The organism is Enterobacter sp. TMH.L2 (genome assembly GCF_050847315.1).
Lineage (GTDB): Bacteria > Pseudomonadota > Gammaproteobacteria > Enterobacterales > Enterobacteriaceae > Cedecea.
Window position 1 is genome coordinate 2,908,065 of sequence record NZ_CP193791.1, and the last position, 56,412, is coordinate 2,964,476.

Here is a 56,412-nt window from a genome sequence, read left to right on the forward strand (position 1 = left end):
AGAGGCACGACCTGCAGCCGACTTCTGCTCGAGCGAATTACGGACGCCCTCGAGATCGCGCTCAATACGATCATGTTTCCATTCGCTACCGTTATCGCTGAAAAACTCCTTCAACGAGCTTTCAACGGAAATCCAACGGTCGTTGCTCAGCCGTGCAATTTTGGGCAGACGGCTCTTCGGTATCGCTCTCCCTGTTTGCCAGTAATTGAACATGAGCAGCAGGTATGCACCGTGCTCTTCTGTTGACAGATGCATGGTGTCCGCCAGGTAATCAGCAATGTAGAGTTGCATGTAAGGCAGCGCGGCCATGGTTACTCCTGATGCCCGAAAGAACTGGGCTTAATGGTCATTGGTCAAAACTCGATTAGAAAAACTGCGGCGTCACTGCGCCTATGCTGGCAAGCAGCGGTCCTGCTACGTCCGATGGCAACATGTTGAAAAGCGCAATAGCTGCCTCTCTGATCTCTTTCTCAAGCTTCTGCAGCGGCGCGCCTAACAATTTGGCCTGGTGCGCCTCACCGCACTCTTTAATCGCTCTGGCCACCAGCTCAGCCTCAGTCATTCCAGAACGCAGCCCGTGCTTTCTGGCAATTTCCAGGGGCATGGATTCACTGATCGCCGTGGCAAGCTGCATTACGTAAGCGGTGTATTTGTCGGAGTTAGCTTCATTTTTCAGATAACGAAAAAGATTCTGTTTGTTGATCGTTATCCCCCTGCCCCCCAGCTTTTCCCACTGTTCCGCCACCAGCCGAGCAATCTTTTCCTGAGCCTGGCCGGGCAAACTCAGTTCCCACTCATGCACGGCATCACGGATAGCCCGATGTTTAATGCCGTCACGACGATGGCCAACATTCTGATTTTGAGTTTTCAACGAAAACCGGGGTTGTTGGTTAGGATGTTTGTAGGTTGTGAATTGCATGTCACTCCTCGCTTTGAGTTGATGCTTCAAGAGGGAAAACCGTATCAAGTGTGCAACTTGCTCCAAGGAAGTTGAGCGTATCGACAATTGCTCTACATTCGGAGAGACCCGGCTCGCGCAGGTTGGCTTCATAATTTGATAGACGGGAGCGCCCCCAGCCGAGAGCCTCCGCAAGCTGTGTTTGCGATATCCCCAACTTTTGGCGTTCCGAAGAAATGTTATTCACAGGTGTTCTCCCTAGTAATTGATAGACCAATTTAGACACGAAACGTGTCCATAGTCAACCTCAAAACGTGATCAACCATATGCCACAAAGCGTGGTAAAATTTCATTATGAAAACTATGTCCGAAATCATCGGCGAGAGACTCAAGACTCTTCGCGACAGCAAGAACTTAAGCCAAGCGCAACTTTCCAAGCTGTGCGGGTGGGCTACTGCTTCACGTGTCGGTAATTACGAACTGGGTGTGAGAAACATCGGGGTTGATGACGCGGTTATTTTGGCAAGAGTGTTAGATACAACACCAAGCTACATCTTATTTGGCGATGAGGAGAATCGCGGGCAAGAGCTACCTGATAAGCAAAGGAAAATTCTAAAACTTTTCTCGCAACTGCCTGAGTCAGAACAAGATAAGATGATTGACCTCTTCGAGGTTCGTTTGAAAGAGATTGATGAGTACGTTGAAAAGTATCTAAAAGGCCGTTTTAAACCGGCTTCCTAACCCCTCTCCTAGCAAACCAGCTTCCTGCTGGTTTTCTTTTACCACAAACAAACACACTTCGTGTATTGACTACAAGACACAAGATGTGTCTATAATTATCCCATCAAATACACAGTCATCCAGGCAGGAAGCCCACGAAGTAGCTGCCGGCGGCATACGAAACACCGGATGAGATGACACATTGAAATGCGCAGCAGGTAGTACCGTTCCGCCAGCCTGGCGATAAAGGCAAAGAGAGAATATTTATGGCTAAGAAACAATTCACCGTCGTCATTAGCGGGGATAGCGGTTATCGCACTTACCGCGTTATGGCGGAGGACTGGAAGGACGCAGACAGGATCGCTGATGGGCAACATCGCAGATTAAATCCTGACGATAAATCATCGGAGATTGGCGTGGCCGCCGTCATAAGAGGCTGGCCAGAGGTTTGGTAAGGGGAAAAGCATGATTGATTTCGCACGTAAACCAGCAGCACACCAGGCTACTCGCCTGAATGTTTTTGAAGTGATGCTTCGTAAACTCTGTTACATCCTGGCCCAAAAGGGCAACCCGGCTGCCGACCAACAGCCTGCAGTTCGTTAAACATCGAGTTTTGACCAATGGCCTGCACTGGCCGAGGAATGTGATTATGGAATTTGGCATGAAGCGCGTGATGGCATCCGTTCACGCAATGGCGGCACTACAGCGCATTTCAAACGGCTCGTTCGTAGCCCTGACCACGCTTAGCAAAGAGGCGAATCTTTCCACTTCTTACCTCGAGCAGATTTTCAATAAGCTGCGCGTCGGAAAGCTCGTTGTTTCTCAACGAGGCCCAGGCGGCGGTTATGCGCCCCGCGCTGGTGATATTTCAGTTTCAGAAGTCATCCGGGCAGTCAGCAAGATCCCCAATAACGATACCTTTAAACCCGTTCTGACCGCTCTGGATGGTGTGTTGCTGTCTGAGCTGGCAAAGAGTCAATCAGCAGCCCCATAAAGCACAAAACCCGCGCAAGGCGGGTTAAGTACCCGGTCAGCCGACCAAAGCTTTCCGGAATCGAGTTTTGACCAATGACCACTACCCAAAAGCGGCAATCACTGGCTGCGGGTATCTTACATCCAAAAAAGAGGCCCCGATATGGAATTCTTTAATTTAATCAAAGCAACTCAAAAATCAGGCAAGCCTGATGCCATCCACTGGCAGACAGCAAAAACCGAAGCCCGCGCAAATCTGATGCTTGATGTAGCCCTGGAAGATGCCGGTATAGAAACCGGCCGCGGCCACGATTACAACAAGCCAGTAAGGACTGATTTCCCTGTTTTCGATGATCTTCCGGAGGAAGGCACTGTCGATTTTGAATGGTGTAAACGTTACGAGCTGGCGGAAGACGGCAGAACCTGGCAGTTGATTCAAACGGCTGCAGTTGACGACGAAGAACCAGAGGAGCTAGGTGACGCCATTGAAAGTTACAAAATGGGTCTCAGCGTCGAACTCGCTCATTTCTGGATCGGAGGCATGTTTACAGCAACGCCAGAAGAGCGAGCGGCCGCAATCAAGGCCCAAATGGATATGGACAATAACTATCTCCAGAATGTCATTCTGGCGATTAACTCCGTTGAGCCTCTAAAGCAGTGCCACAACCATATACGCCATAGCCTCCTTGAGGCTATCAAGATTATCTGGCCACTGGATGGAAAGACTCCTGAGTTGTCTCACGTTCTGGCGTTCTCAAAAGAGTGGATCGACGCTCTGAATGACAATTCAGCCGGCCGCGGTAACCAGAGGGCTGACGTCATTGAAAAATGGAAGGCAAAGTCTGCGCCACAGCCTGCTGCCGTCCATTCCGTTAAAAGCGAACCGGAGAACATGATCAGGACTGATGCCGGAACCAATGCAGGTGGACAGATAAAAACTGACCGCAACCCGGATCTGGCTCCTTCCCTGGATGTTCTTGATATTGAAGTCGCAGCGGCCACCCTCCCCATGGATTTTAATATCTACGAATTTCCGGCTGGCGTTGTTCGCCGGGCGAAGGAAATTATCACCAACAAAGAAGAACCATGGAAAACATGGAGTGCCGTTCTTCGCAAATCGCCAGGCATTCTGGATTTTTCCCGCGGAGCAATTTTTGTACTTGTCCGTAACGCTCCAACTGAAGTGCTTCATTCCATCCCGGCGCTTACAAGTTATGTGGTCAAAAATCTGCTTGAGATTAAATTCATGCCGGATGACGGGAACCCAAATAGCGAAGAGCGCTGGAACGCTATTCAGCACTATTTTAAGGCCCCCGCAGCCGTTGAAGAAAGCGGCGAGAATGTTGATCAGCAGTATGCAGAAAGCAACCAGCCACCAGCCCAACTGGTAAAAGTCGGAGCCGGTGTTTTCGATGCTACAGCTCTGTTTAATGCCCCTTCTAAGGATACTGCTGCGGAGAATACAAACAATGTGCCGGTGGAAGAAGCTAACAACCATGAAACCAAAGCTGGCACTGAAGTGCTACCAGGCGAAGCAGCAATTAACTCAACTGAAAGCCATGCTGTTGTTAATCAGGAGGCAGATACCCTGAATAACGATGCCGGCCACCATAAAGATGAAACTGAAGAGCAGCTGTTTACTCATCTCATGGTTGACCTGGAGGCATTCGGTTCAACCCCGGACGCTCCAATCGTGTCCATTGGCGCCGTGTTTTTCAATCCTAAAACCAGCGAGATGGGAAGTGAGTTTTACAAGGTCATCAGCCTGACCTCTTCCATGGGTTCTGGTGGCCTGCCAGACGCAGACACCATTCTATGGTGGATGAAACAATCCGCTGAGGCCCGCTCTGCAATTCTGGTTGATGCCATTCCTCTTGATGATGCCCTACTCCAGTTGAACGAGTTTATCTGCGAAAACGCCGCAAATGGACCTGCCAGCGTTCAGGTATGGGGGAATGGCGCTACATACGACAATGTTTTGCTGCGCAGCTCTTACAAGCGTACCGGCATTCCTGTGCTCTGGGAGTTTTGGAACGATCGAGACGTGAGAACCATCGTCGAACTGGGCAAAGCCATTGGCATCAATCCTCGCTATGAAATCCCATTCGAAGGGGATCAACATAATTCCCTGGCCGATGCGCGCCACCAGGCTAAATACGTTTCAGCCATCTGGCAGAAGCTGGTTAAAGACTGATTCTGCGTTTTCACAAAATGGCCCAAAGATGGGCCATGATTCAGAGGTAAACATATGCTTCAAATGCTAACTCTCGAAGAATGGGCCGCAGAAAAATATCGGAGCAACCCTCCCGCGATGAATACACTGCGCCGCTACGCTAAACAAAATATGTTCTCTCCACCAGCGACAAAACAAGGGCGCCTGTGGCGCGTCAGGGAAGATGCAGAGATTGTTGGAGAATTGGCAAAACCCGTAATTAGAAAGACGGACTCGCCCTTACTACAAAGGATTTTATCGGATGGCTGCCAGACCGCGTAAAAATCAGGTAAAAGTGCCGAATCTTTATCCTCTCTACAGCCGTAAAGTGAATAAAGTCTACTGGCGGTATAAGCACCCTGTAACGGGTAAATTCCATGCGCTGGGCGATAACGAACAAGAGGCAATCGCAATTGCCACCGAGGCAAACGCAAGAATTGCAGAACAAAGAACGCGGCAAATACTGGCGGTGAGTGACAGAATCGCCACCAGCAAAGGTAAAGCAATCACCGCCAATACCTGGCTCGATCGTTACTGTAGCATTCAGGATGAAAGGCTTAAGAGTGGAGATATAAGGCCGAATACCCATAAGCAAAAAGCCAAACCTATCGCGTTGCTTAGGGCACGTGTGGGTATGAAAACTATCTCAATGGTAGACGTAAGAGACATAGCTCAAATACTCGACGAGTATATTGCTGATGGCCAGGCACGTATGGCTCAGGTCATACGCTCTGTTCTAATCGATGTATTCAAAGAAGCTCAGCACGCTGGGGAGGTTCCGCCAGGCTACAACCCCGCTCTCGCCACAAAGCAGCCGCGCCGGAGAATTACTCGTCAGCGATTAAACCTTGAAGAGTGGAAGAATATATTTGCAATCGCAGATGCAAATCACCGTTATTTGGGTAATGCAATGTTATTGGCCATCGTCACTGGCCAGCGCCTTGGCGATATTTCCAAAATGAAATTTAGCGATATCTGGGATGATCACCTTCATGTGATCCAGGAAAAAACAGGCAGCAAGATTGCTATTCCTTTGTCTCTTCGATGTAACGCCATTGATTGGTGTCTGCGCGATGTGGTGGCCCGCTGCCGCGATTATGCGGTGAGCCCGTACATGGTTCATTTTTTCCGGGCAACGTCCCAAGCTGAACGAGGTGCCCAGGTGAAATCCAATACGATCACAATGAACTTCAGCAAGGCTCGTGATAAAGCAGGAATAAATTGGGGAGATGGGACGCCAGCAACTTTTCATGAACAACGTTCTTTAGCAGAGCGTCTGTATGTAGCACAAGGGATCGACACTCAGAAACTACTGGGACATAAGTCACCTAATCAGACAGCCCGATATCATGATGACCGTGGTAAGGAATGGAGTGTGATAAATAACGTATAAAACTATCTTTTCAGTGATAATAATATCACCTGAAGTACAACTGTCATGACCTGGAGAAACGTTGCTACACTGAAAGTCAATGCTAGTGAAGCTATGAAATAGGTTTTAATGTTGGAGAGGCATAGGATAGCAAGAAACAACGTTATGCCTAATTCTATAAAGCAGCAGAAATAAAAGAAATATGTTGACTTAAGATACCCAAACGCCTTGAATCTTCTGATGTTTTCATTATCAAGTGATGTGAGTATCACGATTAGAGCAAATACTAAAGCCATCATAGCTGTTGCATATGATGCCAATGCAGAACCCAGACCATCTAAGTGGTCTACAAAATTCACTTGCGGAAATATTTTATACCGGAAAATGTACAAAGCAATCCCTATCCCGTTAGTGATAGATAGTAAAACAAGCACTGGGATTGCTTTTTTCATATTAATATCCAGCAGCTCTTAAATCTGCATTTTGGTTAAAGTTAGTATCCATTTGAAGGTGCAATGGAATATTTGATTTTGTATTTACGGTATCATACACGCATCCAGAAGCAGCAATGTGTAATTCCTCTGCTTGAGAGCCAATTGCATGTTTAGCCGCAATGGTCATATCAATAATACCTTGCGGCATGTTAGCCAGTGTGGGGACAATGGTGTCTCTAATGTTTTTCGCACGTTTCGGCTTGATTATTATTTCAAAACTATCAACATCATCAAATGCTAATGCAGTCACTCCAAGAAAATTTGTCATTTCCCTGATTGCGAAAGGAGAATTTTTCTCTAACCGAACATTAATTTTCCCCATATGAGCGAAAGCCAATGCCTGAGCTGGTGTGATTGTTTTTGAAATAGGTTCAAAGCGGAGATTGTTACCACCATTAGCATTGAAAAAATAATGATCGTAATAAGTCGCAAATGCACCAATTTTAGGTCCAAAAATAGTACTACTGAAGCCAATACATGTAGGCTTAATTATGAAGTAAGATGCAAAAGCAACTTCCTCATTCGCTTGTAATAAAGCCGAGATATCTTGATAGCTATTATTTACACGATCGATTGTTTTTATGATGTCTGTATTATTTGTTTTGAGAAACATAAAAACATCATTTGAAATATGATGGACTGAATAATAAGTACCATTGAGGCTGGCAGTTTGATTGTTCTGCCCAATTAGTTGCATTAGAGATGCTTTCATAGTGGCGTGCAAAGCTTGGCCATTCCGGGGGTATAGGTCAAATTTTAAGTAATTTGTTTTCATTCCATGCCAACTTTTAAAATGCTGTGTTAGCAGAAATTGTCGCACTCGGGGGAAAAAAAGCAACACACAATGTGATGTTTTGATAACTTGTTTTGATAAAATTTTGATAACCGTTCGAAAGCTAATAATAAAAAACGGGAACCATCAGGCTCCCGTTGTCACATTACCAGCGGCGCTGATTACATGTGATTAATGATAGCGTCGCCAAACTCTGAACATTTCAGCAGCTTAGCGCCATCCATCAGACGCTCAAAGTCATAAGTTACGGTCTTAGCTTCGATAGCGCCTTCCATACCTTTAACGATCAGGTCTGCCGCTTCGAACCATTCCATATGACGCAGCATCATTTCTGCGGACAGGATGATGGAGCCCGGGTTCACTTTGTCCTGGCCTGCGTACTTAGGCGCAGTACCGTGGGTCGCTTCGAACAGCGCGCAGTCGTCACCGATGTTTGCGCCCGGGGCGATACCGATGCCGCCAACCTGTGCCGCCAGGGCATCAGAAATGTAGTCCCCGTTCAGGTTCATACAGGCGATCACGTCGTATTCTGCAGGACGCAGCAGGATCTGCTGCAGGAACGCATCGGCGATCACGTCTTTTACAACGATCTCTTTGCCGGTGTTCGGGTTCTTGATTTTCACCCACGGGCCGCCGTCGATCAGCTCGCCGCCGAACTCTTCGCGAGCCAGCTGGTAGCCCCAGTCTTTGAACGCGCCTTCGGTGAACTTCATGATGTTGCCTTTGTGCACCAGGGTCACGGAATCACGGTCGTTGGTGATCGCGTATTCGATGGCCGCACGTACCAGGCGTTTGGTGCCTTCTTCGGAGCAAGGCTTGATGCCGATCCCGCAGTGCTCAGGGAAGCGAATTTTCTTCACGCCCATTTCGTCACGCAGGAACTTGATAACTTTGTCCGCTTCAGCGCTGTCCGCTTTCCACTCGATACCCGCATAGATATCTTCGGAGTTCTCACGGAAGATAACCATGTCGGTCAGCTCAGGCTGTTTAACCGGGCTTGGGGTACCCTGGTAGTAACGTACCGGGCGCAGGCAAACGTACAGGTCCAGCTGCTGACGCAGGGCAACGTTCAGGGAGCGAATACCGCCGCCCACTGGGGTAGTCAGTGGGCCTTTGATGGCCACGCGGTAGTCACGAATCAGGTCCAGAGTTTCTTCTGGCAGCCAGACGTCCTGGCCATAAACTTGGGTAGATTTTTCGCCGGTGTAGATTTCCATCCAGGAAATTTTCCGCTCGCCGTTGTAGGCTTTTGCCACGGCAGCATCCACCACTTTAATCATGGCAGGAGTTACGTCCACACCAATACCGTCCCCTTCAATGAACGGGATCACTGGGTTGTTAGGAACGTTGATTTTGCCATTTTGCAGGGTGATCTTTTTACCTTCCGCCGGAACGACTACTTTGCTTTCCATTCACCTCTCCTTCGAGCGCTTCTGGTTTTTTGTTAATGATTTGTAATTTGCGGGCTCATACTACTGCAATATCGGGCTCGCGCCAATCACTCATGTTTTCCGTTATAATGCGTCAATCCACCCGCGCTGAAAACACTATGAACAAAACTTCTTTTAGGAATCACCAAGTTAAACGATTCAGCAGCCCACAACCCGCCAGGCGCAAGAAGCCTGACGGTCCAAAGAAGCTGGTTATCTTCAATAAGCCCTACGATGTGCTGCCGCAGTTCACCGACGAAGCCGGGCGCAGCACGCTAAAGGATTACATTCCTTTACAAGGCATCTATGCCGCGGGGCGTCTCGACCGCGACAGCGAAGGGCTGCTGGTGCTCACCAATGACGGGGCGCTGCAGGCCAAACTGACCCAGCCAGGTAAACGCACCGGCAAAATCTATTACGTGCAGGTGGAAGGCGAGCCAACGGAGGAAGCGCTTAACGCCCTGCGCAACGGCGTCGAGTTGAACGACGGCCCCACATTACCTGCAGGCGCCGAACTGGTTGCCGAGCCAGAATGGCTGTGGCCGCGTAACCCGCCGATTCGCGAACGTAAGGCGATCCCCACCCGTTGGCTAAAGATCACGCTTTATGAAGGCCGTAACCGCCAGGTTCGCCGCATGACGGCGCACGTGGGCTACCCTACCCTGCGCCTGATTCGCTACGCCATGGGCGACTACACGCTGGAAGGCCTGGCCAACGGCGAGTGGCGCGAAGTCCCTCCGGAGCAACCAAAATGAAAAAGATATTGCTGCTGAGCTTACTTATCGGCTCCGCCACCGCAGGCGCGGCAAGTTTTGACTGCGCCAAAGCCAATGCGCCAGATGAAAAAGCGATTTGTGCCCATCGGGCGCTGAATGATAAAGACGTCGAAATGGCCACCAAATATCAGTTCTTAAAAGGGCTGTTTGCCATGGGTGGCCAGGGCGCTATGCAGGATCAGCAGCAAGCGTGGCTCAAAGAGCGCCAGAGCTGCGGGTCTGACACCACATGTCTGACCGCACAGTACAATAAACGCCTCAGCGCGCTGGATGCCATTTACGCCAAAATCGACAAACCGCTTTAACCCAGGAGAAGCGATGTTTAAGCCGCACGTCACCGTGGCCTGCGTTGTTCAGGCCGAAGGTCAGTTTTTAGTCGTCGAAGAAACCATTCACGGCAAAGCACTGTGGAACCAGCCCGCCGGGCACCTCGAAGCCGACGAAACGCTGCTTGAAGCCGCGAAGCGCGAGCTGTGGGAAGAAACAGGGATTACCGCCGAGCCGCAGAGCTTTATCCGCATGCACCAGTGGATCGCCCCGGACAACACGCCTTTCCTGCGCTTCCTGTTTGCAATCGATCTGGATAAGCAGCTGCCGACCACCCCGCACGACAGCGACATTGACCGCTGCCTGTGGCTCGATGCCGAAGCCATTCTCAATGCGGCAAATCTGCGCTCGCCGCTGGTGGCGGAAAGCATCCGCTGTTACCAGCAGGAGCCGCGTTATCCCCTGTCGGTGCTGGGGGCTTTTAACTGGCCGTTTACAGAGGGTGTCAAGTAGCGGCCTGCGTGATAGAATACGCCGCTTTGAAGTTCAATGTCGTGAGTCTCTCCATGTCTGATAACAGCCAGAAAAAAGTGATCGTCGGGATGTCCGGCGGCGTCGATTCCTCCGTTTCCGCTTACCTGCTGATGCAGCAGGGCTATAAGGTGGAAGGCCTGTTCATGAAGAACTGGGAAGAAGACGATGGCGAGGAGTACTGCACCGCAGCGGAAGATTTAGCCGATGCGCAGGCCGTTTGCGACAAGCTGGGCATTGAACTGCACACCGTTAACTTTGCCGCAGAGTACTGGGACAACGTGTTCGAACTGTTCCTCGAAGAGTACAAAGCCGGGCGCACGCCAAACCCGGATATCCTCTGCAACAAAGAGATCAAATTTAAAGCCTTCCTGGAATTTGCCGCCGAAGATTTAGGTGCCGACTACATTGCTACCGGCCACTACGTGCGCCGCGCTGACGTGAACGGCAAAAGCCAACTGCTGCGCGGCCTGGACGGTAACAAGGACCAGAGCTACTTCCTCTATACGCTGAGCCACGAACAGATTGCCCAAAGCCTGTTCCCGGTCGGCGAGCTGGAAAAGCCGGAAGTGCGCCGCATTGCTGAAGAGCTGGATCTGGTCACCGCGAAGAAAAAAGATTCCACCGGCATCTGTTTCATCGGCGAGCGCAAGTTCCGCGACTTCCTGGGCCGCTACCTGCCAGCCCAGCCGGGTAAAATTATTACCGTGGACGGCGAAACCGTCGGCGAGCACCAGGGGCTGATGTATCACACCCTCGGTCAGCGTAAAGGCCTCGGCATCGGCGGCACCAAAGAAGGATCAGAAGATCCCTGGTACGTGGTCGATAAAGACGTCGCCAACAATATTCTTATCGTCGCGCAGGGTCACGATCACCCGCGTCTGATGTCGGTCGGGCTGATTGCCCAGCAGCTTCACTGGGTGGATCGCGAGCCGCTGACCGCGCCGCTGAGCTGCACGGTGAAAACTCGCTACCGCCAGACGGATATCCCCTGCACGATTACGCCGCTGGACGCTGAGCGCATAGAAGTGCGTTTTGAAGAGCCGGTGGCTGCCGTCACCCCAGGCCAGTCCGCGGTGTTCTACCTCGGCGAAGTGTGCCTGGGCGGCGGCATTATCGAGCAGCGTTTGCCGCTCGTCAGTTAATTACACACAAGGACGCAGCCTGGTGGCTAAAAACTACTACGACATTACTCTCGCGCTGGCCGGCATTTGCCAGTCAGCCCGTCTGGTTCAGCAGTTGGCACATCAGGGTCATTGCGACAGCGACGCGCTCCACGTCTCGCTCAACAGCGTGATTGACCAGAACCCAGGCTCAACCCTGGATGTTTTTGGCGGCAGCGAAGCTAACCTTAAGCTCGGGCTTGAAACTCTGCTGGGCGTGCTAAACGCCAGCAGCCGCCAGGGGCTGAACGCCGAGCTGACGCGCTATACGCTCAGCCTGATGGTGCTGGAGCGTAAACTCCACGCTGCCAAAGGCGCGATGGACACGCTCGGCAGCAAAATTAATGGCCTGCAGCGCCAGCTGGAACACTTTGATCTCGAGTCTGACACGCTACTGAGCGCCATGGCCGGGATCTACGTGGATGTCATCAGCCCGCTTGGCCCGCGTATTCAGGTCACAGGTTCCCCTGCCGTGCTGCAAAGCCCGCAGGTGCAAAGTAAAGTACGCGCGGCGCTGCTGGCCGGGATCCGTGCCGCCGTGCTGTGGCATCAGGTTGGCGGTGGCCGCCTGCAGTTAATGTTTTCTCGTCGTCGCCTGACCGATCAGGCCAAACAAATTCTTGCTCATTGTTAACCTCTCAGGAGTTGTTATGGAATTATCCTCACTGACCGCCGTTTCCCCCGTTGACGGGCGCTACGGCGACAAAGTCAGCGCTCTGCGCGCTATTTTCAGCGAATTCGGTCTGCTGAAATTCCGCGTACAGGTCGAAGTACGTTGGCTGCAAAAGCTGGCCGCGCACGCAGCGATCAAGGAAGTTCCTGCTTTTGATGCGGACGCAAACGGTTACCTTGATAAAATCGTCGCCGAGTTCAGCGAGGCTGACGCCGCGCGCATCAAAACCATCGAGCGCACCACCAACCACGACGTGAAAGCGGTGGAATACTTCCTGAAAGAGAAAGTGGAAGCAATCCCTGCCCTCCACGCGGTGTCCGAATTTATTCACTTCGCCTGTACTTCCGAAGACATCAACAACCTGTCCCACGCGCTGATGCTCGACACCGCGCGTAAAGACGTGGTCCTGCCGTACTGGCGTAAAATCATCGATGCTGTGAAAGATCTGGCGGTGCAGTACCGCGACATCCCGCTGCTGTCCCGTACCCACGGCCAGCCGGCGACCCCATCCACCATGGGGAAAGAGATGGCAAACGTCGCTTACCGCATGGAGCGCCAGTTCCGCCAGCTCGGCAACGTTGAAATCCTCGGCAAAATCAACGGCGCGGTCGGCAACTACAACGCTCACATCGCCGCTTACCCGGAAGTGGACTGGCACCAGTTCAGCGAAGAGTTCGTGACTTCTCTGGGCATTCAGTGGAACCCGTACACCACCCAGATCGAACCGCACGACTATATCGCCGAGCTGTTTGACTGTATCGCGCGCTTCAACACCATCCTGATCGACTTCGACCGCGACGTGTGGGGCTACATCGCCCTGAACCACTTCAAGCAGAAAACTATCGCCGGTGAAATTGGCTCCTCCACCATGCCGCACAAGGTGAACCCGATTGACTTCGAAAACTCCGAAGGCAACCTCGGCCTGTCCAACGCCATGCTGCAGCACCTGGCAAGCAAACTGCCGGTGTCCCGCTGGCAGCGTGATCTGACCGACTCCACCGTGCTGCGTAACCTGGGCGTGGGTATCGGCTATGCGTTGATCGCCTATCAGTCCACCCTGAAGGGCGTGAGCAAGCTGGAAGTGAACCGCGACCGCCTGCTGGACGAGTTGGATCACAACTGGGAAGTGCTGGCTGAGCCGATTCAGACCGTGATGCGCCGCTACGGCATCGAAAAGCCGTACGAGAAGCTGAAAGAGCTGACCCGCGGCAAACGCGTTGACGCCGAAGGCATGAAGCAGTTCATCGACAGCCTCGAGCTGCCGGAAGAAGAGAAAACTCGCCTGAAAGCCATGACGCCTGCCAACTATATTGGCCGCGCCATTACCATGGTTGACGAGCTGAAGTAATGAAAAAGGCCCTCTTCGGAGGGCTTTTTTGTTGCCTGCAGTTTGCCCCTCACCCCGGCCCTCTCCCCAGAGGGGCGAAGGGGAGAACAAATGACAAAGTTTATTTTGATCCCCTCTCCCTCTGGGAGAGGCTTAGGGTGAGGGCCTCCAGCCGAATGGGATTGTTGACTCAGCGTTAATCTCCATAAGGGCATTGTTTATACGAGGTTTATTTCCTGTCATTAATAATTAGCGCTAAACTATCAATACTATGAATGGATTGAGGAAATACAATGCGCGTACTGGTCGTGGAAGATAATGCCCTGCTGCGTCATCACCTTAAGGTGCAGCTGCGTGAAGCAGGCCACCAGGTGGATGCGGCCGAGGATGCCAAAGAGGCAGACTATTTCCTGAATGAACATACCCCGGATATCGCAATTGTTGACCTAGGCCTGCCGGATGAAGACGGCATGAGTCTGATCCGCCGCTGGCGCAGCCATGACGTAACCATTCCCATCATGGTATTAACCGCCCGTGAAGGCTGGCAGGACAAAGTTGAAGTTCTGGGCGCCGGGGCCGATGACTACGTCACTAAACCTTTCCATCTGGAAGAAGTGGTCGCCCGCATGCAGGCGCTGATGCGCCGTAACAGCGGTCTGGCTTCGCAGGTGATTTCCCTGCCGCCGTTCCAGGTCGATTTGTCCCGCCGCGAGCTGTCGATTAACGACAACCTGATCAAGCTCACCGCGTTTGAATACACCATCATGGAAACCATCATCCGCAACGCCGGGAAGGTGGTCAGCAAAGACTCGCTGATGCTGCAGCTCTACCCGGACGCCGAGCTGCGCGAAAGCCACACTATTGACGTGCTGATGGGCCGTTTACGTAAAAAAATTCAGGCTGAATACCCGCAGGAAGTGATCACCACCGTGCGCGGGCAGGGCTACAGGTTCGATCTCCACTAAATGCTGAAAATTTTTCGCCATATCCTGCCGCTGTCGCTGCGGGTTCGTTTCTTACTGGCTACCGCCGCGGTTGTGATGGTGCTGTCCCTGGCTTACGGCCTGGTGGCGCTGGTGGGCTACAGCGTTAGCTTTGATAAAACCACCTTCCGCCTGTTGCGCGGGGAAAGTAACCTGTTCTATACGCTGTCCAGCTGGAAGGACGGCAAGCTGCAGGTGGACTTGCCCGACAACATCAGTATCCAAAGCCCGACCATGGCGCTGATTTACGACGAGCACGGCAAACTGCTGTGGATGCAGCGCAACGTCCCGGACGTGGTGCAACAGATCCAGAAAGAGTGGCTGACCGGCAACGGCTTCCACGAGCTGGAGGCCGACTACGCCACCAGTACCGCCCTGCTGGACAACGATAAAGACCGCCTGGCCCAGCTGAAAGACATGCACGATGACGAAAGCGACGACGGCTACGAGATGACCCACTCAGTGGCGGTCAACCTTTACCCGGCGACGGCGCGCATGCCGGCGCTGACCGTGGTCGTGGTGGACACCATTCCTATCGAGCTGAAGCGCTCGTACATGGTGTGGAGCTGGTTTATTTACGTCCTGCTGGCCAACCTGCTGCTGGTAGTGCCGCTGCTGTGGCTGGCCGCCTGGTGGAGCCTGCGCCCGATTCAGGAACTCGCTCAGGAAGTGCGCGAGCTGGAAAAACACGACCGCGACAGCCTCAACCCGGAAACAACTCGCGAGCTGACAAGCCTGGTGCGTAACCTTAACCAGTTGCTGCGCACCGAGCGCGATCGCCACGACAAGTACCGCACCACGCTGACGGACTTAACGCACAGCCTGAAAACGCCGCTCGCCGTGCTGCAGTCGACCCTGCGGTCGCTGCGCACAGACAAGATGAACGTCGAGCAGGCCGAACCGGTGATGCTGGAGCAGATCAGCCGCATCTCGCAGCAGATCGGCTACTACCTGCATCGCGCTAGCATGCGCGGCAACAGCGCCCTGCTTAGTCGGGAACTGCATTCCGTTGCCCCGCTGCTGGACAACCTGTGCTCGGCGCTGAACAAGGTTTACCAGCGCAAAGGGGTGAACATCACGCTGGACGTTTCGCCGGAAATCACCTTTATCGGCGAGCAAAATGACTTTATGGAAGTGATGGGCAACCTGCTGGATAACGCCTGCAAATACTGCCTGGAGTTTGTGGAAGTGACCGCCCGCCAGACCGAAGATGCGCTGCACCTGATTGTGGAAGACGACGGTCCCGGTATTCCGGAAAGCAAACGTGCAATGGTCTTCGATCGCGGCCAGCGGGCCGATACGCTGAGGCCTGGCCAGGGCGTCGGGCTGTCGGTTGCCCGAGAAATTGTCGAGCAGTACAACGGCGAGATCCAGACCAGTGCCAGCATTCTGGGCGGCGCGCGCATGGAAGTGATTTTTGCCCGCCAGCAGCCGGAACAGAATGAAGGGTGAAATAGTCCCATAACCCGGCTCGCCATCCGTTATAATCCGTGTCAGGCTCCTCCATCTGCAGGAAGACAATAATATGGATTATCACCTGGATTTAAACTGGCCCGACTTTATTGCACGCTACTGGCAAAAACGCCCTGTGGTGCTGAAGCGCGGCTTTAAAAACTTCATCGACCCTATTTCACCGGATGAGCTGGCCGGTCTGGCCATGGAAAGCGAGGTGGACAGCCGCCTCGTGAGCCACCAGGGCGGCAAGTGGCAGGTCAGCCACGGCCCGTTCCAGAGCTATGATCACCTCGGCGAGAACAACTGGTCGCTGCTGGTGCAGGCCGTGAACAACTGGCATGAACCTTCCAGCGCCCTGATGCGCCCCTTCCGCGCCCTGCCCGACTGGCGCATTGATGACCTGATGATCTCCTTCTCTGTGCCAGGCGGCGGCGTAGGCCCGCACCTGGATCAGTACGACGTGTTTATTATTCAGGGCGTGGGCCGCCGCCGCTGGCGCGTGGGCGAAAAAGTCGCCATGAAACAGCACTGCCCGCACCCGGACCTGCTCCAGGTTGAGCCGTTCGACGCCATCATCGACGAAGAGATGGAGCCGGGCGACATTCTGTATATTCCGCCGGGCTTCCCGCACGAAGGCTACTCGCTGGAAAACGCGCTGAACTACTCCGTCGGCTTCCGCGCCCCAAGCGGCCGCGAGCTGATCAGCGGCTTTGCCGACTACGTGCTGCAGCGCGAGCTGGGCGGGTTACGCTATACCGACCCGGACGTGCCCGAGCGCCAGCACCCGGCAGATATTCTGCCGCAGGAAATCGACAAGCTGCGCGAGATGATGCTGGACATCGTTAACCAGCCGGAGACCTTCCACAGCTGGTTTGGCGAGTTTATTACCCAGTCCCGCCATGAGCTGGACGTTGCGCCACCGGAGCCGCCTTATCAGCCGGATGAGATCTACGACGCGCTGCAGCAGGGCGACAAGCTGGTGCGCCTGGGTGGCCTGCGAGTGCTCCGCGTGGCCGGAGAGGTGTACGTGAACGGCGAGAAGCTCGACAGCCCGCACCGCCCGGCGGTGGAAGCGCTGGCCAGCCACATTAAGCTGGACGCGGAGAAGTTTGGCGATGCGCTGGAAGATCCTTCCTTCCTCGCCACGTTAGCCGCCCTGGTGAACAGCGGCTACTGGTTCTTCGAAGACTAAAGCCCTGCCCCGCCTTTGCCGTTTATCGCGGTGAAGGCGGGATATTCCTGCCAACGGCGTAATTGTCACGCCGCATCCAGCCGCCAGCCCTGCAACAGCTGCACATTCACGCTCTGCCGCACCGCCAGCGGCGCAGAATGAAACGCGCTCAGCGCCTGCCCGTCCTGCAAACGCAGCTCCAGCAGATAGCGTTCCCCCTGATAAATACAGCTTTCGACGCTGGCCACCGGCCCGCTGCCTGAGATCTGCACATGCTCCGGGCGCACCAGGACCGGCACGGTTTTATCGCGCCCCGGCTGATCCAGGCCGCCATGCAATGCCGCGAGATCCAGACTTTGTAAGCCCGGCGAAACGGCGAGGGACAGCACGCTGCCCTGGCCGATAAACCCGGCCACCCAGCTATTCTGCGGCTGCTGATAAAGCTGCTGCGGGGTGCCCCACTGCATCAGTTCGCCCTGGTACATCACCGCGATATGGCTGGCGAGTGCCATCGCCTCCGCCTGGTCGTGCGTGACGTAGACAAACGTCGCCCCCGTGCGGCGGTGAAACTCGCGAAAAGTCTGCTCCATGGTGGCGCGAAGATGGCGGTCGAGGTTCGCCAGCGGTTCATCGAGCAGAACCACTCGCGGCTCTGAGACCAGGCAACGTGCCAGCGCCACCCGCTGCCGCTGCCCGCCGCTGAGTTCCTGAGGCGAGCGCCCGAAATAGGCCCCAAGCTCCACGACTTCCAGCGCCTCCATCACACGTTTCTGCCTTGCCGCGCCGTTTACCTGGCGCAGCTTCAGCGGATAGCCAACGTTCTCGCCCACGGTCATGTGCGGCCACAGAGCGTAGGACTGAAACACCATGCCCATGTCGCGCTGTTCCGGCGGAACGTGGGTGCCGCTGTCGGCCAGCAGCTTATCACCCAGCCACAGGCGACCACCGCTCAGCGATTCCAGCCCGGCCACAATCCGCAGCGTGGTGGTTTTGCCGCAGCCACTCGGCCCCAGCAGGGCGGTAAACGCCCCGGACGGGATCGTCAGGCTGAGATCCTTCACCACGGCCTGCTCGCCAAAGAATTTGCTGAGCTTGTCCAGCCTTAGCTCTGCCATGGAATAACTCCTTTCGGTAAATAACGGCCCAGCGCGCCGAGTAACAGCATCACCACGGCAACCAGCCCCACCACCAGCACGGAAATCGCCGAGGCCATCACTTTGTCGCCGCTTTCGTCGAGGTTAAACACCACCACGCCGAGAGTTTCTTTTCCCGCACTCCAGAGCAGCGCAGAGACGGTCAGTTCGTTTACCGCAGTGAGAAACACCAGCAGCGCCCCGGCAAAGGCCGCCGGGGCCAGCAGAGGCAGCACGATGTGGCGTAACCGTTGGGAGGCGTCTGCTCCTGCCAGGCTCGCGGCCTCTTCCATCGCCGGATCCAGCTGCAGCATGCTGGTGTGAACTGGCTTCAGGCAGACGGTAAGAAACCGGGCCAGGTAGGCGAAGAAGATAATCGTCAAGGTGCCGCTGAGACTGACGTTCAGCAGCGGCAGCGGGCGCGCAAACAGCAGAATGCAGGCGATGGCCAGCACCACGCCGGGCAGCGTATAGGGAATGTCGATCAGGCTGTGCAGCCAGCGCAAAGGCCGACTGGGGCGACGCACCAGCAGCCAGGCCAGCGGCAGGCTCAGCGCCATCAGTAGCGCGGCGGCACTGACGGAGAGTAGCAGGCTGTTGCTCAGCGCCCGCCAGGTGGCGCTTTGCTCATCAAAAATGCCAGTCCATGCGGCAAACGTCAGCGTGTCGCCGTTGAGCGGCACGCCCAGGGTTGGCACCAGCGAGGTGGCGATCAGCGCCAGCAGCGGGGCCACCAGCATCCCGCCCAGCACGAGCGCGAGCAGGATCTCCACCGCCAGCCGCCCTTTCCCTGTCGCAATACTTGCCGCCCGCCCGGCCATGCCGATCAGCGGCAAAGCGTAACGCCGCTGCATGATGCCCTGCAGCGTCACAATGGCGACGGCCAGGACGCCCATCAGCACCGAGAGCGAGGCCACCTCGTTCAGCATCGACGGGCCAAAGCTGGAGAGCGTCTGGTAGATGTACACGGGCAGCACGAAATAAGAGATGGGGATGCCGAGCATCGCCGGGATGCCGAAGTTGCCGAGGGCGGAAACAAAGGCCAGCGCCGCCCCGGCCCACAGCGCGGGTCGGCACAGCGGCAGAATAATGTCGATGAAAACTCGCCCAAGAGAAGCGCCGTTCAGCCTCGCCGCCTCAATCTGTTCCTGCGGCAAACTTTGCAGCTGGGTGCGCAGGGTCAGGAACACCAGCGGCGCGTGCTGGATGCCGAGCAGGAAGGCGATCCCCTCCGCCGAATAAAGCGGATTGGGGCTGCCAAACCCCGGCGCCAGGCCGAGGCTGTTGAGCAGCACGCTGCCGGGGCCGAAAAGCTGCAGCCAGCTCAGGGCCGTGACCTGCGGCGGGATCATCATCGGCAGCATAAAGAGAAACGCCCAGGCCTGACGGCCCCGGATGTTCATCAGGCCGAGGCAAAAGGCAAACAGGCTGCCCAGCAGGAGGGAAAGCAGCGCCCCCAGGCCGCTGGTATAGACACTATTCCATAGTGCGACCCAGGTATTCGGGTTGCTGAGCACGCGGCCCAGACTACTTTGGCCGCCCAGCCGCCAGTCCACCAACGCGGAGACCAGCAGCTGCAGGCTGGGGAGCAGGCTTAAGAGCGCAATGACGACGACAAGCAGGCGCAGCAGCCCTTTCATCAGGCTGCCGTCGTTAGGGCGGGACAATGCCGGGCTGAGCATCAATCAGCGGCTACCAAACAGGTCAGCAAAGCGCTTTTTGTTGGCGTCGGTGTCCGCCAGCGCTTTGGCGGCATCAAACGGCATGATTTTGATGCTGTCGCGCGGCGGGAAACCCTGCGGCACCGGCAGGCTGGCATCGGCAGGCAGATAGCCCTGTTTCAGCACCAGCTCCTGCCCCGCTTTGGAGAGCACGAAGTCAATAAACGCTTTTGCCGCTTCGGGATTTTTAGCGCCCTTCATCATCGCCACAGGCTCGGTGACAATGCTCACGCCCTCGGTCGGGAAGGCAAACTCAATCGGCGCGCCTTTGGCTTTCTCACGGATCGCCATGTAATCGACCAGCACGCCGTAAGCTTTGCTGCCGGAGGCAATGGCGTTCATTACCGCGCCGTTGCCGCTCTGCGGCATCGCCCCGTTAGCCTTCAGTTTTTCGTAGTAATCCCAGCCCAGCGTCGGCGCGCCCATGATCGCGGCCTGGTGGATCTGCGCCGCACCGGAGTAAAGCGGGCTTGGCAGCGTGGTCATGTTCTTCAGCTCGGGCTTGAGCAAATCGAGCCATGAAGTGGGCTTGACCGGGGCTTTGCTGTGGTAAGCAATGCCGGTGGTAATCAGTTTGGTACCGTAGTAATAACCATCTTTGTCATAGAGCTGAGCATCGAAGCGCGCCGCTTCCGGCGATTTGTAGGCCGCCAGCAGGTTTTGCTGCTTGAGGGATTCCATGGTCACGCTGTCGGCAATCAGCAGCACGTCCGGCGCTGCGCCCCCGGCCGCCATTTCCGCCTGTAAACGGGCGGTCAGCTTGCTGGTGCCGTCGCGGATCCATTTCACTTCGATGTCCGGGTTCGCTTTTTCGAAGGCGCTGACGGTGGTCTGCGCATCTTCATTGGGCTGGCTGGTGTAAAGCGTTAAGGTGGATTTTGCCAGAGCAGAAGCACTCATTGCCGCCAGCATCACCGTCAACAACACATGTTTTTTCATCATTTTATGTCCCTTTTTTCCGTTGCGACGATTAAACCAGCCGAATCTGACAAGAGTATGACCGAAGCCGGACTGGCACCGCAGCTGGCTGGCCTGAGGCACGTTAAGCGTAGCGCTTAATAGCCCTAACAGGAGGAAAACATTATTAATCCCGGTAAATAACGGACTGTTTTTGATTGGTCACATATTGCCTTAAATTAAATTAACAGCATCAACCTTGTTATTTTAAAAAATAAAAAATCAACACATTATATATTACGCGAGCATGATGTTTTATATCAACCAAATAACAAATAAGCCAAAACCTGCATCAGACACATATAAAAATCATGTGCATTTATCTGGTTGCTATAATCATCGGGTGTTTGGCAAAGCGTTAAACACAGCAAGTAACATATTGCATATATTTATTTTATTTACCCCCGGTCAAATAAATATATTATATGGAATATTCCGTTTTTATTTGACACACAGCATAAACATCCATTGTGGAGAACGTTGTTATGTTCAATGAAAAAGCGATCGACGCGGCAGAAGCGTACTTTAGTCAAATCCACGGCTTGAAAGGGGCTGAACTCCTGAGTGACAAACCCCCGCTCGTTCCCGGCCTGTCTCAGGATGGCGCCGTACAATATCAAACGTATCAATTCAATGATGCCCCCGCTAATTTAAAAAAACAGGTGGAGGCTGGCCGCGTATTAATGGAACGCTTCGTCGGCGTTGCCAGCGCAGCGGTAAATAAAAAAGCCCCTAACAGTGCCGATAAATATAATTATAAAGAGTGGAAAGAAGTCACCCAGCAGCTGCTAAACGCCTTCTTTACCGATCCGGTTTCAGGCGATAAAAGCCTGGACACGTCGGTCAAAGGAATTGAAATAGCCAAAACGGTGATTGAATTTGCCTGCAGCGTTATCGCGGGGAATGTTTCTGCTTTTGCTGCCTTCCTGAAAGGCTTTGGCGACGGGCTTAGCGCAGAAATGAATAAGACCACCGCCGACTACAATTACCTGTATGCTTACTCCACTCACGATTTATTCAAAGACAACAGTGGCAATATTTTCTATAAGCCCAGTTTCCTGGTCTACGGCACCTATTTCAGCCAGGCGCAAAAGAAAATAGCCACTTCATGCGGCTCTTACAATGAGGTGAACCTCAAGTTCGGGGTCAATACCGTAGGCGGTACCTTCAAAATTGAAGAGTACTTTAGCAACCCCACCTTCAAGAAACGGGTCGATGATTTCCTCGATAAATATGAAGGGAAAGCCATCGATGAGACCGACTCCTACTTCGACGGTATCTTTAATGATTCCTCCCCGGCAAAAGATTACCAGTTCAAAAAGGAGCATGCCTATTAGCCTGATTGCTTCCGGCCGTAGGATGGCCGGGCATAATACTGTGAGCAAGCCTGGCTGACTCTTGAAGGGGGTGGGCACCTGCTTAACGTCTCCGCCCTGGAAGGGTTACATTGTGGTTAGCCCCCGTCTGGTGTAAGCCACCCCATTCGGGGGCTAATACTTTTCTAATGCAGTTTATTGAAAAAATTGAGGGGCACGGCAGTTGAAAAGATAAGTGCCATATGAGTATGCCCAGCCCCGGACAAGAAGAAGCTTCAGGCTGGCGGGAGAAGCCCCCTATCTGGCCACCCGAGGATAAAAGATGGCAATCTGATTAGCGCCTGCCCATACTTGGGTGAACGTTAATAGGGACATTGAGCGCCATCCCATGAGCAAATCGCTGCATACCTTCCTCCTCTCCTGCCTGTTATTTGTCGGCCTGTTTCTGACGGCCCAAAGCAGCCTGGCGGCCCCGACCGAAGACCAGGAGCCCAGCCTGAAAGAGATTGCCGGGCAGCTAAAGCAATACAAGACGCAGATAGACAACATTAAGCAGCAGGTGTCGCAGACCAACACCGACAGCCGGCTGATTAAGCTGTTCGACACCACGCAAAAGCTCGGCGTGGAGGTGGATAGCCTGACCGCGCTGCTGCAGCCGATGCACGACAAAGTGCAGGCTCAGCTGCAGGTGCTGGGGCCTGCCCCGGAGACCGCTGCGGGGAATGAAACCGCCAGCGTGTCCCGGCAGCGCAACGCGCTGAACAGCGACAAAAAGCAGATTGATGAGGCCATCAGCACCTCGCAAAACCTGCAAACCAACATCCGGGCGCTGGGTATCCAGATAAACGATCTCCGACGCACCTATTTTAAATCCCAGCTGGCGTCGAACAGCGGGAGCATGTTGAGCGCCACCTTCTGGCTGCAGGAAGCTGACACCCAGGCCGTGGATATCCAGCGCTTCAATGCCTTTGGCGAGCAGCTGCTGGAAACCTGGCAGGCGGCGTGGGAACCCGAGTTGTTCTGGGGCACCTTCTGGCTGTTCGTGGCTGCCGCCGCGATAGTGTTGGCTGGCTGCTACCTGATTGAGCGGCTGCTGGTCTGGATCGCCATCACCTGGTTGCCGGATGGTCGCCTGCGCCGCAGCTTCAATACGCTGGCCAGCACGTTAGTGACCATGTTTACTATCGCGCTGGCACTTTCCATTGTGAAAAGCGCCTTTTCCCGGGGGACGGAGTTCTCTCCCCAGGTGAACGATTTTGTCGACGGCTTTGTGCAGCTGGCCGTGTTCTGCTCATTGATTTATGGCGCTGGCCGCGCGTTTCTTTCCCTGAACCGCCCTTCATGGCGGCTCGTACAACTCGACGACAGCGTGGCCGAAAGCGTGCGTTACTTTCCACCGCTGCTGGCCATTCTCGGCCTGCTCATTGGCTGCCTCGACCTGATTAATAATACGATTGGCGCCAGTCTCGGCACCACGATCCGCGCCAACGGGCTGATTGCTGCCGTTATGGCCAGCGTGCTGCTGACCATGATGCTGCGCGTGCAGCACGCCCACCGGCGGCTGGAAAAAAATGGCGAGCCTGCCGAGAAGAGCTCCCGGATCGACGCCTTAGTCTGCCTGCTGGTCATGCTCGCTTCGCTGGCGATTCTGGCTTCGCTGCTTGTCGGCTACATCGCCTTCGCACGCTACCTGACTTACCAGGTCATCTGGTTCGGCATGGTGCTGGTGGCGTTTTATTATCTGGTGACCTTCGCCACCGACTTTTTCGCCGCCGTGTTTTCACCGCACACCGCCCCCGGCCAGGCAATGAAAAAGTCGCTGCGGTTTAAAGACCGGCACCTTGAACAGCTGGCCGTGGTGTTTACCGCCTTCACCAAGTGCGCGCTGATACTCATGACCATCATCGCGCTGTTTAACGGCACCTTCGGCACCACCACGCCGAGCCTGCTGATCGGCAAGCTGGTGACGATTTTAAGCGGCGACGGGCTGAAGCAATTGCACATCGTGCCCGGCAACCTGCTGAACTCCGTACTTTGCCTGGTGATTGGCCTGTACATTCTGCGCGTAACCCAGCGCTGGCTCAGCCAGGAGCTGCTGCCCAAAACCATTGCCGATATCGGCATTCGCGCGTCGCTGATTACGCTGTTTACCAACGTCGGCTACGTGCTGCTGATCCTCATCACCCTCGCCGCGCTGGGCATTCAGTGGAACAACCTGGCCTGGATTGTCAGCGCCCTGTCGGTGGGGATCGGCTTTGGCCTGCAGGAGATTGTGAAGAACTTTATCTCCGGCCTGATCCTGCTGACCGAACGCCCGGTCAAGGTCGGCGATATGATCGGCATCGGCGGCATTGAGGGCGACGTGCGGCGAATCAACGTGCGCGCCACGGAGATCCAGCTCAGCGACCGCTCGACGATGATCGTCCCCAACTCGCAGCTGATTTCCCAGAACGTGCGTAACGCCACAATGGGCAATGCCCAAGGCGTGGTCACCATCGCCCTGACCTTCCCGACCAACATTGACCCGGAGCTGGTGCGCGATTTGCTGCTCAGCGCCTACCAGGACTATGAGGTGATCCTCCCGACGCCTGCGCCCTATGTGCGCTTTAGCCAGTTGGGGCCGGAAGGCATTATCCTGAGCGTGACCGGCTACGTCGCCAGCCCGCGTATGGTCGGCTCCAGCAAAAGCGAGCTGCTGTTTAATATCCTCAAGCTGCTGCGCAAAAATGAAGTGAACCTTTCCAGCCCGCAGGAAGTTGTTTTTATGAAGCAGCGGGCGAAAGCTTTGGACGATGACGATGAGTTTTCGTCTTAAGTGAATCTGAATTTTGGAGCGGCTTAACACTTACTGACTATTCAGGACTTTCCTTATCACTGCTGCGTTGAATGGGGATGCCTTAGTCCTTACCCTCCACATGGAGAGTGGATTTATAAGGACATAAATACATGCTGACTATTAAATGGCTCCACCTGCTTTTAACGGCCCTCCTGCTGATGGTTGTGATTGGCTATGCCTGGATGAACTTCGGCCCCTCAAACCCGATCCATCCCCTGAAACGGACATATCAGGTTAACCACAATACCTGGCTGTATATGACAGAACAAAACAGCAGCGGCGCAACCGTCCCTGTCGCCTGGCGCTACTACCTGAGCAGTCAATTAAGTGGCGACGACAGCGATATTGCCCGCCAGTTAAGTACTGCGACACCGATCGTTGTCGGCTATGGCACGATAACCGACATTCAGGTGGATGATAAAAACGTTATTTCAGTCGCCTACAGCGGGAAGGTGCTGTCGATATCTGACGATGCCACGCAGGTTCGCTTTAAGATACAACCACACTGAAACTAACTTTCCCTGCCCGCCTTCGCCGTGCTTTGTCACAGCGAAGGCGGCCGCCGCTTATTTAGTGCAGACCCTGCACCAGTTCGCCGTTAGTCCACGCCAGCCCTTTCTTCGTGCGCACGAAGCGTGGCGCGGTTAAATTCTCTTCCAGCAGGCTGAACAGCTGGCTGAGAAGATCCGTCATCTGCACCTGTTGAGCCTGCCCCAGCTGCTGGCCCAGCAGCACCTGGGTTACGGCGCTGCAATACTCGCAGAGCACATCGGAATCGGCCTCCGACACGGTGCAGGGCGCCGCCGCTTGCCCCTCTTCCACCGTTAACCGCTCAATTAAGTGCTGCGGCAGCGGATGCGTTAAGACCACCCTCAGCACGTTAAACCCCGCCTGCAAACGCCCCACCAGCGCGATATATTCAGCGTGGCTATGTCTTTCGGCTAATTCATCCATCCAGCAGCTGCAAGTATGCAGCACATGAAATAAATCGTTCTTTGCGCCCAGCGGCATTTTTAATAACGCTGCGATGTCCTTAGCAATAATCGTTTGATCCTTCGTCATTTCCGTGTACGCGAATGTGTTACTATCGGCGTTAGCCATGATGTGACTCCTTATGCAAGTTACGTTGTGGTTAGCCCTCGTCTGGTGTTGGCGCACCTTTCGGGGGCGAATTTTTTCTTCTGTTACCTTTGATTGCTTCTTGCGTATTAACTTCTGTTTTTATACTGGATAAGTCAACAGTGGTTTGGTTTAAAATTATTGGAAACCTAAAAAACTCGAGGGGGATCGCGGAAATGTGATAACTGGGGGGTTGAGTTGCATTTGGGGGTGATAATTTTGATTTGGTTTTATTAGGTTGTTTATTATCTGATTCATTTCACATTGGAAATTTTCAACAAAAGCTCACAAGAGCTAAATTTTTATACAAAATTATTGATGATAAATTAAAGAGCGATGGGATATATATTTGGAAGTCAGGGGATATTGAGAAAATATACGGATTTGGGAAAAAACAAAGCGAATGGGATAATTTATTAGATTATTTAAGTGATTATACAAAAGAGATCCGTGCCATTATTAAGAACTATGATGAAATGGAATTTTTCATTTTATGGATTTGAACTCTTCTGACTAAAAAAATACGTAGCCAAGGGATAAGATAAACAGTGTCTTATTTCAACTGAGCACTATGCTTAGTGTAGAAAAACGAGTAATGTCCGCTTCTGGTACAGAGCGGGCATTACAGCCCTCCCTCTCAATATTATTAAATCACCGCTTCGATTTAAATAATTACCTTATCAACCCATTCAGTTACTACAATAGAACCACCGCACAATAAATTTAGGATCAGTTTTATCCCACCGCCAATAAATGTGATATATCACTTACCCCAATACACTCCCACACTGCTCACAGATTATTAACCCCTTGCTTTATCCCCCCAACACCATCCAACGCAAAGTTAACCCGATACTTAACATCGTTCATTTTATAGAGCAGGTTATAGGTCACATCATTCTTAAGCGTCAGGTTAAAGCAATGATCCGGGTATTTCTTTTGAACATAGTTTTCAAAAAACAAAGACTGCCGATAGGTATCTTCTGAGGAGGTTAAAAGATAGTAGGTAATAACATCACCTTCTTTCGACTTAATGCAAATTACGTCTCTGTTCTTTTGATAAACAGTGCCCGCGTTTCTAAACTCCAGCCGGTCGCCGACGCAGCCCGAAATTAGCCCTATCAGAATCAGAAGTCTTTTCTTCATGATAAATAGGTTCCTTTTTTAAAAGATGTTCTGCCTTTATATTTTAGGCCTTATTGAATAATCAGTAATTCTACCTTTATACCCGTAAGAGAAATTCCGTAACACGTAAAACACACAGTTAGTTATATCCTTCCTCAAAAAATGTGACACACCACACATCCCAATATGCGATGCATCACATTCCTCGCTCATTACAGGTTATTCACACCCTGCTTTATTCTCCCATCATCATCTAACGCAAAATTAACTCTATACTTAACATCATTCATTTCATAGAGCAGGTTATAGGTAACACCTTTCTTAAGCGTCAGATTAAAGCAATGATCCGGGTACTGTTTAGCGATATTATCGGCAAAAAACAAAGGCTCTCTATAGGTATCGGCTGATGAACTTAAAATGTAATAGGTAATAACATCGCCTCTTTTGGAGTTAACACAGATGTAGTCATTATTTTTTTTAAAAATACTCCCGGCGTGTCTGAAATCAAGTCGGTCGCCAACACAGCCAGAAAGCATCAGCGCCAATAAAATTACAATATATTTCATAATGGAAAACTCCCAAGCACGCGTTTGTATTTCAGGATAAGATTTCTGACGTTTTCTCGGCGGTCGTAATCTTTATATCGGATGTTTCGGATATAGTTAGAGAAACCATAGTTCAATAACAGCCAATAATCACTGACTATCCCGGCCTGTTGCTCCATACCATAGTCGGATAACTTTTTGCCATTAAGATCGTAGTAATAATCAACCGCCCAGGAAAACAGCCCCCTGGTTCTGACCATCATGCCTCGCTGATGCTGCCACACATGCATCATTTCATGTAAAAAAAGATGTTGTGAGTCGATAGCAGCAACGGAATAATCATCCCGGTACACATTGGTTTCAAACCATATTTCGCCGTTAGGCGTCATGGCTGTATTGTTATCCTGAATATTAAAAGGAAGATAACTCCCGTGATGAATCCAGACTCGATGATAACGAATTGAAGATCTGAAAATACTTTGTGCGAGTGCAATCTCGCCGGTTGTTAGCAGTCTTAAACCGCCTCTTTTCAACATAAAATCATCCTTTATTTATATGCAATGTATCGTCCTGGTTTCTGAAATGCCTTTAACATTCACATAGAGAATATTGGTTGAGAACTCATTCCTCCTGTAGATATGAAAATAGTGATAAAAGAAAAGAGGCTCTCGCCTCCTTCCCTTTCACTCAATCAAAGCAAAGCGCCATCACCCCTTCTTCCCCACCAGCTCAGCAATCCGCACAATCACCGCCACAGCTTTCTCCATTCCTTCCAGGGTCACGAACTCGTGCTTGCCATGGTAGTTATAGCCGCCGGTGAACAGGTTCGGGCACGGCAGGCCTTTGAAGGAAAGCTGGGCGCCGTCGGTGCCGCCGCGGATCGGCTTCATGATCGGCTCTATGTCGCAGTCGCGCATTGCCTGCTGGGCCACTTCGACAATATAAGGATGCTCGGCCACCTTCTCGCGCATGTTGTAATAGCTGTCTTCTATGACCAGCTCGATATAGCAGTCCGGGTGCAGGCCTTTGCCGACTTTCTTGGCGATCTCCATCATCCGGCGCTTGCGGGCTTCGAACTGCTCGCGGTCGAAGTCGCGGATGATGTAGTGCATCTCGGCGCGGTCGACGGAGCCTTTCATGGTGTTCAGGTGGTAGAAGCCTTCGTAGCCTTCGGTGCATTCCGGGCTTTCGTCCGCCGGGACTTCGGCGTGGATGCGCGCCGCCAGCGACAGGGCGTTCACCATCACGCCTTTGGCGGTGCCGGGGTGCACGTTGTTGCCGACGATTTTGATGGTCACGGAGGCAGCGTTGAAGTTCTCGCTTTCCAGCTCGCCCACGCCGCCGCCGTCCACGGTGTAGGCCCATTCTGCGTTAAAGGCGTCGACGTCGAAGAAGTGTGCGCCCTTCCCGACTTCCTCGTCCGGGGTAAAGGCCACGCGGATATCGCCGTGCGGCACGTTTTTGCCTTTTAATACCGCCAACGCGGTCATGATTTCCGCCACGCCCGCTTTGTCGTCCGCGCCCAACAGGGTTTTGCCGTCGGTGGTGATCAGCGTCTGGCCCATTAACTGGTGCAGCACCGGGAACATCACCGGGGAAAGGATCTCATCGCCGATGCCGAGCGCAATGTCGCCGCCGCGGTAGTTCTCGACGATCTGCGGGTTCACGTTTTTGCCGGTGAAGTCCGGCGCGGTGTCAACGTGGGAGATAAAGCCAATGGCCGGGACAGCGTGCCCGACGTTCGACGGCAGCGTGCCCATCACCGTGCCGTGGTCGCTGAGCGTAACGTCCACCAGCCCCAACTGCTCCAGCTGCTCTTTTAGCAGGCGCAGGAGCTTCCATTGCCCTTCGGTGCTCGGCACCTGCTTAACGCCGGGCCTGGATTGCGTGTCCAGAGAGACATACTGCAAAAAGCGCTCAAGTAATTTATCCATTTAGCCACCCTCGTTTTTAGTGACATCAATTATCAATAAGCCGCATCGGGCAAATATTGCGTCAGGTCACTTTTAGTCGGTTACGGAAAAAAATAGTTTTCGCACAACCTGACCCGGTCTCAGTAAAGTATCCCTTTAACCGTAGACGATAACGGCCACGGTTTCTGGCCATCGGGATTGGCGATCCCGTCGCTTTGCCGTAGAATGCCAGCCCTTACTCAACGTGCCAAAACCCAAGGTGGTTAATCACAAACCCCGTATCCTTCGCTCCGGATACGTCATTTATGGGACAGCGTAAAAAATTGAAAAAACAGCCTCGTTCGCACTCCATGCTGGTCAACCTGGCGGGAGTCGCCAAGCGCTTTGATGGTAAATCCGTAATTTCTGACTTCTCCCTCACCATTAATCATGGTGAATTCCTGACGCTGCTCGGCCCTTCCGGCTGCGGCAAAACCACCGTACTGCGCCTTATCGCCGGGTTAGAAACCGTCGATGCCGGGCAAATCACGCTCGATAATCAGGACATTACCCATGTGCCTGCCGAGCACCGCCACGTGAATACCGTTTTCCAGAGCTACGCCCTGTTTCCGCACATGACGGTGTTTGAAAACGTCGCCTTTGGCCTGCGGATGCAGAAAACGCCGGCGGCGGAAATCACGCCGCGCGTGACCGAAGCGCTGAAAATGGTGCAGTTGGAAGAGTTCGCCCAGCGCAAGCCGAACCAGCTTTCCGGCGGCCAGCAGCAGCGTGTGGCCATTGCCCGCGCAGTGGTGAACAAGCCTCGGTTGCTGCTGCTTGATGAGTCGCTGTCGGCGCTGGACTACAAGCTACGCAAGCAGATGCAGAACGAGCTGAAAGCCCTGCAGCGCAAGCTCGGCATTACGTTTGTGTTCGTCACGCACGATCAGGAAGAAGCCCTCACTATGTCCGACCGAATCGTGGTGATGCGCGACGGCAAGATTGAGCAGGACGGCACGCCGCGAGAAATTTATGAAGAGCCAAAGAACCTGTTTGTGGCGAGCTTCATCGGCGAGATCAATATCTTTGACGCGACGGTGCTCGAACGCATCGACGAGCAGCGCGTGCGGGCGAACGTGGAAGGCCGCGAATGCCACATCTTCGTGAACCAGCCGGTGACCGTCGGGCAAAGCCTGAAGGTGCTGCTGCGCCCGGAAGATTTGCGCGTGGAAGAGGTAAACGACGCCCGGGAAGTGGACGGGCTGATTGGCTACGTACGCGAGCGCAACTACAAGGGCATGACGCTGGAGTCCACCGTCGAGCTGGAAAACGGCAAGATGGTGATGGTCAGCGAGTTCTTTAATGAAGACGACCCGGACTTCGACCATACGCTGGATCAAAAAATGGCGGTGACCTGGGTAGAAAGCTGGGAGGTTGTGCTGGCAGATGAAGAGCTCGCGTAAATTCCAGAATGTGGTGATTGCTACCGTGGTGGGCTGGCTGCTGCTGTTTGTCTTCCTGCCCAACCTGATGATCATCGTCACCAGCTTCCTGACTCGCGATAACGACAACTTCGTGAGCCTGGTGTTTACGCTGGATAACTACACCCGGCTGGCCGACCCGCTGTACGCCCAGGTGCTGCTGCACTCGCTGAACATGGCGGCGATAGCCACCCTGGCCTGCCTGGTGATCGGCTACCCTTTCGCCTGGTTCCTGGCGCGGCTGCCCGAGAAGGTGCGCCCGCTGCTGCTGTTCCTGCTGATTGTGCCGTTCTGGACCAACTCGCTGATCCGCATTTACGGGCTGAAGATTTTCCTCAGCACCAAGGGCTATCTCAACGAGTTCCTGCTGTGGCTGGGGCTTATTGATACGCCGATCCGCATCATGTTCACCCCGAGCGCGGTGATTATCGGCCTGGTGTATATCCTGCTGCCGTTTATGGTGATGCCGCTTTACTCCAGCATTGAGAAGCTGGACAAGCCGCTGCTTGAGGCGGCGCGGGATCTAGGCGCCAGCAAGCTGCAAACTTTTGTGCGCATTATTCTGCCGCTGACCATGCCGGGGATTGTCGCCGGCTGCCTGCTGGTGATGCTGCCGGCGATGGGTTTGTTCTACGTGTCGGATTTGATGGGCGGCGCGAAGAACCTGCTGATCGGCAACGTGATTAAGAGCCAGTTCCTCAACATTCGCGACTGGCCGTTCGGCGCGGCGACGAGCATTACGCTGACGCTGGTAATGGGCCTGATGCTGCTGGTGTACTGGCGCGCGGCGCGCCTGCTTAACAAGAAGGTGGAACTGGAATGATCGGACGCCTGCTTCGCGGCGGCTTTATGTCCGCCATTTACGCTTTTTTGTATATCCCGATCATCATCCTGATCGTGAACTCGTTCAATAGCTCTCGCTTCGGCATTAACTGGCAGGGGTTCACCACCCACTGGTACAGCCTGCTGATGAATAACGACAGCCTGCTGCAGGCCGCAAAGCATTCGCTGACGATGGCGGTGTTTTCTGCCAGCGCCGCCACGCTTATCGGCTCGCTTACCGCCGTGGCGCTGTACCGCTATCGCTTTCGGGGCAAGCCGTTCGTCAGCGGGATGCTGTTTGTGGTGATGATGTCCCCGGACATCGTGATGGCTATCTCGCTGCTGGTGCTGTTTATGCTGCTGGGAGTGTCGCTTGGCTTCTGGTCGCTGCTGTTTTCCCACATCACCTTCTGCCTGCCGTTTGTGGTGGTCACCGTTTACTCGCGCCTGAAAGGGTTCGACGTGAAGATGCTGGAAGCGGCGCGTGACCTGGGCGCGAGCGAGCTGACTATTCTGCGCAAGATTATTCTGCCGCTGGCGATGCCCGCCGTGGCCGCAGGCTGGCTGCTGAGCTTTACCCTGTCGATGGACGATGTGGTGGTGTCTTCGTTCGTCACCGGGCCGAGCTACGAGATCCTGCCGCTAAAAATTTACTCGATGGTCAAGGTCGGCGTTTCGCCGGAAGTGAACGCCCTGGCCACTATTCTGCTGTTACTTTCACTGCTGCTGGTGATCGCCAGCCAGCTGATTCTTCGCGATAAAACTCAACCTCAGGGGACGTTAAAATGAAAAAATGGCCACGCCACCTGCTTGCTGCGGGCGCTCTGGCGCTCAGCTTCGGCGCTGCACATGCCGACGACAGCAAGACGCTTTATTTCTACAACTGGACCGAGTACGTGCCGCCGGGCCTGCTGGAGCAGTTCACCAAAGAGACCGGCATCAAGGTGATTTATTCGACCTACGAGTCGAACGAAACCATGTACGCCAAGCTCAAGACCTACAAAGACGGCGCGTACGATTTAGTGGTGCCATCCACCTACTTTGTGGCGAAGATGCGCAAAGAAGGGATGATCCAGAAGATCGACAAGAGCCAGCTCAGCAACTTTAAAAATCTCGACCCGGATATGCTGAACAAGCCGTTCGATCCGAATAACGACTATTCCATCCCGTATATCTGGGGTGCCACGGCAATTGGCGTGAACAGCGATGCTATCGATCCGAAGAGCGTCACCAGTTGGGCCGACCTGTGGAAGCCGGAGTATAAGCAAAGCCTGCTGCTGACCGACGACGCGCGCGAAGTGTTCCAGATGGCGCTGCGCAAGCTTGGCCTGTCCGGCAACACCACCGATCCGAAAGAGATTGAGGCCGCGTACCACGAGCTGCAAAAGCTGATGCCCAACGTGGCGGCGTTTAACTCCGACAACCCGGCCAACCCGTATATGGAAGGTGAAGTGAACCTCGGTATGGTGTGGAACGGCTCGGCCTATGTGGCTCGTCAGGCCGGAACGCCGCTGGAGATCGTCTGGCCGAAGGAAGGCGGGATTTTCTGGATGGATAACCTGTCGATTCCGGCCAACGCGAAGAACGTCGACGGCGCGCTGAAGCTGATCAACTTCCTTCTGCGTCCGGACGTGGCTAAGCAGGTGGCGGAAACCATCGGCTACCCGACGCCAAACCTCGAAGCCCGCAAGCTGCTGCCGAAGAACGTGGCGGAAGATAAGTCGCTGTACCCGGATGCAGAGGTGATTAAGGCTGGCGAGTGGCAGAATGATGTGGGTGACGCGAGCGCGCTGTATGAGTCTTATTATCAGCGGTTGAAGGCGGGGCGGTAGGTTTACCCTCACCCCGGCCCTCTCCTGGAAGGGAGAGGGAGAAAACAATTGATTTATGCTCGATCCAGTTCCCTCTCCCCTTTGGGGAGAGGGTTAGGGTGAGGGGCTCAGAAGAACTACAATCCCTTTAAAAGCTTATCCACAAACTCCGGCACCACCTGGCTCGCCAGGCCGTAATGCTTCTCTTCAAACTCGCTGCCGACCTGGCTTGGCTCCAGATTCAGCTCCACGGTGTGCGCCCCCTGCAAACGGGCCTCGTGCACAAAGCCTGCCGCCGGGTAAACGTGCCCGGAGGTGCCGATAGCAATAAAGTAATCTGCGGTGGCAATCGCCTGATAAATCTCGTCCATGCCAAGCGGCATTTCGCCGAACCAGACGACGTGCGGGCGCAATGCCGAGGAAATCTGGCAGCAATGGCAGCGGTCTTCCGGGGTAATGTCGTCCTGCCAGTCCAGCACCTGGCCGCTGCTGGCGCAGCGAACCTTGAGCAGCTCGCCGTGCATGTGGATGACGTTTTTACTGCCCGCCCGCTCGTGGAGGTTGTCGATATTCTGGGTGACCAGCACAAAATGGTCGCCCAGCGCCTCTTCCAGTTTCGCCAGCGCCAGGTGTGCGGCGTTGGGCTGGATTTCCGGCTGCTGAAGCTGGCGGCGGCGGTCATTATAAAAACGCTGCACCAGCGCCGGGTCACGGGCGAAGCCTTCCGGCGTCGCCACGTCTTCAACGCGGTGCTCTTCCCACAGCCCGTCGGCGGCCCGGAAGGTACGAATACCTGATTCAGCGGAGATCCCCGCCCCGGTCAGTACAACAACTCTTGGTCTGTCCATCGCTTCCGGCCCTGTCCTGTCTCTGAAAAAGATGCGCTGACGCAAACGTTGGCGCAGCAGGCGTTTGTTCTTCCGAAACCGGCTCAGCCGGTGCTGACGACGAGAAAGCATGACTTACTCCGTGTAGTGGAGGAATGCCGCGCCACGCATACCGCCTGCGTCACCGTGGCGCGCCTGTTCAATACGCGGCACTGCAGCAACCGGCAGCAGGTACTTCGGCAGGCGTTCCGGCAGTTGGGCGTAGATATCGCTAAAGTTAGACAATCCTCCGCCAATCACCACCAGATGCGGGTCAATTGAGGTCAATAAATTGCCGAGGCAGGCGGCCAGCAGCTCCAGGAAGCGGTCCACGTGCTCGATGGCCTGCTCGTCGCCCTGGCGGTAGCGGGAGATGATCTCTTTCGCGTCCAGCGGCTCCTGGTAGAAGTGCTGCCACAGCCAGGCAAAACCGCGCCCTGAGAGGTAGTTTTCGATGCAGCCGTTTTTACCGCAGCCGCAGCGAGTAAACGGAATGTCGCGCCCAAGGATTTCCAGCGCGTCCACAGGCAGGCGGGTATGTCCGAATTCGCCGGTGATGTAGCTGCGGCCGGTGATAGATTTGCCGTTGATGATGATGCCGCCGCCGACGCCAGTGCCGAGGATCAGGCCCATCACCACCGGGTAGTTGAGGAACTCGTCGTCCCAGGCTTCGGAAAGCGCGAAGCAGTTGGCGTCGTTGTCGATGCGCACGTCGCGCTCAAGCATGGCGCTGAGGTCTGCACGAAGGGGTTTGCCGCTGGCAGCCGGAACGTTAGCGGCATACAGCGTGCCGTCGTCGGTTTCCGGCATACCCGGAATGCCAATGCCGACCGAGCCGCGGCAGTTAAACTTCTCGTCGGCCTGCGCCACCAGCCCGACCACCGCGTCGAGGAAATTTTCGTAACTGTCATGAGGAGTAGCAACCCGGGCTTCCCAAAGTAAACGCCGCTGCTGGTCGTAAACGCCGAGTGCAATCTTAGTGCCGCCGATATCAAATCCGTAATACATCGCTGCTCCCAATGCCCGCTGTGCCTCAAGCTGCGCCTGGGTTCTGCCGGGTCACAGCTCGAATGATGTAGGGCAAATTATAGTTAATTGAATTTATTGTCCGCTTAGCACCCTTGCCGGATCGATATTGCTTGCGCGCCGGGCCGGGTACCAGCTAGCCAGAAGGCTAAGGACCAGCGCCGTCACCAGAACGTAAACCACGTCCAGCCAGTGCAGCTCAGAAGGTAAGAAATCAATGAAATAAATATCACCGGACAAGAAATGGTGCCCGATGAGTTTTTCAATCACGCCGATAATGTTGGTCAGCTGCCACGAAGCCAGCACGCCAACTACCACGCCGCTGACGCTGCCCAGCAGCCCGGCCAGCAGCCCGTACCAGACGAAAATAGCGCGAATCAGGCCGTCTTTGGCCCCCAGCGTGCGCAGCACCGCAATGTCGCTGCTCTTGTCTTTCACCGCCATCACCAGCGTGGAAACGATGTTAAAGCAGGCCACGCCGATCACCAGCACCATCGCCAGATACATGATGGCGCGGATCATCTGGATGTCGCGGTACATATAGCCGTAGGTATCAATCCAGCTGCTGATACGCACGTAAGAATTGGTTGCCAGCCCCGCGTCACGCACCAGCTGCCGGGCGTTAAACACGTCATTCACCTTGATGGCTATCCCGGTGACGCTATCGCCCATGTCCAGGTAGCCCTGAGCATCCTGCAGCGGCACCATCGCCAGGCTGTGATCCAGCTGGCCGCTAAGGGATAGAATACCGGCGATTTGCAGCCTGACGCGCTTGGGCTGCATCAGTTTGGTGCCGCCGTCGTTGTTGGGGATCATGATCGACACCCAGTCGCCCTGCTTCACCTTCAGCGCGTCCGCCACGCCTTTGCCCATGATGATTTGCTGCTGCCCGGCCTTGAAGTTCGCCCAGGCATTGTTCTGGACGTATTGTGGCAGAGCGCTCAGCTGCGTTTCCTGCACCGGATCAACGCCCTTCACCTCAACGGCGCGCAGATTCGCCCCGCTTTCCACCAGCCCGGTAAAGCGAATATACGGCGCGGCGGCCACGATGCCTTTGACGCCTTCCACCTCGGGCAGCGCCCGCTGCCAGTTGGTAAAGGGCTGGTTCACCGGCTCAATGTCACCGTGGGGCACCACGGCAAGAATGCGGTTTTTCAGCTCGCGCTCGAAGCCGTTCATCGCGCTCAGGCCGACGATCAGCACCGCCACGCCCAGCGCGATGCCTAACGTGGAGATCACCGAGATCAGCGACACCATGCCGCTGCGGCGTCGCCCACGGCTGAAACGCAGGCCAATCAATAAAGAAAGCGGGGAAGCCATTACTCCGCTCCCATCAAGGTCAGATCGCTGGTTAAGCGGCCATCGCGCATTTCCAGCTGGCGGGACATGCGTTTCGCCAGCTGCAGATCGTGGGTGACGACCAGGAATGCGGTGCCCTGACGCACGTTCAGTTCGCCCAGCAGCTCGAAAATGCTGTCGGCGTTGCGCGCATCCAGGTTGCCGGTCGGCTCATCCGCCAGCACCAGACGCGGGTTGTTCACCAGCGCACGGGCAATCGCCACGCGCTGACGTTCGCCGCCGGACAGCTCCGACGGGCGGTGACTGCTGCGGTGATCCAGCCCCACGGCGGCCAGCATCTCCAGCGCGCGCTTCTGCACTTCTTCCGGCTTTTTCTTGCCAATGAGCAGCGGCATCGCCACGTTTTCCAGCGCGGTGAAGTCCGGCAGCAGGTGGTGGAACTGGTAGATAAAGCCCAGCTCGCGGTTACGCAGCTCCGCCTTCGCCGCCGACGAGAGTTTGCTCATCGCCTGGCCGTTGAACACCACGTCGCCGGAGGTCGGCGTGTCCAGGCCGCCCAGCAGGTGCAGCAAGGTACTTTTGCCGGAGCCAGAGCTGCCGACAATCGCCATCAGTTCACCCGCGTTGATGCTGAAGCTGACATCGTGCAGCACATCCGTTTGCACTTTGCCTTCCTGATAGCGTTTGCACAGGTTGTCACACTGCAACAGGACAGAATTACTCATAACGTAAAGCCTCAGCGGGTTGGGTCGCGGCGGCGCGCCACGAAGGGTAAAGCGTGGACAGCAAAGCAATGGCCATCGCCACAATGGCAATCACCACAACCTGTACCGGTTCGATGGCGACCGGCAGGGCCGCGCCATCAAGCAGGATGCCGATGATCGGCATTAAATTATTCAACTGGCTGGCAAGCAGCGCCCCGAGCAAGGCCCCGAGCAGCGCGCCAATCACGCCCGCGCCCGCGCCCTGCACCATAAACACGGTCATGATTTGGCGGCGGGTTAGCCCCTGGGTTTGCAGAATCGCCACTTCGCCCTGCTTTTCCATCACCAGCAGGCCAAGGGAGGTAATGATGTTAAAAGCGGCGACGGCCACGATCAGGCTCAGCAGCAGCCCCATCATGTTTTTCTCCATGCGCACGGCCTGGAACAGCTCGCCTTTGCGCTCGCGCCAGTCTTTCCATTCGGTGCCCTGCGGCAGCGTTTGTTGGCTCAGCACATCGACCTTGAGCGGCTCAGCCAGCCACAAACGCCAGCCGGTGATATTGCCCGCCGGGTAGCGCATCAGGCGTGAGGCGTCCTGCTGGTTGACCAGCATCTGGTAGCCGTCTACTTCGCTGTTGGCGGCGAAGGTACCAATCACGGTGAACAGACGCTGGCTCGGCAAACGCCCCATCGGCGTAAACTGGCTGGCAGACGGCACCATAATGCGGATGGTTTCCCCACGCTTAACGCCCAGTGAACCGGCAAGCTGCTCGCCGAGGATGACGTTGTACTGCCCGGCCACCAAATCGGCCTGCTTAACGTTCACCAGGTACGGGGAAAGCGGATCTTTCTCGTCCGGCTGCACGCCCAGCATTACGCCCACGCCCACGCTGCGGGCGCTTTGCAGCACCACGTCACCGGTAGTCAGCGGCGCAATACGCGTCACGCCCTGAAGCTTCAGGGAATCGGCGGGAAGTTGCTGGGGATTAATAGAGCCGGAAGGTGAGGTGATCAACGCCTGCGGCATCAGGCCGAGGATGTTGTTTTGCAGCTCACGTTCGAAGCCATTCATCACCGAAAGGACCGTGACCAGCGCCATCACCCCTAGGGTGATACCAATCGTCGACAGCCAGGAGACAAAGCGGCCGAAGCGGTCCGCTGCTCGCCCACGCATGTAGCGCAGGCCTATAAATAACGCGACAGGTTGATACATGAAATCCGTCTTGTTGCGGGTTGCCTAAGCAAAGATCCGGGAAGTATACGACACCTCCCCGGCCAAATGAATTCCGTCGACTAAATTATTCCCGTTACATCTCAAGTGCCTGCACCTTTTCCTAAATTTACCAAATCAGCGCCAAAAACAGACAATTGAGGTCGAGATCGCATCGGTTTGACACCAGGATAGCAGGCCCATGACAACTGGAGCCCGTCACGACGCGGATATCGCATGAAGAAAAAGCAACTTTGGATCAACCAAATCAAAGGATTATGCATTTGCCTGGTGGTTATCTACCATTCGGTGATTACCTTCTACCCTCACCTCACATCTCTCGGGCCCGGCCTGAATCTGTATGTCGCCAAACTCTGGGTTTACCTTAATCTCTACCTCGCGCCCTTCCGAATGCCGGTGTTCTTCTTTATTTCCGGCTACCTGATCACCCGCTACATCCATGAAGTGAAATGGCGCGACAGCGTGGATAAGCGGCTGTGGAACATTTTTTACGTGTTACTGCTGTGGGGCTTGATCCAGTGGATCGCACTGACGCACCTTAACCAATGGCTGGCACCCGACCTTGAGCGTAACCCGACGTCCAACGCCGCCTACGCCGACTCGCTGGGGCACTTTGCTCTTAGCATGGCAAAGGCCAGCACCAGCCTGTGGTATCTCTACGCCCTGCTGGTTTACTTTGTGATGTTTAAAGCTCTGCGCCGCTACCGCATCCCGGTGCTGCTGGCGCTGATGGGCATCAACGCTGTTATCGCCTTTGCACCGCTGCCGTGGTGGGGGCTGAACAGCGTGGTGCGGAATATGGTGTATTACGGCCTCGGCGCCTGGTTTGGCCCTTTGCTGATGGCCTGGATGAAGGACTTCCGCTTTTCGCAACACCCGTTTGTCTGCGCAGGCATAGCCCTGGGATCGCTGGCGCTTTACTTTGTCAACGTGCCGCTGGTGATTTCACTGGTGTCTATCGTAGCTATCCTGCGCGGGTTCTATTTGCTGAACGGCTGGCGCGAAGCACGTGAAGACAGCTTCCTGAACGTGGTGGGCTCGAATACGATTGCCATTTACACCACGCACCGCATTTTGATCGAGGCGATAAGCCTGGTGATGCTGGCTAAAATCAACAGCGGTGGGCTTTCTGACACGCTGGTGCTGGCGATTCTGCTGGTCTACCCGTTTGTTAGCCTGGGCATTTGTACGCTGGTTGGCCTCGGTTTCCGCAAGCTTTCGGTCGCGCTGTTCGGCGATCTGTTTTTCTCTCCTCCCGCGCAAATCGCCGCCAGCCGGTAAGTGCTTCAGCAACCCGCCTGAGCGGGTTGCTTTTCCGTAGATTAAGCCCGTACATCACGAGTAACGGCTATCGGCATGGCCGCTGTTTCCTGCGGCACTGCCGGGGACGACACTTTGCGATATTTATCCAGCAGGTGAATCTGGATTTTGCGAAGCCGGTCGCCGTTCAGACGATAGAAGCGGAAATAGAGCACCAGAGTGATGGCAAAGAATAACGTCGGCAGCGCAATCATGATGAACTGCATCCCGAGTATTGTTTCAGCCGACTGGGCGACGTTCGGCACATAGCCAATGACGCCTAAAACGACCGCAATAAAGAAGGCTGAAAACGCCGAGCCGCCCTTCACCACCATCGTCTGCACCGCATAGGCAATACTCTCGCAGCGAACGTTAAACTTGTATTCACCGTAATCAACGGTATCCGCCACCATAATCACCTGCAGCACCCAGAACAGCGCGGTCCCGACGTTAAGAAATACGCCCGCAAGGCAGATGACCAGCACATTAGCCGAGCCCGTCAGCGCCATCACCAGCAGCACGCCCCCGCTGACCATCGGCAGAATCGAAGCCCCCGCCCACAGGATACGGCGGGACAGCGCTTTCGCCAGACGCGGGAACAGCACCAGGGTGAGCAGGTTTGCCGCCCCGGCATAGGAAAGATAGTACGGGAACAAATCCGCATCCCCGACGACATAGGTGAAATAGTAAATGGCAAAGCCGGTAATAATATTGGAGGCGACGTTATAGGCCAGCGCCATCCCCAGCAGGCAAGAAAGCTGATCATTTTTGTAGATGAGGGCGAGTATGGATTTCAGCGACAGCCGGGAGCTGTCCGCCGTGGCCTCGTTGTCTGACGAGAAAACCTCATGGACGTTGCGCAGTGTGACAATCGTGGAGGCGATAAAGAACGCGATCAGCACCAGCGTGAACATCTGAAAACCAAACCCGCGGTCAGCCCCACCCACATAGTTCACAAACGGCAGCGTTACCCCGGCAGTCACGAATCCAGCCAGGCTCGCAAAAAAACGCGGGAACGGCACCAGCTGTTCGCGTTCACGCTTATCCAGCGTGATGGTTGGCACCAGTGACCAGAACGGAATATCCATCAGGGTATAGGTCGTCCCCCAGAGGATGTAGGTCACGCAGACAAACACCACCTGGGTCGTCCCTTCAAAAAGGTGCGCGCTGAACAGTAAAAACAGTACCAGCGAGTTCGTGAGCGTGCCGAGCAGGATCCACGGCTTAAATTTGCCCCACCGCGATCGCGTGGCGTTCACAATCCAGCCCATCACCGGGTCGTTAAACGCGTTCCAGATTTTTGCCACCAGGAACAGGGTTCCTACCACCCCCACCGATAAACCTACGACATCGGTGTAATAGTACATCAGGTACATGTAGACGATACCGATGGCGAAATCCTTACCAAATGCACCGAATCCGTAACTGAGTTTTGTTGTCAGAGAGATGCTCATAGGGTACCGGGTCACCGTTACCAGCGCCCGCCTTCTGTTATTAGAGAGGTCAACGCCGGGACTTATACCCGGCGTCGTTTTTTATTAGCGATGCAGCCAGGCTGGCAGCCAGTCTCCGTGCGCGGCGATCAGGTCATCCACCAGCGCATAAATCTCTTCGATGCCCAGAACTGCCGCTGTGTGAGGATCCATCATCGCCGCATGGTAAACGCGGTCACGATTTTCAGTCAGAATGGCCTCGGTCAGCAGCGTCTGCACGTTGATGTTGGTTTGCATCATGGCGGCCAGATGCGATGGGATCCCGCCAACTTTGGTGGGCTGGATCCCGTTGGCATCCACCAGGCAGGCGACCTCAACGCAGCTCCCCTGCGGCAGGTTATCGATAAGCCCGTCGTTACGGACATTGCCGTAAATTACGCTAGGCTCACCGGTCCAGATGGCATTCATAATCGTGCTGGCATACTCGCGCGACGGCTTAATATCTATGCGTTCCGCCGTTTTGTACTCTTCCAGCTCTTTATGCCAGTTAGCCAGCTGTTCGACGCAGCGTTTCGGGTACTCATCCAGCGGCACTTTATAGCGCTCAATCAGATCTTCACGCCCCGGCTTGATAAACCACGGAGTATATTCCGCAAAGTGCTCTGACGATTCGGTGACAAAATAGCCCAGCTTTTTAAACATCTCATAGCGCACAATATTCTGGCAGCGTTCATTGCCGTGAATATTCAGTTTCGGGGCCTGGCCCGCTTCATAAGCTGCGAGCAGTTCTGGATAGAGGTTGACGTAAAGCCCTTCCGCAGTTTTGCGTTCCAGCTCAAGGTAGAACGCCATATGGTTTATCCCGGCACTGCGGTAGCGCAGCGTGGCCGGGTCAATGTTCAGATCACGGGCCAGCTCTTCAGCCGTACCCTGCACCGAATGGCAGAGGCCCACTTGCTTGATATGCGGGTAGCGGGCATACATTGCCCAGGTGTTCATCGCCATCGGGTTAACGTAGTTGAGCATCGTCGCATTCGGGCACACTTCGGTCATATCGTCGCAGATCCGCCACAGATGCGGGATGGTGCGCAGGGCGCGCATAATGCCGCCAGGGCCTAGCGTATCGGCAATAGTTTGCTCCAGCCCATGACGCTTACAAACCTCAAAATCGGTAACGGTACAAGGCTCGTAGCCGCCAATCTGGAACGCGACCACCACGAAATCCGCCCCTTGCAGCGCTGTTTTTTGATCGGTGTGACAGGTGATGTAGCCGGATGCCCCGGCGGAATCCATCAGTTTGCGCACCACGATGTGTGACTCTTCCAGACGCGTCTCGTCAATATCCATCAGCGCAATGTGTGCCGACCTGAGCGCTTCGCGATGAAAAACATCGCCCAGAATATTTTTGACGAAGATGGTCGAACCCGCGCCGATAAAGGTAATTTTTGGGGCTGTCATTATCACTCTCCAGAACAGTAGGTAACGTCTTCATCGTGGCACGCGCCCCCGGCAAAAACCTCCATCTTCCCCATGGAGCATTCCCGGAAACTCAGATCTGATGTCGATCGCTACAAAATCTGAGTTTTTGGGAATAAATAGACGGAAAAGCAGAGTATCCGGCCTGTTAGCCAGGCTAATATCAATTGGAGAGGCGGAGGCTGAATCCGTACTGATGGCATGATTCTGATAATTCAGGAAATGGAGCGACAATGATCGATGAGCCAATTACCTTTCTGCCGCCTGACCCGCATATGTGCAACGGCGATGAGAAGCAGACTCGCAGTCCGCTGTCACTCTATTCTGAATATCAGCGTATGGATATTGAGCTCCGTCGACCGCATGCTATGGCCGCCAGCCACTGGCACGGCCAGGTGGAGGTTAACGTGCCGTTTGATGGCGACGTGGAATATCTGATTAACAACGAAGTGGTGCAGATCAAACAGGGCCATATCACGATGTTCTGGGCTTGTACGCCGCATCAGTTAACGCGCCCGGGCAACTGCCGGCAAATGGCGATTTTGAGCCTGCCGATGCACCTCTTTCTCTCCTGGCCACTGGATCGCGAACTCATTAACCACGTGACTCACGGCATGGTGGTGAAATCACTCGAGACTCAGCAGCTCAGCACCTTTGAAGTCCTGCGCTGGCAGCAGGAAGCCAACAGCCCGAACGAGCAGATCCGGCAGTTAGCGATCGATGAAATTGGTCTGATGCTTAAGCGCTTTAGCCTTTCGGGATGGCAGCCTATCCTGCTTAACAAAACCTCGCGCACCCACAAGAACAGCGTCTCCCGTCACGCGCAATTCTATGTCAGCCAGATGCTGGGCTTTATTGCCGATAATTACGATCAGGCGCTGACCATCAACGACGTCGCAGATCACGTAAAACTCAATGCCAACTATGCAATGGGTATTTTCCAGCGCGTCATGCAGCTCACGTTAAAACAGTACATTACGGTGATGCGCGTTAATCACGTACGCGCGCTGCTCAGCGACACCGACAAAACCATCCTCGATGTGGCGATGACCGCGGGGTTCCGATCCAGTAGCCGATTCTATAGCACCTTCAGCCGCTACGTCGGTATGTCACCCCAGCAATATCGCAAGCTCAGCCAGCAGAAACGACAAATGCTCTGAACCGCATCTATCGCTATTTTCAGCGGTTGCACTCGCGCCGCCATCACGGATAATAAGTAGAGAAAATTTATATTATTACCGTGAAAACACGGCTTTCTGGAGAACGCGCGCTGACTATGCCTGAACATGCCCGTTACGACCTACCGAGTAAACCCGCAGAACAACGCCTGCTGGGCGAGCTGACCGGTTCAGCCTGCGCGACCGAAGTCGCCGAAATCGTTGAACGCCATAGCGGCCCGGTGGTGCTGATTGCCCCGGATATGCAGAACGCGCTGCGCCTGCACGATGAAATCACCCAGTTCACCGACAACCTGGTGGTCAATCTCGCCGACTGGGAAACGCTGCCGTACGACAGCTTCTCGCCGCATCAGGAAATCATCTCCTCGCGCCTGTCCACGCTTTACCAGCTGCCGACCATGCAGCGCGGCGTGCTGATCATGCCGGTGAACACGCTGATGCAGCGCGTTTGCCCGCACAGCTACCTGCACGGCCACGCGCTGGTGATGAAAAAAGGCCAGCGCCTGTCGCGGGATAACCTGCGCGCGCAGCTGGAACAGGCCGGGTATCGCAGCGTCGATCAGGTAATGGAGCACGGCGAATTTGCCACCCGTGGCGCCCTGCTTGACCTCTACCCGATGGGCAGCGCCCAACCGTACCGCATTGACTTCTTTGACGATGAAATCGACAGCCTGCGCGTCTTCGACGTGGATTCTCAGCGCACGCTGGAAGAAGTGGACGCCATCAATCTGCTGCCGGCCCATGAATTCCCGACCGACAAAAACGCCATTGAGCTGTTCCGCAGCCAGTGGCGCGACAAGTTCGACGTCAAGCGCGACGCCGAACATATCTACCAGCAGGTGAGCAAAGGCACGCTGCCTGCCGGGATCGAATACTGGCAGCCGCTGTTCTTCAGCGAACCGCTGCCGACGCTGTTTAGCTATTTCCCGGCCAACACGCTGCTGGTGAACACCGGCGATCTGGAAGCCAGCGCCGAGCGCTTCTGGCTGGACGCAAACGCCCGCTTTGAAAATCGCGGCGTGGATCCGATGCGCCCTCTTCTGCCGCCGGAAGATCTGTGGCTGAAAACCGACTCGCTGTTTAGCGAGCTGAAAGCCTGGCCGCGCGTGCAGCTCAAAACGGATTCGCTGGCGAAGAAAGCCGCCAACGTGAATCTGGGTTACAAGGCACTGCCGGATCTGGCCGTGCAGGCGCAGCAAAAAGCCCCGCTGGACAGCCTGCGGAAGTTCCTCGAGTCCTTCACCGGGCCGGTGATTTTCTCTGTCGAAAGCGAAGGCCGCCGTGAAGCGCTGGGCGAACTGCTGGGCCGCATCAAAATCGCACCAAAACGCATTTACCGCCTGGAAGAAGCCGAAAATAACGGCCGCTATCTGATGATCGGCGCCAGCGAGCACGGCTTTATTGATACCCTGCGCAACCGGGCGCTGATTTGCGAAAGCGACCTGCTGGGCGAGCGCGTCAGCCGCCGTCGCCAGGACAGCCGCCGCACCATTAATCCGGACACGCTGATCCGCAACCTGGCCGAGCTGCATGCGGGCCAGCCGGTGGTTCACCTGGAACACGGCGTGGGCCGTTACGCCGGGCTGACCACGCTGGAAGCCGGGGGCATTACCGCCGAATACCTGATGCTGACCTACGCGGGCGACGCCAAACTTTACGTCCCGGTTTCGTCCCTGCACCTGATCAGCCGCTACGCGGGCGGCGCCGACGAAAATGCGCCGCTGCACAAGCTGGGCAGCGATGCCTGGTCCCGCGCCCGCCAAAAAGCAGCGGAGAAAGTGCGCGATGTCGCCGCTGAACTGCTGGATATCTATGCGATGCGCGCCGCCAAAGAAGGCTTTGCCTTTAAGCACGATCGCGAGCAGTACCAGCTGTTCTGTGACAGCTTCCCGTTCGAAACTACCCCGGACCAGGCTCAGGCCATCAACGCCGTGCTGAGTGACATGTGTCGCCCGCTGGCGATGGACAGGCTGGTGTGTGGCGACGTGGGCTTCGGTAAAACCGAAGTTGCGATGCGTGCCGCATTCCTGGCAGTGGAGAACAACAAACAGGTGGCGGTGCTGGTGCCGACGACCCTGCTGGCTCAGCAGCACTACGACAACTTCCGCGACCGCTTCGCCAACTGGCCGGTGCGCATTGAAATGCTTTCCCGCTTCCGCAGCGCCAAAGAACAGACTCAAATTCTGGAACAGGCCAGCGAAGGGAAAATCGATATTCTGATCGGCACCCACAAGCTGCTGCAGGCCGACGTGAAATGGCGCGATCTTGGGCTGTTGATTGTCGATGAAGAGCACCGTTTTGGCGTGCGCCACAAAGAGCGCATCAAAGCGATGCGCGCCGACGTGGATATTCTGACGCTGACCGCAACGCCTATTCCGCGAACCCTGAATATGGCAATGAGCGGCATGCGCGACTTGTCGATTATCGCCACGCCTCCGGCACGCCGCCTGGCGGTGAAAACCTTCGTGCGCGAGTACGACAATCTGGTGGTGCGGGAAGCCATCCTGCGTGAAGTGCTGCGCGGTGGCCAGGTGTATTACCTTTTCAACGACGTCGAAAACATTCAGAAAGCCGCCGATAAGCTGGCTGAACTGGTGCCAGAAGCGCGTATTGCCATCGGCCACGGCCAGATGCGCGAGCGCGAGCTGGAGCGGGTGATGAACGACTTCCACCACCAGCGTTTTAACGTGCTGGTGTGCACCACGATCATCGAAACCGGGATCGATATTCCGACCGCCAATACCATCATCATCGAGCGGGCCGACCACTTTGGCCTGGCGCAGCTTCACCAGCTGCGTGGCCGCGTCGGGCGTTCTCACCACCAGGCCTATGCCTGGCTGCTGACGCCGCACCCGAAGGCAATGACCACGGACGCGCAAAAACGCCTGGAGGCCATTGCCTCGCTGGAAGATTTAGGCGCCGGGTTCGCGTTAGCCACCCACGACCTGGAAATTCGCGGCGCGGGCGAGCTGCTGGGGGAAGATCAGAGCGGGCAGATGGAAACTATCGGCTTCTCGCTGTACATGGAGCTGCTGGAAAACGCCGTCGATGCGCTGAAAGAGGGCCGCGAGCCCTCGCTGGAAGATCTCACCAACAGCCAGACAGAGGTCGAGCTGCGAATGCCCGCCCTGCTGCCGGATGATTTTATTCCCGACGTCAATACGCGCCTGTCGTTCTACAAACGCATCGCCAGCGCCAAAGGCGAGCACGAGCTGGACGAGCTGAAAGTTGAGCTGATAGACCGATTTGGCCTTCTGCCGGATGCGGCACGCAATCTGCTGGACATCGCCGCGCTGCGCCAGCAGGCACAGAGGCTGGGCGTGCGTAAGATTGAGGGCAATGAAAAAGGCGGCACCATCGAGTTCGCGGAGAAAAACCACGTTGATCCTGTGTGGCTGATTGGCCTGCTGCAGAAGCAGCCGCAGCATTACCGCCTTGACGGCCCTACCCGACTGAAGTTCTTCCAGGAGCTTGAAGACAGAAAAACGCGCATGGAATGGGTGCGTAACTTTATGCGCAGCCTGGCGGAAAACGCCGCGGCCTGACGCCTCTGCGCCTTACCGCCCGGTAAGGCGCAATTTTCTGTGACATTTACACACTCTTTGCAATCCCCAGGACTTCCCGACACGCAGCTCAGCGATAATTGGCGTTTATCTGCCTCAAAAATTAACCATTAAAATCGCAGGGTTTAAGCTATGTTTGCTTCGCGTACTTTGTCTTTCCGCCGCTGGTTTACCGCCGCCGCCTTACTGGGTGCCGCGGCCATGGCGCTGCCCGCCAGCGCTAACGATTATCCGCTTCCCGCCGCTAACAGCCGCCTGATCGGCAAAAACCTGTTCCATCAGGTTGAAAACGACGGCGGTTCGCTGGAGGCCATTGCCAAAAAGTACAACGTCGGTTTCCTGGCGTTGCTGCAGGCCAACCCGGGCGTGGATCCTTATGTGCCCCGCGCCGGGAGCGTGCTGACCATCCCGCGCCAGATGCTGCTGCCGGACGTCCCACGCGAGGGCATCGTGATTAACCTCGCCGAACTGCGTCTGTACTATTTCCCTGCCGGGAAAAACAGCGTCACCGTTTATCCGATTGGCATTGGCCAGCTGGGCGGAGACACGCTGACCCCGACGATGGTGACCAAAATTTCCGACAAACGGGCCAACCCGACCTGGACACCAACGGCCAATATTCGGGCGCGTTACCTGGCGCAGGGCATTAAGCTCCCGGCCGTAGTTCCTGCGGGGCCGGATAACCCGATGGGGCACCACGCGATTCGCCTGGCAGCGTTCGGCGGCGTTTACCTGCTGCACGGCACCAACGCCGACTTCGGCATCGGTATGCGCGTCAGCTCCGGCTGTATCCGCCTGCGCGACGGCGATATCAAAGCGCTGTTCAACACGGTTCCGGTCGGCACTTCAGTGCGCATCATCAACACGCCAATCAAAGCGTCCGTTGAGCCGGATGGCTCCCGCCTGGTTGAAGTTCACCAGCCGCTGTCCAAAGCGATTGATGATGACCCGAAAGTTCTGCCGATTGTGCTAAACGAGCAGATGACGCAGTTCCGCAACGCACCTAAAACCGATGCGCAGGTGATGGAACAGGCCATGGAGCACCGTTCCGGGATGCCGGTCAACGTCAATGCTCATGCGGCTGACCAGCCGAACAACGAAATCTGAGTTCAGGTTTTATGCGTAAAAAAAGGCCCTGTCGAAAGACAGGGCCTTTTGCTTGCAGTGGCATATAACGAATAAGGTCAAACGTATTGAGGGTTAACGTCTGGCTTATTTATAGATGACGGCAGTACCGTGCAGGGTGTTCGGACCGTTAACGGAGGTAATACGGAACGATTTAGCGCCCATTGCATCGGCCTTCGCGGCCAACTGTTCTTCCAGGGAAGAGAGGTTGCTGCCCGCATTGGCGCTGATGGTGCCAACTTTTTGCTGACCAGCAGGGGTAGCAGAAACTTCAACCGCCGCAAAGCTTGCAAATGAGAGTGAGCTAATCACAGCGGCAGCGAACAGAGTAGTTAAGGTTTTCATGATTCAGGTCCTAAGCAGGTGAACGTTAGGTCGTTAAATTTAATTAGTTAACGATCGATAAGTAAATCATAATCGTGATCCACATCACACGTCAACACATTTTAATAACGACCGTTAATTAATTAAAAAAAGCGCTATTTTTCATTGTGATAAGAAATAATTATTTTTCATAACGTGGCACTGGCTACCGCCGCCGATTATTTTTATAATAAGTGTTCACTAATTAGACAGAGGTTAAACGGCAGGTATGGCAACCGAGACTTTAAGTTGCAGCAAAAAAAGCCGTGGCCGTCCAAAAGTGTTTGACAGGGAAGCTGCACTCGACAAGGCCATGACACTCTTCTGGCAGCATGGCTATGAAGCAACATCCATGGCGCATCTGGTAGAAGCCACCGGGGCAAAGGCCCCAACGCTCTACGCGGAGTTCATCAACAAAGAAGGCCTGTTCCGCGCGGTGCTGGATCGCTATATCGCGCGCTTTGCGGCGAAGCACGAGGCCTGCCTGTTCTGTGAAGAGCAGACCATGGAAGCCGCGCTGGAGAACTATCTTTCCGCGGTCGCACAATGTTTTACCGACAAGAGCACGCCCGCTGGTTGCTTTATCATTTGCACCTCATCCGTGCTGGCGGCGTCGTCGGAAGACATCGCCGCAACGATAAAAGCCCGCCATGCCGTGCAGGAACAAACGCTGGTGCGTTTCCTTGAAATGCGCCAGCAAAAAGGCGAGATCCCGGCGGAACGTAACATTCGCTGCCTGGCAAAATACCTGTGCTGCATCATTCAGGGGATGTCGGTCAGCGCCCGCGAGAACGCCAGCTATGAAGAGTTAATGCAGATTGTGAAAACCACGGTGATGTTGATGCCGCAGTTGAAGAAGATCTGATCCAGGGCGGCCAATGGCCGCCCTTTTCACTAGCGAACTCGCCCTTTCGCCCAGTAGGCCATAAAGTTAATGGCTTCGTGCTCAACGCCACGTTCGCCAATCAAATGGCGGCGCAGCAGCTTAACCACCGTCGACTCCGCCGCTACCCAGCCGTAAAACTCGTTGCTACCGGTGGTGGCTTTATCCCACAGCAGTTCGCCTTCGGCCTCTTCCTGGACGGCTTCGTGATGGCCGCTTTCCGGCACCCTCGCCTGCATTTTTACCGCCTGAATCAGGCATTCGCCGTGGGTGGCAGAGACGGTTTTGCGCGGCAGCCAGTTGATCTCGGCGAAGCCATAGGCGCTTAAGTCCACGCAGTCCCCTTCGTCCGGCACCTCAAAAAAGGCCTGTATTTTTGGCGGCTGAGCCTGGCGAGCCAGCATTTCCAGAATGCCTCGTGCGGCGGGTAAAGCCGTCTCATCAGCGATAATCAGCGCGTTTCGCAGCCCGGCAGGCGGCGTCCATTCATAGCCGCCGCTGTCTTCCGGGTGGGCGGCGTTCGGGGCCACAATCTGGATAGCATCGCCGGGAACAGAATTAATCGCCCATGCGGAGGCCGGGCCTTCAGTGCCGTGGCTGACAAACTCCACCGTCACTTCCTGACGGGCAGGATCGACATGGCGCAGCGTATAGGTGCGGATCACCGGGCGCTTCTCTTTTGGCATCCCCTGGGCAATCTGATACCACTGCCCTTCGGCAGGCAGCGACGGCAGCGTTCCGTCTTCGGACGGAAACAGCATTTTAATACGCTGATCAGGCGAGTCACATTTCATCTGCGCCACATCAGGCCCGCTAAATACCAGGCTCAACAGCGAAGGCGACACGGCCGTTTTCCGCGCCAGTTGAACGTTAAACAGACGATAGCCCTGAACTCCAGCCATAACTTTTCCTTACGCTTAAATTACAGAATGACGTGAACGGTGGCGGCTGCGCCAGATAACGCCGGACACCACGGTAAATAACACGGCGGCTAAAAAGGCCACCATAATCAGCGCTGCCTCAGCGCCCGTTTTTGATACCAGCGGCACCAGCATGGCACAAAGCCCGTAGCCCAGAGTGTGGCTGGTCGCGACCCAGCCGGCCCCTGCACCATCGGCAAGCTTGTCGTTCAGCAACAGCTGATAGGCCGGGGTCGCCAGCGCGGCCCCAAACGACAGTACCGCGCAGCCGACGTAAAACAGCCACAGCTGGACGGAAATCATCATCGCCAGGCCAACGATCATCAGCAGCCCGGCGCTCAACAGGAGCGCCATTGGCTTCAGGCGCTGTGGCCGGAGAATGCCAAACTGTGCGGAGAGCGAAGCCACCGCGGCCAGGCTCAGCAGCCAGGCAACCTGATGGCTAATTGCGGCGGTATCCGTGGCAAACTGGCGGCCAAGCGCCGGAGAGAGCCCCAGCTGCATCAGGCTGACCGAGGCCGAAAGCAGCAAGGCACACAGCAGATAAGGCAGGCAATCGGGCCGAAGACGAGCGCTTTTACGCTCGGCTGCGGGCTGCGGCGGCGTGCCCGGCAGACGCAACAGCATCACCAGCGCCAGCAGCGGGGCGACCATCAGAAGTCCCAACGGGGCAAGCGGATGAATCGCTAACATGCCGGCGGCGCAAAGCGGGCCAAACAAGCGCCCGCTGCTCAACCCGGAGCTGATCGTGGCCAGCGCCGCCATGCGCTTTCCTTCCCCGGCACGCTGCAGCGCCCAGACCTGGCAGGCCGGAACCATCGCCGACACGGTCAAGCCGTAGATAATCCTCGCCACAATCAATATGCCCAATCCGACGTAACCCGCGACCGCATCCGTGGCCAGCAGCAGGCAACCAAGTCCGAGCAGCATAAAGCTTGCGCCATAGCCTCCCAGCGCCCAAAGCACCACGGGCTTACTGCCGAGGCGCGCAATCTGTTTCCCCCACCACGGCGAGGACGGTAAAAACAGCATCGACCCAAGCGTTAGCAATGCCGCCCAGACGGACAGGCTCAGATGTGTCTGCATCACCAGCACCGGGATCGCGACCAGCAGGCCGTTTTGTCCGACGCCAAGTAGCCCGGCGCTCAGCGCAAGTGGCCAACATGAAAGGGATTTTTGCGGCGAATCCGCCAGTTCTAGCGATGTCAAAATGTTACTAACCCGTGTGGTTATTGTGCGTATTTGTAAAATTAATTTTATCTATTCTAACAATTGTTATTGATAATGAGAAACGTTATCGGCAGAATTCGCATTATCATAACGCGTGGAAACTGTTTGATGATGACTTTGCCAAATAAAACTCTGGCCTGGGATGTGGCCGCACAGTGCTTTCTTAATTCCCTTGTCCGTGAAACCAGCGACTGGCGACTGACCGACAGCCACCCAGCCGAACTCATTATCCCCCTGGGGGAACAGCAGGCGCTCTACTTCAAAGTGGCCTATTTCTCTCCCACCCAGCATCACCGCTTCGAATTCCCGGCTCGTCTGGTCACTGCCACCGGCAGTCAGCCGATAGACTTCGCCACCCTTTCCCAGCTGATTGTCGATAAACTCCAGCACCAGCAGATGCTGCCAGCCACCGGTTGCGAAGCGTTTTATCAGCGCGTAATGGAAAGCCATGCCCACACGCAGCAGGCGATTGAAGCCCGTCATGACTGGAATGGGCTGCGCGAAAAAGCGCTGAATTTTGGCGAAGCCGAGCAGGCATTGCTGGTGGGACACGCCTTCCACCCGGCGCCAAAATCCCACGAACCGTTTAACCAGCAGGAAGCCGAGCGCTATCTGCCTGACTTCGCCCCGCATTTCCCGCTGCGCTGGTTCGCCGTAGATAAAAGCTACCTGGCGGGCGAAAGTCTGCACCTCAATCTGCAGCAGCGCCTGACGCGCTTTGCGGCTGAAAATGCGCCGCAGCTGCTGAGCGAGCTCAGCGACAATCAATGGCTGTTCCCGCTGCATCCGTGGCAGGCCGGCTATCTGCTGGAGCAGGACTGGTGCCAGCAGCTGGTCGCCAAAGGTTTGGTGAAAGATTTAGGCGAAGCCGGTGCACCATGGCTGCCGACCACTTCTTCGCGCTCGCTTTACTGCGCCACCAGCCGCGACATGATCAAGTTTTCTCTGAGCGTGCGCCTGACCAACTCCGTGCGTACGCTGTCGGTAAAAGAAGTTAAACGCGGCATGCGCCTGGCGCGCCTGGCGCAAACTGACCGCTGGCAAACGCTGCAGGCCCGCTTCCCGACCTTCCGCGTGATGCAGGAAGACGGCTGGGCCGGACTGCGCGATCTCCACGGCAACATCATGGAAGAAAGCCTGTTTGCCCTGCGCGAAAACCTGTTGGTTGAGCAGCCGCAGAGCCAGACTAACGTCCTGGTTTCCCTGACCCAGTCAGCCCCGGACGGCGGAGATTCCCTGCTGGTTGCCGCCGTGAACCGCCTGAGCTCTCGCCTTAGGATCACGCCGAAACAGGCTGCACACGCCTGGGTCGACGCCTATTGCCAGCAGGTGCTGAAACCGCTGTTTACCGCCGAAGCGGATTACGGCCTGGTTCTCCTCGCTCACCAGCAAAATATTCTGGTGGAGATGCAGCAGGATCTGCCGGTCGGGCTTATCTACCGCGACTGCCAGGGCAGCGCTTTTATGCCGCATGCCGCAGGCTGGCTCGACATGATTGGCGAAGCACAGGCGGAAAACGTCTTCACCCGCGAACAGCTGCTGCGCTACTTCCCTTACTACCTGCTGGTCAATTCGACCTTCGCCGTGACCGCCGCGCTGGGTGCTGCGGGGCTGGATAGCGAAGTGAACCTGATGAGCCGTGTACGCAGCGCGCTTAGCGCCGTGCGTGACGAGGTGACGCATAAAACCTGCCTCGACTACGTGCTGGAAAGCCCGCACTGGAACGTGAAGGGGAACTTCTTCTGCTACCTGCACGACCATAACGAAAACACCATCGTCGATCCTTCGGTGATTTATTTCGACTTTGTAAACCCGCTGCTGGCTCAGGAGGGCTGAATGTTTCAGGCATCTATTGTTCACGGCGGCCACGGGCTGCGCTGTGAAAAGCTCAATAAGCCTCTGAATCTGAGCTGGGGCCAGGACGGCGGCGCGGTCCTGTACTGGCCGGGCGAACTGCCTGCAGGCTGGCTGCGCGATGCGCTGGATCAGATGTTCGTCGCGGCACCGCAGCTTACTTCCATCGTGCTGCCTTACGCCGAATGGCGCGAAGAACCGCAGGCGCTGGTGCTGTTCGATCTGCTGAAAAGCGACATCGTTCACCGCGCAACCTTCTGGCAGCAACCGCTGTGGCTCAGCGCTCCGGCGAAGCATGCTTCCGGCGAAATGGTATTTGACGCTGAGCGCGAGATCTATTTCCCGCTGCGCCCTGCCCGCCCGTACGGGGAAGTTTACCGCCGCTACGATCCGCGCGTTCGCAAAACGCTGAGCTTCCGCGTGGCCGATCCGGCGTTGGACGCAGAACGTTTTACCCGCTGGATGAACGATCCGCGCGTGGACTATTTCTGGGAGCAAAGCGGCTCGCGGGAGGTACAAACCGCGTATCTGGAGCGCCAGCTCACCGGAAAACATGCGTTTCCGCTGATCGGCTGCTTTGATGACCAGCCGTTCAGCTACTTCGAAATTTACTGGGCAGCGGAAGATCGCATCGGCCGCCATTACCCGTGGCAGCCGTTTGATCGCGGCCTGCATCTGCTGGTGGGCGAGCAGCAGTGGCGCGGCGCGCACTATGTACAAAGCTGGCTGCGTGGCTTAACCCACTACCTTCTGCTGGACGAGCCGCGCACGCAGCGCACCGTGCTGGAGCCGCGCGCCGACAACCAGCGCCTGTTCAAGCATCTGGAGCCTGCGGGCTATGTGACGCGCAAGGAATTTGACTTCCCGCACAAGCGTTCACGCCTGGTCATGGCTGACCGCCACAACTTCTTTAGCGAGGTAGGCCTGTAATGAATCGCAAGGATTGGGATTTCGTTAACCGCCAGCTGGTAGCCAAAATGCTGGCTGAGCTGGAGTACGAGCAGGTTTTTCAGGCCGAATCGCTGGGCGAAAATCGCTACTGCATCAGCTTAGCCGGGGCCGAGTGGCATTTTAACGCCGAGCGCGGCATCTGGGGCTGGCTGTGGGTAGACGCGCAAACGCTGCGCTGTGCGGACGAGCCTGTGCTAGCGCAGACGCTGCTCATGCAGCTCAAGCCGGTGTTGTCGATGAGCGACGCCACCGTGGCCGAGCATATGCAGGATCTGTACGCCACGCTGCTGGGCGACCTGCAGCTGCTGAAAGCGCGCCGCGGCATGAGCGCTGATAACCTGATCGATCTCGACGCTGACCGCCTGCAGTGCCTGCTGAGCGGCCACCCGAAATTTGCCTTTAACAAAGGGCGTCGCGGCTGGGGCAAAGAGGCGCTGGAGCGCTATGCGCCGGAGTATGCCAATACCTTCCAGCTGCACTGGCTGGCGGTTAAACGCGAACATATGGTCTGGCGCTGCGATAGCGAACTGGATATTCAGCAGCTTATCGCCGCCGCGATGGACGAGCAGGAGCTGGCCCGCTTTACGCAGGCGTGGCAGAACAATGGCCTGGATGATAACTGGCTGCCGCTGCCGGTGCATCCGTGGCAGTGGCAGCAGAAAATTGCGCTGGATTTCGTGGCCGATCTCGCCGAAGGCAAGATGGTGTCTCTGGGCGAATTTGGTGACCAGTGGCTGGCCCAGCAGTCGCTGCGCACCCTGACCAACGCCAGCCGCCAGGGCGGGTTAGACATCAAGCTGCCGCTGACGATTTACAACACCTCCTGCTACCGCGGTATTCCGGGCAAGTACATTGCCGCCGGGCCGCTGGCTTCCCGCTGGCTGCAGAACGTCTTTGCTACCGACAGCACGCTGGTGAAAACCGGGGCGGTGATCCTCGGCGAACCGGCTGCCGGCTATGTTTCTCATGCAGGTTACGCCGCGCTGGCTCAGGCGCCCTATCGCTACCAGGAGATG

The 56,412-nt window shown here is 55.5% G+C and carries 56 protein-coding genes (2 of these 56 running past the window's edge); 32 read left to right on the top strand and 24 right to left on the bottom strand.

Annotated elements, in window-relative coordinates:
- The 3 genes in view from ACREYP_RS14020 to ACREYP_RS14030 are tightly spaced (at most 55 nt apart) and all read right to left on the bottom strand, a layout consistent with a single transcriptional unit that may run on beyond the window.
- Positions 1-309: the beginning of a YdaU family protein gene (locus ACREYP_RS14020; protein WP_498880942.1), read on the bottom strand. The gene continues 660 nt to the left of window position 1, outside the view; the window shows 309 of its 969 coding nt (coding positions 1-309); it begins with the start codon at positions 307-309; its stop codon lies off the left edge, out of view.
- A 55-nt stretch (positions 310-364) separates the two neighbouring features.
- Positions 365-919 carry a toxin YdaT domain-containing protein gene (locus ACREYP_RS14025; protein ID WP_498880943.1) on the bottom strand — a complete coding sequence of 185 codons (555 nt, stop codon included), beginning with the start codon at positions 917-919 and terminating at the stop codon, positions 365-367.
- A gap of 1 nt (position 920) precedes the next feature.
- Entirely contained in the window at positions 921-1,184 is a 264-nt protein-coding gene (locus ACREYP_RS14030; protein WP_409450379.1) for a helix-turn-helix transcriptional regulator, read from the bottom strand.
- 68 nt (positions 1,185-1,252) lie between these two features.
- Between ACREYP_RS14030 and ACREYP_RS14035 the strand changes: the two genes are divergently transcribed.
- The 7 genes from ACREYP_RS14035 (at position 1,253) to ACREYP_RS14065 (ending at position 6,195) form a co-directional block, all read left to right on the top strand.
- The gene (locus ACREYP_RS14035) at positions 1,253-1,639 is read left to right on the top strand and encodes a helix-turn-helix domain-containing protein (protein WP_166993839.1); all 387 of its coding nucleotides are present in this window, start codon (positions 1,253-1,255) and stop codon (positions 1,637-1,639) included.
- Positions 1,640-1,884: 245 nt separating this feature from the next.
- The gene (locus ACREYP_RS14040; RefSeq protein ID WP_498880944.1) at positions 1,885-2,073 is read left to right on the top strand and encodes a hypothetical protein; all 189 of its coding nucleotides are present in this window, start codon (positions 1,885-1,887) and stop codon (positions 2,071-2,073) included.
- Between the two features lie 10 nt (positions 2,074-2,083).
- Entirely contained in the window at positions 2,084-2,221 is a 138-nt protein-coding gene (locus tag ACREYP_RS14045; protein ID WP_164716872.1) for a hypothetical protein, read from the top strand.
- A 46-nt stretch (positions 2,222-2,267) separates the two neighbouring features.
- Positions 2,268-2,612, top strand: coding sequence for an RrF2 family transcriptional regulator (locus tag ACREYP_RS14050; RefSeq protein ID WP_498880945.1), 345 nt, complete (start codon positions 2,268-2,270; stop codon positions 2,610-2,612).
- A gap of 141 nt (positions 2,613-2,753) precedes the next feature.
- Positions 2,754-4,784 carry a 3'-5' exonuclease gene (locus ACREYP_RS14055; RefSeq protein ID WP_498880946.1) on the top strand — a complete coding sequence of 677 codons (2,031 nt, stop codon included), beginning with the start codon at positions 2,754-2,756 and terminating at the stop codon, positions 4,782-4,784.
- 54 nt (positions 4,785-4,838) lie between these two features.
- The gene (locus ACREYP_RS14060) at positions 4,839-5,084 is read left to right on the top strand and encodes an excisionase (protein WP_166993833.1); all 246 of its coding nucleotides are present in this window, start codon (positions 4,839-4,841) and stop codon (positions 5,082-5,084) included.
- A complete protein-coding gene (locus ACREYP_RS14065) occupies positions 5,065-6,195 on the top strand; it encodes a site-specific integrase (protein WP_498880947.1) in 1,131 nt (376 codons plus the stop codon). Before ACREYP_RS14060 ends, ACREYP_RS14065 begins: the two co-directional genes overlap by 20 nt.
- Before the next feature lie 2 nt (positions 6,196-6,197).
- On the opposite strand, the gene ACREYP_RS14070 is transcribed toward ACREYP_RS14065, so the two are convergent.
- The 3 genes from ACREYP_RS14070 to icd all read right to left on the bottom strand — a co-directional run bounded on the left by ACREYP_RS14070 (position 6,198) and on the right by icd (position 8,873).
- Positions 6,198-6,626: a hypothetical protein gene (locus tag ACREYP_RS14070; protein WP_498880948.1), complete on the bottom strand. Its 429-nt coding sequence runs from the start codon at positions 6,624-6,626 to the stop codon at positions 6,198-6,200.
- Between the two features lies 1 nt (position 6,627).
- Entirely contained in the window at positions 6,628-7,443 is an 816-nt protein-coding gene (locus ACREYP_RS14075) for a RexA family antiphage protein (protein ID WP_498880949.1), read from the bottom strand.
- A gap of 179 nt (positions 7,444-7,622) precedes the next feature.
- The gene (icd, locus tag ACREYP_RS14080; RefSeq protein ID WP_498880950.1) at positions 7,623-8,873 is read right to left on the bottom strand and encodes an NADP-dependent isocitrate dehydrogenase; all 1,251 of its coding nucleotides are present in this window, start codon (positions 8,871-8,873) and stop codon (positions 7,623-7,625) included.
- 107 nt (positions 8,874-8,980) lie between these two features.
- On the opposite strand from icd, the gene rluE reads away from it, so the two are divergent.
- The 9 genes from rluE to ACREYP_RS14125 all read left to right on the top strand — a co-directional run bounded on the left by rluE (position 8,981) and on the right by ACREYP_RS14125 (position 17,258).
- Positions 8,981-9,646: a 23S rRNA pseudouridine(2457) synthase RluE gene (rluE, locus tag ACREYP_RS14085; RefSeq protein ID WP_008453354.1), complete on the top strand. Its 666-nt coding sequence runs from the start codon at positions 8,981-8,983 to the stop codon at positions 9,644-9,646.
- Positions 9,643-9,972 carry a lysozyme inhibitor LprI family protein gene (locus tag ACREYP_RS14090; protein WP_166993826.1) on the top strand — a complete coding sequence of 110 codons (330 nt, stop codon included), beginning with the start codon at positions 9,643-9,645 and terminating at the stop codon, positions 9,970-9,972. The genes rluE and ACREYP_RS14090 overlap by 4 nt, the downstream gene beginning before the upstream one ends.
- A 13-nt stretch (positions 9,973-9,985) precedes the next feature.
- Complete coding sequence (locus ACREYP_RS14095) at positions 9,986-10,447, top strand: NUDIX hydrolase (RefSeq protein ID WP_336817740.1); 462 nt, start codon at positions 9,986-9,988, stop codon at positions 10,445-10,447.
- A gap of 53 nt (positions 10,448-10,500) precedes the next feature.
- Positions 10,501-11,610: a tRNA 2-thiouridine(34) synthase MnmA gene (mnmA, locus tag ACREYP_RS14100; RefSeq protein WP_008453359.1), complete on the top strand. Its 1,110-nt coding sequence runs from the start codon at positions 10,501-10,503 to the stop codon at positions 11,608-11,610.
- 22 nt (positions 11,611-11,632) lie between these two features.
- The gene (gene hflD / locus ACREYP_RS14105; protein ID WP_008453361.1) at positions 11,633-12,262 is read left to right on the top strand and encodes a high frequency lysogenization protein HflD; all 630 of its coding nucleotides are present in this window, start codon (positions 11,633-11,635) and stop codon (positions 12,260-12,262) included.
- 16 nt (positions 12,263-12,278) lie between these two features.
- Positions 12,279-13,649: an adenylosuccinate lyase gene (purB, locus tag ACREYP_RS14110; RefSeq protein WP_008453363.1), complete on the top strand. Its 1,371-nt coding sequence runs from the start codon at positions 12,279-12,281 to the stop codon at positions 13,647-13,649.
- A 272-nt stretch (positions 13,650-13,921) separates the two neighbouring features.
- A complete protein-coding gene (gene phoP / locus ACREYP_RS14115; protein ID WP_008453365.1) occupies positions 13,922-14,593 on the top strand; it encodes a two-component system response regulator PhoP in 672 nt (223 codons plus the stop codon).
- Positions 14,594-16,063 (top strand): two-component system sensor histidine kinase PhoQ, encoded by a 1,470-nt coding sequence (gene phoQ / locus ACREYP_RS14120; RefSeq protein ID WP_008453368.1) that lies wholly within the window; start codon positions 14,594-14,596, stop codon positions 16,061-16,063.
- A 73-nt stretch (positions 16,064-16,136) separates the two neighbouring features.
- Complete coding sequence (locus ACREYP_RS14125; protein ID WP_008453370.1) at positions 16,137-17,258, top strand: ribosomal protein uL16 3-hydroxylase; 1,122 nt, start codon at positions 16,137-16,139, stop codon at positions 17,256-17,258.
- Between the two features lie 65 nt (positions 17,259-17,323).
- On the opposite strand, the gene ACREYP_RS14130 is transcribed toward ACREYP_RS14125, so the two are convergent.
- Genes ACREYP_RS14130 through ACREYP_RS14140 form a run of 3 tightly spaced genes read right to left on the bottom strand, consistent with a single transcriptional unit; the run spans position 17,324 to position 21,033 of the window.
- Complete coding sequence (locus ACREYP_RS14130; protein WP_336817741.1) at positions 17,324-18,352, bottom strand: ABC transporter ATP-binding protein; 1,029 nt, start codon at positions 18,350-18,352, stop codon at positions 17,324-17,326.
- On the bottom strand, positions 18,340-20,052 hold the full coding sequence (locus tag ACREYP_RS14135; RefSeq protein ID WP_336817898.1) for an ABC transporter permease: 1,713 nt from the start codon (positions 20,050-20,052) through the stop codon (positions 18,340-18,342). The genes ACREYP_RS14130 and ACREYP_RS14135 overlap by 13 nt, the downstream gene beginning before the upstream one ends.
- 3 nt (positions 20,053-20,055) lie before the next feature.
- Positions 20,056-21,033, bottom strand: a complete 978-nt coding sequence (locus ACREYP_RS14140) for an ABC transporter substrate-binding protein (protein WP_166875068.1) — start codon at positions 21,031-21,033, stop codon at positions 20,056-20,058.
- Positions 21,034-21,533: 500 nt separating this feature from the next.
- Here ACREYP_RS14140 and ACREYP_RS14145 point away from each other — a divergent pair, with 500 nt between their 5' ends.
- The 3 genes from ACREYP_RS14145 (at position 21,534) to ACREYP_RS14155 (ending at position 25,709) form a co-directional block, all read left to right on the top strand.
- Positions 21,534-22,385: an Evf family palmitoylated virulence factor gene (locus ACREYP_RS14145; protein ID WP_008453376.1), complete on the top strand. Its 852-nt coding sequence runs from the start codon at positions 21,534-21,536 to the stop codon at positions 22,383-22,385.
- Positions 22,386-22,752: 367 nt separating this feature from the next.
- Positions 22,753-25,179 carry a DUF3772 domain-containing protein gene (locus tag ACREYP_RS14150; protein WP_336817743.1) on the top strand — a complete coding sequence of 809 codons (2,427 nt, stop codon included), beginning with the start codon at positions 22,753-22,755 and terminating at the stop codon, positions 25,177-25,179.
- A gap of 131 nt (positions 25,180-25,310) precedes the next feature.
- Positions 25,311-25,709: a hypothetical protein gene (locus tag ACREYP_RS14155; protein WP_336817744.1), complete on the top strand. Its 399-nt coding sequence runs from the start codon at positions 25,311-25,313 to the stop codon at positions 25,707-25,709.
- A gap of 61 nt (positions 25,710-25,770) precedes the next feature.
- On the opposite strand, the gene ACREYP_RS14160 is transcribed toward ACREYP_RS14155, so the two are convergent.
- Positions 25,771-26,301, bottom strand: coding sequence for a hypothetical protein (locus ACREYP_RS14160; protein WP_336817745.1), 531 nt, complete (start codon positions 26,299-26,301; stop codon positions 25,771-25,773).
- A gap of 242 nt (positions 26,302-26,543) precedes the next feature.
- Here ACREYP_RS14160 and ACREYP_RS14165 point away from each other — a divergent pair, with 242 nt between their 5' ends.
- The gene (locus ACREYP_RS14165) at positions 26,544-26,822 is read left to right on the top strand and encodes a hypothetical protein (RefSeq protein ID WP_336817746.1); all 279 of its coding nucleotides are present in this window, start codon (positions 26,544-26,546) and stop codon (positions 26,820-26,822) included.
- Between the two features lie 289 nt (positions 26,823-27,111).
- On the opposite strand, the gene ACREYP_RS14170 is transcribed toward ACREYP_RS14165, so the two are convergent.
- The 4 genes from ACREYP_RS14170 to pepT all read right to left on the bottom strand — a co-directional run bounded on the left by ACREYP_RS14170 (position 27,112) and on the right by pepT (position 29,923).
- On the bottom strand, positions 27,112-27,465 hold the full coding sequence (locus tag ACREYP_RS14170) for a putative T6SS immunity periplasmic lipoprotein (protein WP_336817747.1): 354 nt from the start codon (positions 27,463-27,465) through the stop codon (positions 27,112-27,114).
- Positions 27,466-27,656: 191 nt separating this feature from the next.
- On the bottom strand, positions 27,657-28,010 hold the full coding sequence (locus tag ACREYP_RS14175) for a putative T6SS immunity periplasmic lipoprotein (RefSeq protein WP_336707949.1): 354 nt from the start codon (positions 28,008-28,010) through the stop codon (positions 27,657-27,659).
- Entirely contained in the window at positions 28,007-28,525 is a 519-nt protein-coding gene (locus tag ACREYP_RS14180; RefSeq protein ID WP_336817748.1) for a type IV secretion protein Rhs, read from the bottom strand. Before ACREYP_RS14180 ends, ACREYP_RS14175 begins: the two co-directional genes overlap by 4 nt.
- Before the next feature lie 171 nt (positions 28,526-28,696).
- Positions 28,697-29,923: a peptidase T gene (gene pepT, locus ACREYP_RS14185; protein WP_166993800.1), complete on the bottom strand. Its 1,227-nt coding sequence runs from the start codon at positions 29,921-29,923 to the stop codon at positions 28,697-28,699.
- A 284-nt stretch (positions 29,924-30,207) separates the two neighbouring features.
- Here pepT and potA point away from each other — a divergent pair, with 284 nt between their 5' ends.
- From potA to potD, 4 genes are read left to right on the top strand one after another with little or no spacing between them, the layout of a single operon-like run.
- Entirely contained in the window at positions 30,208-31,344 is a 1,137-nt protein-coding gene (gene potA / locus ACREYP_RS14190) for a spermidine/putrescine ABC transporter ATP-binding protein PotA (RefSeq protein WP_166875091.1), read from the top strand.
- Complete coding sequence (potB, locus tag ACREYP_RS14195; RefSeq protein WP_336817749.1) at positions 31,328-32,185, top strand: spermidine/putrescine ABC transporter permease PotB; 858 nt, start codon at positions 31,328-31,330, stop codon at positions 32,183-32,185. Before potA ends, potB begins: the two co-directional genes overlap by 17 nt.
- Positions 32,182-32,973 carry a spermidine/putrescine ABC transporter permease PotC gene (potC, locus tag ACREYP_RS14200; protein WP_336817750.1) on the top strand — a complete coding sequence of 264 codons (792 nt, stop codon included), beginning with the start codon at positions 32,182-32,184 and terminating at the stop codon, positions 32,971-32,973. Before potB ends, potC begins: the two co-directional genes overlap by 4 nt.
- On the top strand, positions 32,970-34,016 hold the full coding sequence (potD, locus tag ACREYP_RS14205; RefSeq protein WP_039301991.1) for a spermidine/putrescine ABC transporter substrate-binding protein PotD: 1,047 nt from the start codon (positions 32,970-32,972) through the stop codon (positions 34,014-34,016). The genes potC and potD overlap by 4 nt, the downstream gene beginning before the upstream one ends.
- 116 nt (positions 34,017-34,132) lie before the next feature.
- On the opposite strand, the gene cobB is transcribed toward potD, so the two are convergent.
- The 5 genes from cobB to lolC form a co-directional block, all read right to left on the bottom strand.
- Positions 34,133-34,954: a Sir2 family NAD+-dependent deacetylase gene (cobB, locus tag ACREYP_RS14210; protein ID WP_008453397.1), complete on the bottom strand. Its 822-nt coding sequence runs from the start codon at positions 34,952-34,954 to the stop codon at positions 34,133-34,135.
- A gap of 3 nt (positions 34,955-34,957) precedes the next feature.
- Positions 34,958-35,869, bottom strand: coding sequence for an N-acetylglucosamine kinase (gene nagK, locus ACREYP_RS14215; protein ID WP_039292009.1), 912 nt, complete (start codon positions 35,867-35,869; stop codon positions 34,958-34,960).
- Between the two features lie 93 nt (positions 35,870-35,962).
- On the bottom strand, positions 35,963-37,207 hold the full coding sequence (gene lolE / locus ACREYP_RS14220; RefSeq protein ID WP_039292006.1) for a lipoprotein-releasing ABC transporter permease subunit LolE: 1,245 nt from the start codon (positions 37,205-37,207) through the stop codon (positions 35,963-35,965).
- Positions 37,207-37,911 carry a lipoprotein-releasing ABC transporter ATP-binding protein LolD gene (gene lolD / locus ACREYP_RS14225; RefSeq protein WP_008453403.1) on the bottom strand — a complete coding sequence of 235 codons (705 nt, stop codon included), beginning with the start codon at positions 37,909-37,911 and terminating at the stop codon, positions 37,207-37,209. The genes lolE and lolD overlap by 1 nt, the downstream gene beginning before the upstream one ends.
- The gene (gene lolC / locus ACREYP_RS14230; RefSeq protein ID WP_008453405.1) at positions 37,904-39,103 is read right to left on the bottom strand and encodes a lipoprotein-releasing ABC transporter permease subunit LolC; all 1,200 of its coding nucleotides are present in this window, start codon (positions 39,101-39,103) and stop codon (positions 37,904-37,906) included. The genes lolD and lolC overlap by 8 nt, the downstream gene beginning before the upstream one ends.
- A gap of 234 nt (positions 39,104-39,337) precedes the next feature.
- On the opposite strand from lolC, the gene ACREYP_RS14235 reads away from it, so the two are divergent.
- Positions 39,338-40,402, top strand: coding sequence for an acyltransferase family protein (locus ACREYP_RS14235; RefSeq protein WP_336817751.1), 1,065 nt, complete (start codon positions 39,338-39,340; stop codon positions 40,400-40,402).
- A 41-nt stretch (positions 40,403-40,443) separates the two neighbouring features.
- Here ACREYP_RS14235 and melB read toward each other — a convergent pair whose 3' ends face one another.
- Both melB and melA read right to left on the bottom strand, forming a co-directional pair.
- Positions 40,444-41,874: a melibiose:sodium transporter MelB gene (melB, locus tag ACREYP_RS14240; RefSeq protein WP_336817752.1), complete on the bottom strand. Its 1,431-nt coding sequence runs from the start codon at positions 41,872-41,874 to the stop codon at positions 40,444-40,446.
- An 84-nt stretch (positions 41,875-41,958) separates the two neighbouring features.
- Complete coding sequence (melA, locus tag ACREYP_RS14245) at positions 41,959-43,314, bottom strand: alpha-galactosidase (RefSeq protein ID WP_336817899.1); 1,356 nt, start codon at positions 43,312-43,314, stop codon at positions 41,959-41,961.
- Between the two features lie 248 nt (positions 43,315-43,562).
- Here melA and melR point away from each other — a divergent pair, with 248 nt between their 5' ends.
- From melR to ldtC, 3 genes are all read left to right on the top strand, one after another.
- Positions 43,563-44,489 (top strand): transcriptional regulator MelR, encoded by a 927-nt coding sequence (melR, locus tag ACREYP_RS14250; protein WP_166876527.1) that lies wholly within the window; start codon positions 43,563-43,565, stop codon positions 44,487-44,489.
- Positions 44,490-44,605: 116 nt separating this feature from the next.
- Positions 44,606-48,052: a transcription-repair coupling factor gene (gene mfd, locus ACREYP_RS14255; RefSeq protein ID WP_336817753.1), complete on the top strand. Its 3,447-nt coding sequence runs from the start codon at positions 44,606-44,608 to the stop codon at positions 48,050-48,052.
- A gap of 150 nt (positions 48,053-48,202) precedes the next feature.
- Positions 48,203-49,177 carry a L,D-transpeptidase LdtC gene (ldtC, locus tag ACREYP_RS14260; protein ID WP_336817754.1) on the top strand — a complete coding sequence of 325 codons (975 nt, stop codon included), beginning with the start codon at positions 48,203-48,205 and terminating at the stop codon, positions 49,175-49,177.
- Positions 49,178-49,282: 105 nt separating this feature from the next.
- On the opposite strand, the gene bhsA is transcribed toward ldtC, so the two are convergent.
- The gene (gene bhsA / locus ACREYP_RS14265) at positions 49,283-49,540 is read right to left on the bottom strand and encodes a multiple stress resistance protein BhsA (RefSeq protein WP_008453418.1); all 258 of its coding nucleotides are present in this window, start codon (positions 49,538-49,540) and stop codon (positions 49,283-49,285) included.
- A gap of 247 nt (positions 49,541-49,787) precedes the next feature.
- On the opposite strand from bhsA, the gene ACREYP_RS14270 reads away from it, so the two are divergent.
- Positions 49,788-50,423 (top strand): TetR/AcrR family transcriptional regulator, encoded by a 636-nt coding sequence (locus tag ACREYP_RS14270; protein WP_008453420.1) that lies wholly within the window; start codon positions 49,788-49,790, stop codon positions 50,421-50,423.
- A 29-nt stretch (positions 50,424-50,452) separates the two neighbouring features.
- Here the strand turns inward: ACREYP_RS14270 and ACREYP_RS14275 are convergent, their stop codons facing one another.
- Both ACREYP_RS14275 and ACREYP_RS14280 read right to left on the bottom strand, forming a co-directional pair.
- Positions 50,453-51,343 carry a siderophore-interacting protein gene (locus tag ACREYP_RS14275; RefSeq protein ID WP_336817755.1) on the bottom strand — a complete coding sequence of 297 codons (891 nt, stop codon included), beginning with the start codon at positions 51,341-51,343 and terminating at the stop codon, positions 50,453-50,455.
- Positions 51,344-51,358: 15 nt separating this feature from the next.
- Complete coding sequence (locus ACREYP_RS14280; protein ID WP_336817756.1) at positions 51,359-52,570, bottom strand: MFS transporter; 1,212 nt, start codon at positions 52,568-52,570, stop codon at positions 51,359-51,361.
- Positions 52,571-52,702: 132 nt separating this feature from the next.
- Between ACREYP_RS14280 and iucA the strand changes: the two genes are divergently transcribed.
- The 3 genes in view from iucA to iucC are tightly spaced (each overlapping or abutting the next) and all read left to right on the top strand, a layout consistent with a single transcriptional unit that may run on beyond the window.
- On the top strand, positions 52,703-54,427 hold the full coding sequence (gene iucA / locus ACREYP_RS14285) for an aerobactin synthase IucA (protein WP_336817900.1): 1,725 nt from the start codon (positions 52,703-52,705) through the stop codon (positions 54,425-54,427).
- Positions 54,428-55,375: a N(6)-hydroxylysine O-acetyltransferase gene (iucB, locus tag ACREYP_RS14290; protein ID WP_008453429.1), complete on the top strand. Its 948-nt coding sequence runs from the start codon at positions 54,428-54,430 to the stop codon at positions 55,373-55,375.
- A protein-coding gene (iucC, locus tag ACREYP_RS14295) for an aerobactin synthase IucC (protein WP_008453432.1) crosses the window boundary here: on the top strand, positions 55,375-56,412 show its 5' portion. 696 nt of this gene lie beyond the right edge of the window; 1,038 of the gene's 1,734 nt are visible here — the first part of the coding sequence; it begins with the start codon at positions 55,375-55,377; its stop codon lies off the right edge, out of view. Before iucB ends, iucC begins: the two co-directional genes overlap by 1 nt.

Excerpts from the sequence above, each read along its gene's own strand:
- ACREYP_RS14025 (WP_498880943.1), bottom strand. The coding sequence starts at position 919 with ATGCAATTCACAACCTACAAACATCCTAACCAACAACCCCGGTTTTCG.
- ACREYP_RS14035 (WP_166993839.1), top strand. The coding sequence starts at position 1,253 with ATGAAAACTATGTCCGAAATCATCGGCGAGAGACTCAAGACTCTTCGC.
- ACREYP_RS14040 (WP_498880944.1), top strand. The coding sequence starts at position 1,885 with ATGGCTAAGAAACAATTCACCGTCGTCATTAGCGGGGATAGCGGTTAT.
- ACREYP_RS14045 (WP_164716872.1), top strand. The coding sequence starts at position 2,084 with ATGATTGATTTCGCACGTAAACCAGCAGCACACCAGGCTACTCGCCTG.
- ACREYP_RS14050 (WP_498880945.1), top strand. The coding sequence starts at position 2,268 with ATGGAATTTGGCATGAAGCGCGTGATGGCATCCGTTCACGCAATGGCG.
- ACREYP_RS14055 (WP_498880946.1), top strand. The coding sequence starts at position 2,754 with ATGGAATTCTTTAATTTAATCAAAGCAACTCAAAAATCAGGCAAGCCT.
- ACREYP_RS14060 (WP_166993833.1), top strand. The coding sequence starts at position 4,839 with ATGCTTCAAATGCTAACTCTCGAAGAATGGGCCGCAGAAAAATATCGG.
- ACREYP_RS14065 (WP_498880947.1), top strand. The coding sequence starts at position 5,065 with ATGGCTGCCAGACCGCGTAAAAATCAGGTAAAAGTGCCGAATCTTTAT.
- ACREYP_RS14070 (WP_498880948.1), bottom strand. The coding sequence starts at position 6,626 with ATGAAAAAAGCAATCCCAGTGCTTGTTTTACTATCTATCACTAACGGG.
- ACREYP_RS14075 (WP_498880949.1), bottom strand. The coding sequence starts at position 7,443 with ATGAAAACAAATTACTTAAAATTTGACCTATACCCCCGGAATGGCCAA.
- icd (WP_498880950.1), bottom strand. The coding sequence starts at position 8,873 with ATGGAAAGCAAAGTAGTCGTTCCGGCGGAAGGTAAAAAGATCACCCTG.
- rluE (WP_008453354.1), top strand. The coding sequence starts at position 8,981 with ATGCGTCAATCCACCCGCGCTGAAAACACTATGAACAAAACTTCTTTT.
- ACREYP_RS14090 (WP_166993826.1), top strand. The coding sequence starts at position 9,643 with ATGAAAAAGATATTGCTGCTGAGCTTACTTATCGGCTCCGCCACCGCA.
- ACREYP_RS14095 (WP_336817740.1), top strand. The coding sequence starts at position 9,986 with ATGTTTAAGCCGCACGTCACCGTGGCCTGCGTTGTTCAGGCCGAAGGT.
- mnmA (WP_008453359.1), top strand. The coding sequence starts at position 10,501 with ATGTCTGATAACAGCCAGAAAAAAGTGATCGTCGGGATGTCCGGCGGC.
- purB (WP_008453363.1), top strand. The coding sequence starts at position 12,279 with ATGGAATTATCCTCACTGACCGCCGTTTCCCCCGTTGACGGGCGCTAC.
- phoP (WP_008453365.1), top strand. The coding sequence starts at position 13,922 with ATGCGCGTACTGGTCGTGGAAGATAATGCCCTGCTGCGTCATCACCTT.
- phoQ (WP_008453368.1), top strand. The coding sequence starts at position 14,594 with ATGCTGAAAATTTTTCGCCATATCCTGCCGCTGTCGCTGCGGGTTCGT.
- ACREYP_RS14125 (WP_008453370.1), top strand. The coding sequence starts at position 16,137 with ATGGATTATCACCTGGATTTAAACTGGCCCGACTTTATTGCACGCTAC.
- ACREYP_RS14130 (WP_336817741.1), bottom strand. The coding sequence starts at position 18,352 with ATGGCAGAGCTAAGGCTGGACAAGCTCAGCAAATTCTTTGGCGAGCAG.
- ACREYP_RS14135 (WP_336817898.1), bottom strand. The coding sequence starts at position 20,052 with ATGCTCAGCCCGGCATTGTCCCGCCCTAACGACGGCAGCCTGATGAAA.
- ACREYP_RS14140 (WP_166875068.1), bottom strand. The coding sequence starts at position 21,033 with ATGATGAAAAAACATGTGTTGTTGACGGTGATGCTGGCGGCAATGAGT.
- ACREYP_RS14145 (WP_008453376.1), top strand. The coding sequence starts at position 21,534 with ATGTTCAATGAAAAAGCGATCGACGCGGCAGAAGCGTACTTTAGTCAA.
- ACREYP_RS14150 (WP_336817743.1), top strand. The coding sequence starts at position 22,753 with ATGAGCAAATCGCTGCATACCTTCCTCCTCTCCTGCCTGTTATTTGTC.
- ACREYP_RS14155 (WP_336817744.1), top strand. The coding sequence starts at position 25,311 with ATGCTGACTATTAAATGGCTCCACCTGCTTTTAACGGCCCTCCTGCTG.
- ACREYP_RS14160 (WP_336817745.1), bottom strand. The coding sequence starts at position 26,301 with ATGGCTAACGCCGATAGTAACACATTCGCGTACACGGAAATGACGAAG.
- ACREYP_RS14170 (WP_336817747.1), bottom strand. The coding sequence starts at position 27,465 with ATGAAGAAAAGACTTCTGATTCTGATAGGGCTAATTTCGGGCTGCGTC.
- ACREYP_RS14175 (WP_336707949.1), bottom strand. The coding sequence starts at position 28,010 with ATGAAATATATTGTAATTTTATTGGCGCTGATGCTTTCTGGCTGTGTT.
- ACREYP_RS14180 (WP_336817748.1), bottom strand. The coding sequence starts at position 28,525 with ATGTTGAAAAGAGGCGGTTTAAGACTGCTAACAACCGGCGAGATTGCA.
- pepT (WP_166993800.1), bottom strand. The coding sequence starts at position 29,923 with ATGGATAAATTACTTGAGCGCTTTTTGCAGTATGTCTCTCTGGACACG.
- potA (WP_166875091.1), top strand. The coding sequence starts at position 30,208 with ATGGGACAGCGTAAAAAATTGAAAAAACAGCCTCGTTCGCACTCCATG.
- potB (WP_336817749.1), top strand. The coding sequence starts at position 31,328 with ATGAAGAGCTCGCGTAAATTCCAGAATGTGGTGATTGCTACCGTGGTG.
- potC (WP_336817750.1), top strand. The coding sequence starts at position 32,182 with ATGATCGGACGCCTGCTTCGCGGCGGCTTTATGTCCGCCATTTACGCT.
- potD (WP_039301991.1), top strand. The coding sequence starts at position 32,970 with ATGAAAAAATGGCCACGCCACCTGCTTGCTGCGGGCGCTCTGGCGCTC.
- cobB (WP_008453397.1), bottom strand. The coding sequence starts at position 34,954 with ATGCTTTCTCGTCGTCAGCACCGGCTGAGCCGGTTTCGGAAGAACAAA.
- nagK (WP_039292009.1), bottom strand. The coding sequence starts at position 35,869 with ATGTATTACGGATTTGATATCGGCGGCACTAAGATTGCACTCGGCGTT.
- lolE (WP_039292006.1), bottom strand. The coding sequence starts at position 37,207 with ATGGCTTCCCCGCTTTCTTTATTGATTGGCCTGCGTTTCAGCCGTGGG.
- lolD (WP_008453403.1), bottom strand. The coding sequence starts at position 37,911 with ATGAGTAATTCTGTCCTGTTGCAGTGTGACAACCTGTGCAAACGCTAT.
- lolC (WP_008453405.1), bottom strand. The coding sequence starts at position 39,103 with ATGTATCAACCTGTCGCGTTATTTATAGGCCTGCGCTACATGCGTGGG.
- ACREYP_RS14235 (WP_336817751.1), top strand. The coding sequence starts at position 39,338 with ATGAAGAAAAAGCAACTTTGGATCAACCAAATCAAAGGATTATGCATT.
- melB (WP_336817752.1), bottom strand. The coding sequence starts at position 41,874 with ATGAGCATCTCTCTGACAACAAAACTCAGTTACGGATTCGGTGCATTT.
- melR (WP_166876527.1), top strand. The coding sequence starts at position 43,563 with ATGATCGATGAGCCAATTACCTTTCTGCCGCCTGACCCGCATATGTGC.
- mfd (WP_336817753.1), top strand. The coding sequence starts at position 44,606 with ATGCCTGAACATGCCCGTTACGACCTACCGAGTAAACCCGCAGAACAA.
- ldtC (WP_336817754.1), top strand. The coding sequence starts at position 48,203 with ATGTTTGCTTCGCGTACTTTGTCTTTCCGCCGCTGGTTTACCGCCGCC.
- bhsA (WP_008453418.1), bottom strand. The coding sequence starts at position 49,540 with ATGAAAACCTTAACTACTCTGTTCGCTGCCGCTGTGATTAGCTCACTC.
- ACREYP_RS14270 (WP_008453420.1), top strand. The coding sequence starts at position 49,788 with ATGGCAACCGAGACTTTAAGTTGCAGCAAAAAAAGCCGTGGCCGTCCA.
- ACREYP_RS14275 (WP_336817755.1), bottom strand. The coding sequence starts at position 51,343 with ATGGCTGGAGTTCAGGGCTATCGTCTGTTTAACGTTCAACTGGCGCGG.
- iucA (WP_336817900.1), top strand. The coding sequence starts at position 52,703 with ATGACTTTGCCAAATAAAACTCTGGCCTGGGATGTGGCCGCACAGTGC.
- iucB (WP_008453429.1), top strand. The coding sequence starts at position 54,428 with ATGTTTCAGGCATCTATTGTTCACGGCGGCCACGGGCTGCGCTGTGAA.